Raw genomic sequence first — 54,118 nt, forward strand, 5'->3', positions numbered from 1 at the left:
CGATATGCGTCTGGCCGTGCGCAGCGGTATCGAAAAAGTGAACGTCGGCACGGAAATGAATGTGCAGTGGGTGGCAAACTGCAAGCAGACGTTTGAAAAAGGTAAAGTGAATGACAGCGTACGCAACTTCCTGGTGCCCGCTAATGATGCCGTCACCAATGTGCTGGTAGAAAAGATTTCACTGTTCCGTTAAGTACGACTCACTCATGACGTAATAAACCTGAGGTGCCCTGGCGCCATTCGGGGCAGGAGACGCTATGTTTGGATTCTTGAAAAAGGGCTCGGATAATAAGAGTCAGGATTCACAAGAAATAGATCTTCAGGCAGAAACCATCAGTGGAAAAATTAGCGAGCTGGAACAACAGCTCGCTATTAATCCGCAAGCGGTCGATGCGCAGAAACAATTAATGCTGGAATATAATCGTGCATTAAATATCTTTGCGAAAAGCCGCCGTTTTCGTCAGGAAATTGATCCGCTGTTCGTTAAAATTGATGAACTGCGTAATACCATCCGCAAATCAATTTAAGGAGGCAGTATGAGTATTAAGCGACTGCTGCAAGAAGCGAATGCGATTCAGGTGGGGATCAGCGCCACGGACTGGCGCGAAGTGATCGCGCTCGCCGCACAACCGTTGGTGAGCGGTGGATATGTGAAGGATTCCTATCCGGAGGCGGTGATAGCCAATACCCTGACGCACGGCGCTTATTATGTGTTTGAGGAAGGGATAGCCATTCCGCATGCGCGTCCGGAAACGGGCGTGCTGAAAGATTGCTTCAGCATGATTGTGCTGGATGAGCCGATCTCTTTTGAGGGGAGTGACAAAGCCGATATCGTCATTATGTTCGGCGCGCGCGACAGCAATGCGCACATCGAAGAGGGCATTCGCGCGATTGTCTCACTATTGGAAGATGAAGAGACGCTGGTGCGGTTACGTCAGGCCAGCAGTGTGGCGGAGGTGATAGAAATCCTATGACTTCTCACACTGAAGAAAAGATGGTGGTGCTGGTCAACGGCATTCCCGCGTCGGGGAAAAGCACCCTGACACGGGCTATGGCGGACCGGTTTGGTTTTCCGGTACTGACGCTGGACAGCCTCAAAGAACCTTTTATGGCCAGTTTCGCGCCGGTGGATCGCCTGCGTAACCGTCAGTTGGGTTGTGCGGCTTATCAGGCGATCTGGAAGGTGGTCGGACAGGCTCCCACCTGCTGCGTATACCTGATTGACGCCTGGTTCGGCTTCCAGCCAAAAGAAGTCTTGCAGCAAGGATTAGAGCAGGCGGGTATCACTCGGGTGCTGGAGCTGTGGCTGGCGATCACCCCTGACGAAGCGGTAGCGCGTTATCAGTCACGACTGACCGATCGCATGCCGGGTCATCCAGGTGCCGAGTATCTGCCTGAGCTACGTAAGCTGGCGGAAACGGCGCAGCCGATGGCGCTCGGGCCGGTGTTGCAACTCAATGCCGCCGATCCGGATGAAGCGGCGGCGAGTGCCTGGTTGCAGCGTCAGCTGCGGCTGCCGGTGAGTGCTCAGCCCGCTTTGTCTGCATCAGGTTAAAAGAAGTCCGCCAGTAAGGCGCTGAACTGTTGATCGTGTTGGCGATCGTCAGCCAGCTGGCGGCAGATTTCCCCTAAGGCCCGATAGAGTTGATCGGTGGCCAGTTCGCCCTGATTAAGCGTGGCAATCTCATCCATCTCCGCCGCCCAGCGCCAGGCTTTTGGCAGCATATCCGGGGCGGCTTTTTCCATTCGCTTCAGTAACGCCTGCTGGCTCTCCTGCATCTCTTCACGCAGTGCATCGGCGGCACCCACTCGGCTGGCATTGATCAGCATCGCCGAGGTCAGCAGAGTGATGCCTTTATTAATCCCGGCATAAGCCATCTTCAATGCTGAGGCGGCGCCGTTCTCAGCGCCCATCACCCGCACCCGCAACCCATAATCACTTAACTGCGCCAGTTTTTCGGCATGTGGCCCTGCAAACCAGAATCGCGGTCCGGAAGGATTCTGCTCGCCAGGCGGCAAGCCAATTATCGCCGCATCGGCAAAAGGGGTACCGGTGCTTTCAATCACCTGAGCCACTCGTTTGAGCGTCTCCGGACTGATGGCGTTGCAATCCACATACAACGGTTTGTGCGCGGCGGCTTGTAAAAGCGGAGCCATCTGTTGTGCCCAGCTGAGTGCCGATTCGGGCGGCAGAATCGACAGAATCATATCGGCCTCACAAAGCGCCTGTGCGCTGCAGTTGGCGATATTGGCCTGTTGGGCACACTGTTGTGACTGGGCTGAGCGTTCGCTCAGCGGAGCAATCACCCGCGCCCCATGCCGGGCAAGTACAGCACCGATGGCCGCGCCCATAGCGCCCGGTGCGGCAATAGCAATCGTCTTCATTACGGTCACTCCTTTAGGCATTAACTTCTCAGTATGGAACGCGCTAAAAAGTTCGTGGTCAGGGAAGTGCAAGCAAATACAACCGTCCACCCGCAGCGGTTTTGTCCGGCACGGTTATTGCTGCTGGTGGTGGCGCAGCGGGTGATTTGGCGGGGCAGAAAGCAGGCCAGACACGCTTGTGCTAATTCACAGCCGTGATAATAACCGCATGATTTGACAAGGCATATTTCACACGCTCAACCAGGCTTGTTGAATGTTTTGCATGATATAGCCCATCCATCAAGGAGACTCTATGAACATTGATTTGCACGGTAAAACCGCGTTAGTGACGGCATCAACGGGCGGCATTGGTTTTGCGATCGCTCAGGGATTGGCTGAGAGCGGTGCCGAAGTGGTGCTTAATGGGCGCAGTGAAGACTCGGTGAGCCGGGCACGTGAGAAGCTGAATGGATTGGTGGTTGGCGCCAAAATTCATACTTTTATTGCCGATCTCGGCAGCGCACAGGGCGTAAAGCAATTGCTGAACGGATTGCCGCCCATTGATATTCTGGTCAACAACGCCGGAATTTACGGCCCGCAAGACTTCTATGCCACCGATGACGATACCTGGGAAGCTTACTGGCAGACCAACGTAATGTCGGGTGTGCGACTGTCCCGCGCTTTGCTGCCGGAGATGGTGAAACGCGGTTGGGGGCGCGTGGTGTTTATCTCTTCTGAATCGGCGCGCAACATCCCCGCGGATATGGTGCATTACGGTGTGACCAAAACCGCACAACTCTCGCTGGCGCGTGGGCTGGCGAAAGTCGCAGCAGGGAGCGGCGTGACGGTAAACAGCGTGCTGCCTGGCCCCACCATCTCAGATGGTTTTGCAGCAATGATGGAAGACGAAGTCAAACGAACCGGAAAAACGCTAGAAGTACTGGCGAAAGAGTTTGTGATGGCGCAGCGTCCGAGTTCGGTGATTCAGCGTGCAGCCACGGTGGAAGAGGTGGCAAATATGGTGGTATACGTGTGCTCGCAACAAGCTTCGGCCACCTCTGGCGCGGCACTGCGCGTCGATGGCGGAGTGGTGGATGATATTGTTTAATCCACAGTAAATTGCCAGTCCGTGTCGCAGCGTAACGTATTACGTGCTTCTTAAGCCCCATGAGGGCTGAGTGGTGCGCATAGACTTCGCTGCGACAACGCCACGATTAACCTCAGCCAGACAAAAGTTTACACAGCAACGCTTGGTGTTTCTGCTGCATGTGCTTAAAATGCCCGCACTTTACTCTGGGGCGATGGCATGACCAAATCAGCACAACGCGCAAAATGGATTCTGGCACTGCTTTGTCTGGTGCTGGCATTTTGTCTCGCCCAGCGTAGCTTTAATCTGCCCAATGCTTCTCAGGCGCAGATCAGCGCCTCGTCGTTCAGCGATCACGACCAAATCGGTGGCGAAAAAATCTGTTCCATCAGTGCAAAATCACTCCACGCTGCGGCCCCGATTATCGACAGCGTCATGCCGTTTCTGTTGATGGTCATCGCCTTACTGACCACGCTCTTCTCGTCTAAACCCACATCAGGTTATCGTCGTGAGCCTCTCTTTCCGCCCGTACAGCGGCGGCATCTGACCTTCTGCGTCTTTCGGGAATAACGCTACGCATCCCATCGCGTAAACCTTGTTATTCACCGGAGAAAAATTGATGAATCTCTTTATCAGGAGCTTGTTGCTCCTGCTGGTCAGCTGCACGAGCATGGTGCACGCTGCCGACACAGGCTGGCTGCGTAATGCACAAAACAGCCATGCAGAAGTGCGCTTACGCAGCGCGAGTCATGGTGCTGATGCGCAAATATTACTGGATATCCGACTGGAAAACGGTTGGAAAACGTACTGGCGTTCGCCGGGCGAAGGTGGCGTGGCCCCGGAAATTCGCTGGCAAACGCCCGCCAGCAACGCCACATGGTATTGGCCTGCGCCTGCTCGCTTTGACGTGAGCGGGCTCACCACCCAAGGCTACAAAGGCAATATCACGCTGCCGATTGAGCTTGAAGAGGTGTCAGATAAAAAACTTGCCGGCACACTCACACTCTCGACCTGTAGCGATGTCTGCATTCTGACCGATTTCCCCTTCACTCTGGATCTCGACCAGCAGGCTGCCCCCGATTTTGCCCGCGATTACGCCCAGGCGATGGGGCAGATCCCCGCTGAAAGCGGTTTGACCGATCAACTCGACGTCAGCAACGTCAATGGCGAACTCCAAATCCGCGCTCAGCGTCAGGGTGGATGGACTAAACCTGAGCTGTTCTTCGACTATCCGCAAGGCAGCATGCTGGCTGCACCGCAGATCACGGTGAAAGGCGACATCCTCAGCGCGCGGGTTGCGGTCACCGATGAGTGGGGCGAAGCGGCACCCGACTTGCGCGGTAAAACGTTGTCGCTGGTGGTGGTTGACGCGGGTATCGCCCAGCAAAGTTCGGTAATCATCGGCGCTCAGCCCCTTGTCTCCGATAGCACATCACAAACCCTATGGTCAGTGATATTGCTGGCGCTGTTGGGGGGATTGATCCTCAACCTGATGCCATGTGTGCTGCCGGTGCTGGCAATAAAACTCAGCGGTCTGGTGCAGCAACAAGGCCAATCGCGGCGTCAGACCCGGCAGCAGTTTCTTGCCTCCAGCGCCGGAATCCTGTTCTCGTTCCTGCTGCTCGCGGCGTTGATGACCGGCCTGCGGCTGAGTGGACAGGCGTTGGGCTGGGGCATCCAGTTCCAGAGCAGTGGCTTCCTGCTGGCGATGGTGCTGGTGATGTTCTTCTTCACTGCCAGTCTGTTTGATTTGCTGCATTTCCGTTTACCTTCAGGTCTTAACACCCGACTGGCAACGCAGGGCGGTAGCGGGTTGCTGGGGCATTTTGGTCAGGGGGCTTTTGCCACGTTACTGGCGACGCCGTGCAGCGCACCGTTTCTCGGAACCGCAGTGGCCTATGCGCTTACCGCACCCTTGCCACAGTTGTGGTTGCTGTTTGCCGCATTAGGTATCGGCATGAGCCTGCCATGGCTGTTGGTCGCGGCGTTGCCAGGTTTGGCGCGCTGCCTGCCTCGTCCGGGGCGCTGGATGGTTCATCTGCGTACCCTGCTTGGTCTGTTAATGCTGCTCGCCACTTTCTGGCTGGTCACACTGCTGATCCCACACTGGGGTGGATCTTTTGCCATGATGCTGGGTGGTGTATTGCTGCTGGTGCTGTGTGGCTGGTTAATTCAGCGTCGGGCGCTGCAGCAAGCCGGAGTGGTGTTTATCACCCTGACGTTGGTGGGGGCGGTATTCCTGATGACGCGCATTGAGCCAGAGGAGGAAACGCTCTACTGGCAGCCGCTGACCGAAGCGGCGATCAATCAGGCACTGGAGCAAGATAAGCGCGTGTTTGTCGATGTCACCGCCGACTGGTGCATTACCTGCAAGGTGAATAAATCCCGGGTGCTGAATCAACCTGACGTGCGCGCCGCGTTGAAAGCCGATGATGTGGTGCTGCTGCGCGGTGACTGGACTCAGCCTGACCCCGCTATCGGTGAATTCCTGCGCAAGCGCGACCGCGTTGCCATCCCTTTTAACCAAATTTATGGCCCGGCACTGCCGCATGGCCACATTTTGTCACCGCTGCTGAGTCGTGAAGCGGTGATTTCGACTCTCTCTGAGGCTAAAAAATGATGAAAAAATCCCTGTTACTGTCCCTGATGTTTCTGACCCTGCCTGCACTGGCGGCGGCACCGTTTACACCTGAACAAGAGGCACGCATCAAACAGCTGATTCGTGAAACGCTGGTGCAGAATCCGGCGATTCTGGCCGAAGCAGCTGATGCCTTTGATAAAGAAGCGGCGAAACAGCAGCAGAGCGTTGTCGCGCAGATGGTGAAGAAAAACCACGATGCCCTGTTCAATGATGCCGGTTCGCCGCGCATCGGGGCAGAAAAACCGGCGCTGACGCTGGTGTATTTCACTGACTACAACTGCGTGTTCTGCAAGAAATTCGATGCGGATATTGAGAAGCTGCTGAAAAGCTATCCACAGGTGGCGGTAGTATTAAAACCGCTGCCGTATCGTGCCGAAACCTCTTTGACATCCGCGCGTTTGGCATTGACGGTTTGGGAACAGCAACCTAAAAACTTCCTGAAACTCCACGAGCGCTTAATGGCGAAAAAGGGCAACCACGACGAAGCGAGCATTGCCGCAGCGCTGGATAAAACCGGTATCAAGCTGAAAGAACCCAGTAAAGCCAGCCTCGACACCATCAATGAGAATCTGACGCTGGTGCAGCAGTTAGGTGTACAGGGCACGCCTGCTACGCTGGTGGGCAATGAGCTGATCAGCGGCGCGGTGCCTTATGCGCAACTGGAAGCCGCAGTGAAGGGCGCGTTGCAGGCGAAACCATGATGCGTCTCAAGCGCTGGCTGCGTGAAGCCGCAGTGCTGGTGCTGATCGCCGCGGCGATAATTTGGGGTATGGATTGGCTGCGCGCCCCGCAGCTGCCAGCCGATCTGGCACAACAGCCGCTGACGACGATCAATAGCGAAGTTAACCTGGCCACGTTAAGTCAGGATAAGCCGGTGCTGGTGTATGTGTGGGCCACCTGGTGTGGGGTGTGCAAACTCACCACGCCCACGGTGGCTGCGCTCAGCCAGAACGGTAAGCAGGTGGTGACCGTGGCACTACGGTCGGGTGATGACCAGCGTGTCGCCACCTGGCTGGAGAAAAAAGGTCTGCAGGGCCCGGCGGTGAACGATGAAAACGGTGCAGTGAGTCAACGCTGGGATATCAACGTGACGCCAACCTTTATCGTGTTACAGCGCGGCAAAGTGGTTAGCACCACCACCGGTTGGAGCAGCGCCTGGGGACTGAAATTGCGTCTAGGGTGGGCTGAAAAATTTCACTAACGCGTAAGTGAGTGTCATATCGCGCTAAGCAGCGTATTGACGCACAAATAAGGCTTTTGCTTAGTAAAGCTGTCACTTTTCCAAGTGGCAGCTTTTTTTTGCGCACTGGGGCGGCTGCCATCCTGTCCATCCTGAGCTACCCGCCATATTTGTAGCCTTTTGACATCACGTACAGATGTTAATGAGCGGCCCCAGACGGCGCTAACGCCGATCGTTTAACGGGCAAGCGGCAATCCAGCAGGCACGCATGCACTCCCCAGGGATGCACCTGCATGTGTATCCGCTATCTACCGCGACCCGAGAAAATCCTCGCGCTGTGGCGTGAAGGTATCCAGCAGCGTCCCCGCCTCCAGACAGACGCAACCGTGCACCACATTAGGCGCTTTATATAATGTGTCTCCCGCGCCGACTTCCTGCGTAACCCCATCAATCGTAAAAGCAAAACGGCCGGCCAACACATAGGTCAGTTGCTCATGGGGGTGATGATGCAATGGCCCCACTGCATCCTTTTCAAAGGTCACTTCGACCGCCATCATCCGCCCCCCGTGGGCCATGACGCGCCGCGTCACGCCGTTGCCGAGGTCTTCTTTAGTCGTCGCGCTTTTATAAATAAACATCGGTTTTCCTCACCAGTGACTTCATCAATGTGTGACAGATCTCACATCGAAAGGGACATTTCAGGGCTGCATTTTAGCGCACCTTGATTAAAATGAAACGGTGTTTCAAATTAATCTGAGGATGGATCATGAAAATCGCTTTGATGATGGAAAATAGCCAGGCCGCTAAGAACGCAACCGTATGGAAAGAACTGCAAACTGTCGCGCAACCGCTCGGCCATCAGGTGTTTAACGTCGGCATGAGCGACGAGCAGGATCATCATCTGACTTATATTCACCTCGGCATCATGGCTGGACTGTTGCTGAACAGTAAAGCGGCTGACTTTGTGGTCGCAGGTTGTGGTACCGGGCAAGGAGCGTTGGTGTCGCTCAACCTGCATCCCGGTGTCGTGTGCGGCTACTGTATCGATCCCGCTGATGCTTATCTGTTCGCGCAAATTAACAACGGTAATGCGCTGTCGCTGCCTTTCGCCAAGGGTTTTGGTTGGGGAGCCGAGTTGAATCTACGCTTTATCTTCGAGAAAGCCTTCACCGGCGAAAAAGGCTTAGGCTATCCGCCAGAGCGTAAAGAACCGCAGGTGCGTAATGCGGGCATTCTCAATCAGGTGAAAGCCACGTTGCTGAAAGAAGATTACCTTGATTCACTGCGCGCACTGGATCCTGAACTGGTGAAAGCCGCCGTTGGCGGTGCTCGTTTCCAGGCGTGTCTGTTCGAACACGGACAGAATCAGGACATCGTGCGCTTTGTTCGTGATCTGCTGTAACGATGGGTTGCGTTCAGCCGAGATAATTTTGTCTGGGTATGCAGGTGCGCCTGAATGCGCGCCTTGCAGAATCGAACCAAGCCATCTTATGGATGGTTTGGTTCTTAAGATCGATGAGTTAAGCCTATGATCTGGCCAGACTGACTTTTTCAAAAAGGCCGTTTTCTTTCATCTGCAAGGGGACGGGCCGCAGCGCCTCTGCTGCGGCACCAGACTGCGTTATCACCCCATGCTTAATTGATGCTTTAACAGGTCCCATTATTTAAGCCCGGCTCGATTCCACCAGCATGCGCGTATAGGGCATCTGAGCACCATTCCGCACCAGGGTTTCCACATCTAATGTTTCTAACAGCTTGCCATGCTGCATCACCGCCACTCGATGACACAGATGCGCCACGACGCCCAGATCGTGCGTCACCATCATGTAGGTCAGGTTCTCCTGCTGCTGCAAGTCACTTAACAAGTTCAGAATCTCCGCCTGTACGGAGACATCGAGCGCGGAGGTGGGCTCATCCAGCAACAGCACTCGTGGTTCGAGAATCAACGCACGGGCTATGGCCACACGCTGGCGCTGACCGCCAGAGAGCTGATGCGGATAGCGGGTTTGCCAGGCACGATTGAGTCCAACCTTTTCCAACATAGCAATCACGCGTTGCGAACGTTGTCCGATACCGTGAATGTGCAACGGCTCTTCCAGGATGTCGCCAATGGTGTGGCGCGGATGCAACGAGCCATAAGGATCCTGGAACACCATCTGCACCTGGCGGCAGAGGGCACGGTCAATGCGATGCTCCCGTTTTCGTCCTGCAATCGCGAGCTCGCCGTCCCAATGGGTAAACAGCCCGGCAAGACATTTCAGCACCGTGGTTTTCCCCGATCCAGACTCGCCGACCAGGCCAAAAATTTCTCCTTCACGCACCGACAAATTGACGTCATACAGCACCTGGTTGCGCTGCTCGTCCTCGCCAAAGCTAAGGTTAAGGTGACTCACACGGATCATCTCGTTCATGCTCTCTCCTCAAGGTTGTAACCAGCTGGCCTGGCGCTGTAGCACCGGTAATCGCGAGCGGCGTGCGTCCATATCCGGCAGCGAGGCCAGTAATCCCTGGGTATAAGGATGCCGCGCATGATCGAGCTGATCGGCGGCCAGCGATTCGACCACGCGGCCGGCATACATCACCAACACGCGATCGCAAAAACGTCGCACCAGATTGAGGTCGTGACTGATAAAGATCAGGCCCAGCCCGCGCTGCTGCACCAACTCATCCAGCAGCGTCAACACCTGCAACCGGACCGACACATCCAGCGCTGAGGTCGGCTCATCGGCGATCAGCAACTCGGGGTCGGTGATCAGCATCATGGCGATCATCACGCGCTGGCCTTGACCGCCTGAGATCTCGTGCGGATAACATTGGTACACACGCTGTGGATCGCGAATCTGTACCACCTCCAGCATCTCCAGCGCCCGCTGGCGTGCCACCTCGCGCTGCCCCGGATGGTGACTGCGCCAGGCTTCGGCAATTTGCTCACCCACACGTACCACAGGATTCAGTGAGTATTTAGGGTCTTGCATGATCATCGAAATACGTTTACCGCGCACGGCACGCATTTGTGCAGGCGAAGCGCATAGCAGATCGACATCCGCAAACTGCATGCGCTGTGCGGTCACTTGCGCGCTGCGCGGGTGCAGTTGCAACAGCGCCCGGCCGACCGTGGATTTGCCTGAGCCTGACTCACCGACAATTGCCAGCTTCTCTTTGCCTAACTGGAAGGAGATGCCACGCACCGCTGGCGTCATCTGGCGGCCATTGACGAAATTAACCTGAAGGTCCTGCACATCGAGCAGGGGAACAGCGCTATTCGCTACGGGGATCGAGGATGTCACGTAAGCCATCTCCTAAGAAATTAAACGCCAGACTGTTGATCAAAATCGCTAATCCCGGCACGGTCACTACCCACCAGCACTCCAGCATGTAAGTGCGGCCACTGGCGATCATTGCGCCCCATTCAGGATCGGGAGGCTGCGCACCCAAGCCAAGAAAACCGAGTCCGGCGGCGGTGAGAATAATGCCGGCCATGTTCATGGTGATGCGGATGATCACCGAGGGCAGACACAGCGGCACGATGTGTTTCCACAAAATGCGCAGAGAAGAGGCACCTTGCAGGCGCACGGCAGAGACAAAGTCCGCCTGACGCAGCGACAGCGCCTCCGCGCGCGCCAGGCGAGCAATCGGCGGCCAGGCGGTGAGGGTGATGGCCATCACCACATGTTCCAGGCCGGGACCCAGCGCCGCGACGAACGCCAACGCCAGCACCAGACTCGGGAACGAGATGAAGATATCGGTGACGCGCATTAATACGCTGTCCACTTTGCCGCCGAAGTAGCCGGCAGTCACACCCAACAGCAGGCCTAGTGGCCCGACGGTGATCGACACCAGCATGACGATGTACAAAGTAATGCGCGCCCCCCACACCAGACGACTGAAGATGTCGCGTCCAAACTCATCGGTGCCAAACCAGTGCTGTGCGTTTGGTGGCGTGAGTGCGTTATTCAAATCCTGAATCAGTGGGTGGTAGGGGGCGATCCACGGTGCAAACAGCGCCACGATCAGCAGCAGTAAAATGATGCCCCCACCGATGGCCGTGAGGGGATTGCAGGCCATTTGCCACAGGAAATGGCCGATACGCGAGAGAGTACGGCGACAGCGTGCCACGCGTTCACGCGTGGTGCTGGCATGAAGCAGATCGAGAGAGGCAGTCATACTTTGGTCCTCGGATCGAATACCTGATAAAGCAGGTCAGAGAGCAGGTTAAGCAGCACGAAAATCAGGCCGACCACCAATACGCAGCCCATCACCGCATTCATATCGCCGAGCATCAGGCTGCCCGTGAGATAAGAGCCAAAACCGGGCCAGGAAAACACGGTTTCAATCAATACCGCGCCTTCAAGCAGGGATCCATACGCCAGCGCCACCACCGTCAGCAGCTGCACCAGAATATTGCGGAAGGCGTGTTGCCAAATGACCTGCCACTCCGTCAGGCCTTTCACCCGCGCGGTCAAAATGAATTCCTGCGACAGTTGCGCCAGCATAAAGCTGCGCGTCATACGGCTGATGTAGGCCAGTGAATGGAAGCCCAACAAAGAAGCGGGAAGGATCAGATGATTGAGTGCGTTGTTAAACACCGTGAGATTGCCTGCCAGCAGCGCATCGATCAGCAACAATCCAGTGCGACGCGGCACAATGCCATCGAGACTGAAATCAACCCGACCGGCACCGCCGACCCAACCCAGATGCGCGTAGAACAGCAGTAAACCGACCATACCGACCCAGAAAATTGGCGTGGAGTAGCCGGCCAGACTGATGATGCGCACCAGATAATCCACCACGCTGTTGCGCCGTGCAGCAGCCCACACGCCCAGCGGCACGCCCAGACCGGTGCCGAGCAGAATGGCGAGTGTGGCCAGTTCAACGGTGGCTGGGAACACTCGCAGAATATCGTTGATCACCGGCTGTCCGGTGAGCAGCGCCAGCCCAAGATTGCCGTGCAGCAAGCCTTGCAGATAAATCCAGAACTGCACCCACAGCGGTTTATCAAAACCCAGCTGGTGGTAAACCTGCTGATAGGTGGCGTGATCGGCATCCGGTCCGACAATGGCCAGCACCGGATCCAGCGGCATCACGCGGCCAATAAAGAAAGTGAGTAGCAACAGGCCGAACAGCGTGATTGCGACCTGCAATACACGGCTACGCGCTCGCCGCCAGTGACGTTTGGTTAAGGTCATTGGGCACCTCCAGCCAGGCTATCCGGCGTTTTCCACACATCGCGCAGGAAGGTGGTGGCGGAAGGGTGCGGCACATAATCCTGTACGCGATTGTTCACCACCACTGAATCGGTCATTTGAGAAATCGGCATCAGAGCCGGAATCAACTGGTCATAACGTCGTTGAATGGCAAAATAATCCTGCTGCTGCTTTTGTGTATCTCGTTCCAGCAGCGCCTGATCGATCATCTTGTTGAGCTGGGCATCGTAGAAACCGGTGCGCCAGCCTTGAAAATTCGTCAGCCGGGCACTGTCAGCATTATTCGGGTTGTACAACAGCGAACGCAGACTAGAGTGCGGGTGCGGTTCTACACCGCTGCCACCTCGACCGACCAGTAAATTGAACTGGCGTTCGCGCATTGCGCCATAAATCTGGTTACCGGTGCCGGTGATGATTTTGGCGCGAATCCCTGCCTGCATCAGTGTCGATTGAATGGCGATGGCGATGTTCAGGAAGGGTTGGTCGGCTAACACGCGCAAGGTGGTGTCGAAGCCATTAGGGTAGCCCGCAGCCGCCAGCAACGCTTTGGCGCGTGGCACATCGAGTCGATAGCCGGGATCGGGCAGTGTTTCAGGCATACCAGACTGGATCGGACGCTGATGCAAGGTGCCATAACCGGCCATCAGGGTTTTATTGATGCCCTGATAATCGACTAAGTAGCGCACGGCTTCGCGCACTTGCGGGTTGGCGAAGTGGTCATCCTTCATGCTCATTGCCAGGTAATAGAGCGTGCCTTTCTGCACCGCATCAATGCTGAGATCGGGATCGTGGCGCAGCGCCTGCACATCAGGAATGGCCATGTTACTGGCGATATCGATATCCCCTTTTTGCATCATCAAACGCAGGGTTTGTGACTCCTGCAAATAGCGGAACACCACGCGGGTTAATCTGGCAGCGCCACGCCAGTAATTTTCATCCCTGCTCATGCGCAAGACATCTTTGGCCTGCCACACATCAAGACGAAACGGGCCTGAACCGGCTTCGTGCGTGGTTAACCAGCGGTTGCCCCAGTCATTATTGACCGCATGTGCCTGCACCGTTTTGCTGTCCAGCACCACCATGCTGCCGAGTGCGGCCAGGGAATAGAGCACCAGCTGCGGATCGTTAGGCTTAGGCAACTGGATCACCACCGTGTGGGCATCGGGGGCAGTGATCATCTGATCCACATTGTCCTTGCTAAAGCCGTACGATTTCCACACTGAAGCTTGTGCCAGATTTAGATGCAGCACCCGACGCATCGACCAAATCACGTCTTCGCTCGTCAGCGGGTGACCGGAATGGAAATGCACGCCGTCGCGCAGATGGAAAGTGAGTTGGCGATGATCGGCGCTGATCTCCCAACGTTCCGCCAGAGCAGGGCGCACGTGGGTGAGCTGGCGCGGGTCTAACTCGACGAGCCCATCATAAAGATTGACCACAATGCCCACTACTTCATTGCCGGTCATGGCAGCGGGATCGAGCGTCAATAGGTTGTTCATGTTCATGCCCACGATCAGCTGGTCGTCTGGCGTGGCGGCCAGCAGCGACGGGCTACCCGTGAGCAGCAGCAGCGCGGCACACCACGCTCTGCAATAACGAGAAATGTTCATAAGCAAAGTCCAGCAGGTCAGAGGTTTATAGTTGTTTGCCGTACTGCTTGTGTTCGACGCTTACCAGCGATTCACCGTATGCGTTTCAATCCAGCTGAAATTGATGTCCTCCCCGAGTCCAGGCCGCGTGGGTAGATGCACAAAGCCCTGGTCATCCATTGGATCGACCAGGCTGTTGAGATAGGCAGGCGGTTGTTCGTAATCGAGGAAAGGGTGCAGCAGTCCGCGCTCATACCAGCGGCAGTTACGAATCGCACCCACCACCGCGATGCTGGCTGCACCGTTGCCATGGACTTCACAATCCATACCGAAGGCTTCGGCCAGGCTGGCCACTTTCAGGGTGGCCGAGATGCCACCGACACCGTTGGCCCCGGCCCGTAGGATGTCACAGGCTCCTGCACGCACCCAATCGGCACGGCTGTGGTGTTTGCCGCCGAGACTCTCCGGCCCAAGAACGTCAATGCTGAGGTTTTCCGCCAGCCAGGCATAGGAGGCCATGCTTTCCTCTTCCATCGGCTCTTCAAACCAGGCGAAGTTAAGCTTCTCCAGTGCTTTACCGATGGTGAGGGCCTCGCTGCGACTGTACCAGTGGTAGCCGTCCAGCATTAGGGCGATATCCGGACCTACCGCTTCGCGTACCGCGGCACAGGCTTTGATATCCATCGCGGTGCTGGGGGCAAATGAAACCGGCGGCATCCAGGTATGCAGTTTGATGGCTTGATAACCGCGAGCTACCAACTTCTCGGCAAACTGGGCGTACTCGTCCGGCGTTGAGAGGCCACCTTCAAGCTCATCGCCACACATGGTGCTGCCGTAAGCGGGAATTTTCTCGCGATAGCCGCCCAGCAGCTTATGCACCGGCTGTTTAAGTTTGCGGCCAATCAAATCCCACAGGGCTTGTTCCACGGCGGAGAGCGCTCGTTCGGTGAGCTGATGTGCGCTGCCGCGCTGCCAGTGCACCAGATCCTGCCAAAGACGTTCACGATCAAAGGCGTTTTGCCCAATCAGCACCTTACGGAAGAAGGCGTTGACCACATGCGGCCGTATGACTTCTGCTGGCGCAAAGGCGTAACCACAATCGCCGTCTTCGCTGGTCAGGGTGAGCAGCGCCATTTGTGCATCGGTTTCTGCACCGGGATGGGAGTGCCCGGCGCTGTCGGAAACACGGCGCGTTGGGTAGGTAAAAAGAGTGACATCAATGGCACTGATCTTCACGGTATGGCCTCCAGAACGATTTCCATGCTCAGGCTGAGCGTTATCTAAAAATTAAAACGGTGTTTCATTTCGTAATTTATCCTTCACATTTTGTTTACGCATTAGCCAAAATGCGGGAAGAGCAGCCGATTAATTGGGCAGTTGCATGGCTTGCTGTGAGCATATTCACGGATGCGGGACGTTTTGTGAGCGATGGCACAGTGATGTGATGCGTTAACGGATGTAAAAAAATGTGTCCCAGGGGCTTTTCATTTCGCGTCTGCCAGGTAATAGTGACGCCGCGAAATTTTAATAATAATCATTATCATTTGTATGGGTAGACACAATGAAAAAATGGCTGTTAGCGCTGGGGTTACTGGCTGTGGCGGATTCCGCTTCGGCAAAAATCATCACTGACATTGCAGGACGTCAGGTTGAAGTTAAAGAGGAATCGAAACGCATTATTTTGGGCGAAGGGCGCCAGATGTATCTGTTGGCGGCTTTCGATACTGCTGCACCGTTCCATCGCGTGGTGGGCTGGCGTGATGACTTCCATAAGGCCGACTATGACGGTTATATGGCCTATGAGAAAAAGTATCCGGAAATTAAAAAGCTGCCGACCTTCGGTGGTGCAAAAGACGGCACCTTCAACGTTGAGCAAGCCCTGACGTTAAAACCGGATCTGGTGCTGATGAATCTGGAATCCAAAGCGGCGACGGATGAAGGCAAGTTGATTGAGAAGTTGCAGGCGGTTGGCGTACCGGTGGTGTTTATCGACTTCCGTGAGAAACCAATGGAGCACGCCGAGAAGAGCATCCGCATCATGGGCGAACTGGTCAATAACCCGCAGCGTGCTGAAGAAATCGTGGCTTTCCGCCGTGCGCAGATCGAAAAGGTGACCGACCGCCTGAAAAACTTCGCGGGTCCGCGTCCGAAAGTGATGATTGACCGTGCGGGCGGGTATACCGACGAATGCTGCATGTCGTTTGGAAACGAGAATTTTGGTCAGATGGTGGAACTCTCTGGCGGCAGCAATATCGCTAAAGATCTGATTCCAGGTACGTTCGGTACTCTCAACCCAGAGCAAATCATTGCCAGCCGCCCGGATGTGGTGGTGGTGACGGGCGCAAACTGGAAGAACTACAACACCGTGGGTAAATGGGTGGGCGTGGGGCCTGGTGCTGATACACAAGAAGCCACGGCACGTCTGAAGTTGCTGATGATGCGCGATGCGTTTAAAACTTTGCCAGTAGCGCATAACGGTAATGCGCACGCTATCTGGCATCAGTTCTACGACAGTCCGTATCAGTTTGTCGCGATACAGGCACTGGCCAAGTGGCTGCATCCGGACCTGTTCAAAGATCTCGATCCTGACGCCACCTTCCGCGAGTTCCATGAGAAGTTTCTGCCACTGCCTTATCAGCCAGGTTACTGGGTGACACTGCCGGCTGAGAAGTCATAATTTAGGCTATTTGCGGAAATAACGCGCATTACTCTTCATCTTTACTAATATTTTACAGGCGCCTGGCGGCGATTTCGGGGAAGCGAAATCGCCGCCATCGTCTGAATAATAAACGTAATAGGGAGAGTGAAATGTTGTATACCTCGGGACGTTCAGCGTTTGCTGTAGGGCTTTACGCTCTGCTGGAGCCGCTGCCGCTGGGCTTTTTTGTCGCCGCCTGGCTGTTCGATATCATCTATCTGCAAACCTTCGTCATCATGTGGACCAAATCAGCCAGTTGGTTGATTGCGATGGGTCTGGTGCTGGCCATCCTGCCAAGATTAATCAGTCTTGTTTACTTATTTCGCGGCCCTTATCCCAGTGAAAAAACGCACTTCTGGCTGTCGCTATTGGCAATCGTGCTGGCTATCGCGAATGCCTTTATTCATAGCCGTGATGCCTATGCGGTTGTGCCACTGGGCGTAACATTATCGACGGCGGTCGTCGTTCTGCTGTTACTTGCCAATGTTCAACTCGCACTGCGTGGACGTACCGTACAGGGAGGTCGCGTATGAAACAGATTCTTGGTGCAGTAACGCTCGCGATGCTACTCAGTGCCTGCGATGACGGTGCGTTGATTGATCCGCAAAAGCAAATTGGCCCCAATCCTGAGCTGCCGCAAGCACAAAACTTCTTTATGCCGCCGATGCAGGTGCCAGAAGCCATACCGTGGAAAGCGGGTGAAATGCCGAAGGTCGCGCAGGGGCTGAAAATTGAAAAGATCGCCGACAATTTGCAGCATCCTCGCCAGGTGCTGGTCCTTCCTAATAATGATGTGCTGGTCGCCGAATCCAACGGTACGCCGAAGCCGACCACGGCACCTAAAGATCTCATCACCGGTATGGTGAAAAATGCATCGGGTAAAGGCGGGGCTGGCGGAAACCGAATTACGCTTCTACGTAACGTGAACGGCAAATGGGAGCAACATCGTTTCATCGACAATCTTACCGCCCCCTTTGGCATGCAGCTGGTCGGAAACACGCTGTATGTCGCGAATGCCGATAGTCTGGTGAAGTTCCCGTATCAAACCGGGCAAACCGAAATTCACACACCGCCGGTGGAAGTTACTGAATTGCCTGGCGGGCCGATCAATCACCACTGGACCAAATCGCTGGTCGCCAGCCCCGATGGCAGCAAGCTGTATGTCGGCGTGGGGTCTAACAGTAATGTCAGTGAGAATGGCATTGGCGAAGAGTATCGTCGTGCGGCGGTACTGGAAGTGGATGCAGCCAGCGGAGCCAGTCGCATTTATGCCAGCGGTCTGCGCAATCCAACCGGTCTGCAATGGGAACCGCAAAGCGGCAAGCTATGGGCGATTGTCAACGAGCGAGACGAAATCGGCTCAGACCTGGTGCCAGATTACATGACATCAGTGCAGGAGAAAGGCTTTTACGGCTGGCCTTACAGCTATTATGGCCAACATATCGATGTGCGGGCGCAGCCACAGCGTCCCGATTTAGTCGAGAAGGCCATCAAGCCGGATTACGCGCTCAGCTCGCATGTGGCACCGCTTGGCTTGCTGTTCTATGGCGCAGATAACATGCCGCAGTATCGCGGAGGGGCATTTATCAGTGAGCACGGCAGTTGGAATCGTACGCCGTTGAATGGGTACCAGGTGGTGTGGGTGAAATTCGAAAACGGAAAACCGGTTGGACAGCCGCAGCCAGTCGTCACGGGATTCCTGACCGATGACCAAAAACAGGTACGAGGTTTGCCGGTCGGCCTGGCTTCAGACCAGCAGGGCGGTGTGTTGATCGCGGATGATGCCGGTAATGCCATCTGGCGTGTCAGTTCGGCAAACTGATTATCGCAGGCAATAAAAAAGGATTTGGCTATCACGCCAAATCCTTTTTTTATGTTCGCTAACTGGCTGGTAACCGCGCTGCGAACGGGGTGCTCAGCACTCCTCACAAAGCAAATCATAAAATGTGCGGGGGAATATTTCAAGTTTCGCAAAAATACTGTATGGTTATACAGGTGTTGAGTGGCGAGCGCAGTCTCATTGTTTTCTGATGACTCCCAGGGGCGCGGATTGTCAAATCCCGGCAGGTTTCAGGTGGTGCTGGCCTGTGGCTTCCACAATGAGTGGCGCTCAGCACTCCTCACAGCTGTGCTCAGGCCATCGGCGGGTGGAGTCAAAGCCCCGACGGCTGAAAGGCGCGCTCCTGTCAGAGGAGAAGGAAAGTGATGGAACTTGTTCGGTTACTCCTGGACCTGGTCCGGGTGATCCTGCAAATCATCGTTGCCCTTTTGCAACTGACCGGTCAGGCACATTGACCGGAACTTGAAGCAAGGCGGAGCTCACCCCTCCGCCTTTTTTCGTTCTTTGCCAGCAGTGATAATTTCGCCATATCCGTCGTTTCCTTCCGGTACTAAATTCTCTTTGCCAAACCGTGAAAATGTGATTATCAGCATAGCTAACTTATGTTATGAATTTAGCCTTAGAAAAATATAATCAGGTAAAGGTTTTATGTCGTCGCAAAAGTTATCCCATAACGTTAAACGCATTCATTCATCAGCCATTCGCGATTTATTGAAACACAGCAAAATGGAAGGGGTGATTTCACTCGGTGGTGGTATCCCGAATCCCGATCTGTTTGATACCGAAGGTCTGCGCATTGCCATGGACCGTGCGCTAACCCAGGATGGGCACAATGCGTTTCAGTATGGCTTGAGTGAAGGGGATCCGCTGTTACGTGAAGCGATCTGCCGCATTTCAGCCGATCGTGGTATCGATTGCACACCGGACGACGTTGTGGTCACTTCCGGGTCACAGCAATCACTGGATATCCTTGCGCGCGCGCTGATTAACCCAGGCGACGTGGTGGTGGTGGAGCGTCCGACTTATCTCGCCGCGTTACAGGTCTTCCAGTTGGCTGATGCGCAATTTAAGTCTGTGGGTACCGATGGCGAAGGCATGATCGTCGACGAGTTGGCAGAACTGGTCAAACAGACGCCAATCAAAGCCGTGTATATCGTTCCGACCTTTGGCAACCCAAGCGGTGTGACCTTATCAGAAGCGCGCCGTCAGCAGCTGGTTGCACTGGCGAAGCAGTATGATTTCCTGATTTTTGAAGACGATCCCTACAGCGAGATCAACTTCACCGACCAGACATTCCGCCCATTGAAATCCCATGCGCAAGCCATGGGTGCCAGTGAGAATGTCATTTATACCTCGACCTTTTCCAAAATTCTGGCGCCGGGTGCACGTGTTGGCTGGATTACCATGCCGGGTTGGTTGAAATCATCGGTGGTGAACCTGAAGCAGGCGACGGATCTGCACACCAGTGCCTTGTCACAATCCCTGACGCGTCATTATCTGGAAACCGGTCGCTTGCCGGAGCAGATTCGCTTGATCCGCGCGGCCTATAAGCAGAAGTGCGATGCACTGTGTGCAGCACTGGAGACGGAGTTGGGGGATAAGCTGCACTTCTATCGCCCGCTGGGTGGCATGTTCCTGTGGGCAACCTTCAAAGAAGCCTTCAACACCACCGAATGGCTGAAAACCACGCTGAGCAATGGTGTGGTGTATGTTCCCGGTGAGTTTTTCTACTGTGATAATCCGGATACTTCTACGCTGCGTATTTCGTATGCTTCAGTATCGGAAACCAATTTAGCTCTCGCAGCACAGCGTTTAAAAGCTTCGTTACCGCAGTAATCACCTGAAAGCCCTTGGTGACAAGGGCTCATGCTAGCCGTTGGCGCTGTCCAGCGGCCAGGATTCAAACAGGTAACCATCAAAATAGATGTCATCGACGTCTGAAAATTCCAGCAAGCGCTGTTTTACATTCTCCAGATGCTGCCACATGGCCTGCTTGGCGGCGCGTGCATCTTTCTTAATCAGCGTGGCGAGAATCTTCTTGTGGTCGTCCAGCCACTGTTTGCGGTAATGGGTGTTGACCAGATGACGATGCAGCTGGCTCCACATCACATTGTCTTCACGCCACTGCCAGGACTGCTTAAACAGTTCGACCAACATGCTGTTGTGGGTGGCTTCGGCAATCGCTAAGTGGAAATTACGATCGCCGTTCTCGCTCTCGTTGACCGCGCCAGAAGCGAGTTCTTTCTCTTCCAGTTCCAGCGCCTGTCGCATCTTAATGATGTCTTCACGGGTTGCCTGCAGCGCGGCAAACTCAGCAATATTGCTCTCCAGAAGCTGACGCGCCTGCAGCATTTCAAACGGCCCGGCATCATTGCAGGCCGCCTGCGCTGATGCTCGCGGTGTAGGACTGTCATTCACAACATAAATGCCTGCACCCCGGCGCACCTCAATCAAGCCTTCCAGTTCCAGCATAATCAGAGCCTCACGCACCAGCGTACGCGTGACATCCAGCAGCGCAGCCAGTTCACGCTCAGGCGGCAACCGCTCGCCCACGGCATACTGCTTTTGCGTAATCATGTTACGCAACATTTCCCCCACTTCCTGATAAGGGCGCTGTGCTGATGCTTGTGTTTTCATGAGCTCTTTTCTGCTGATTAAGAAGTTTACGACCACTGACGCTGCCATCAATTGCGCCCTGCACTATAGCACAGGGCGCAATTTTCAACGTGGATTGAGGGCAAAGTAGCGCTGTGCGTTGTTAAAGCAAATATCTTGCAGCATGCTGCCAAGTACGGCTTCATCGTGCGGCACAATGCCATCCTGCACCCATTGACCGAGCAGGTTGCACAGAATACGGCGGAAGTATTCGTGACGTGTGTAAGAGAGGAAGCTGCGTGAATCGGTCAGCATCCCGACAAACTGGCTGAGCAAACCGATTTGAGACAGTTGCTCCAACTGGCGCAGCATGCCATCGCGCTGATCGTTGAACCACCAACCGGAACCAAACTGCACTTTTCCGGCGATGCCCGCAGCCTGGAAGTTACCTGCCATCGTCGCCAGCACTTCGTTGTCACGCGGATTGAGGCAATACAGAATGGTCTTTGGCAATTGATCATTAACATCCATCGCATCCAGCAGGCGCGAGAGCGGCAAAGCAATATTGTTATCGCCAATGGAGTCAAAACCGCTGTCGGCACCGAGCAAACGGAACAGGCGAGTGCTGTTATTGCGAATGGCACCGATGTGTAACTGCATCACCCAATCACGTCGTGCATACTCGGAACCCAACCAGACCAGCACCGCGCTGCTAAACTGCGCGATTTCCAGTTCGCTTAGCGTGTCGCCGTTGCAACGTTTCGCCAGAATGGCGTCCAACACGCTATCGTCGGGAACCGGCGCAAAGCGCAGCACTTCAATCCCGTGATCCGCTGCACGACAGCCATGGGCAGAGAAGTGATCTAAACGGCGTAACAGCGCGGTGCGCAACGCATCAAAGTCGGTGATCGCCACATCCGCTGCTGCCTCCAGCCGTCCCAGGTATTCAACAAAGCCTTCAAGCTCAATCTTGAACACCTTATCCGGGCGCCAGCTTGGGGCGACATCAATATCAAAGCTGCTGTCTTCAGCAATCTGACGATGATATTGCAGCGAATCAACCGGATCATCGGTGGTGCCAACCATACGTACATTCATTTGACGCATAATGCCGCGTGCAGAAAATGCCGGGGTTGCCAGTTTCTCGGCGCATTCGTCCCATACGCGTTGTGCGGTGTCCGGCCCAAATAACGTATTGGTGATGCCGAATGGGCGACGCAGCTCCAGATGCGTCCAATGGTAGAGCGGATTGCCCAGCGTTTTGGGCACGGTGTGGGCCCACGCGAGATATTTATCGTAATCGCTCGTAGATTTACCGGTGATCAGTGATTCATCCACGCCCGCAGCACGCAAGGCACGCCATTTGTAATGGTCACCTTCCAGCCAAATCTGACCGAGGTTTGCGAACTGACGATCCTCGGCGATCTCCTGCGGGTTGAGATGACAGTGATAATCGTAGATCGGCATATCGGCGGCAAAGTCATGGTACAAACGACGCGCAACGTCGCTTTGCAGCAGGAAATCGTCATCCATAAAGTGCTTCATTTCGGCTCCTGATTCAGGGATGCAACGGCGGCACGGGCACCATGCTGGCAAAGTTGCGCGTACACCTGTTGAAGATGGCTGACGAAGCCCGGATTGGCGGGCAAATCGTCTCCAAAAATGGTTCTCACGGCAAGCAGGGCGCTAACACGGGCATCGCCTTCTGGCGTGTGCTGGTTGATGTCTTTTAGCGTAGCAATTAATGGGTCAACCACATCAAATGCTTCACCTCGTTCATTTTGTCCGAGTACGTAACGCATCCAGCCAGCAATGCCCAGCATCAAGTGGCGATAGTCACTGCCCTGCAGCAAGTGATAGCGCACGGAATCGAGCCAGCGCTGTGGCAGCTTCTGACTGCCATCCATCGCTATCTGTTGCGTCCGGTGGCGCAGCGAAGGGTTGCTAAAACGCTCAATCAACTGGCTGGCATAGGCGTGCAGATCGATCCCCTCAGGCATCGACAGCGTAGGTGCCTGCTCTTGCATCATCAGTGCCAATGCCGCCTGGCGATAGGTCGGGAGTTGCATGGTGTCAGCGATGGTTTCACAGCCACCCAAATACCCGAGATAGGCAAGAAATGAGTGACTGCCGTTGAGCATCCGCAGTTTCATCATTTCAAAAGGCGCAACGTCGGCCACAAACTGCGCGCCAGCGCGATCCCATTCTGGGCGACCGTTGACAAACTTATCTTCGATCACCCATTGGCGAAACGGCTCACAGGCCACGCCACAGGGATCGTCTACGCCCAGTAGCGCACGAATTTCCTGTTGAGTTTCGTCGGTCACTGCGGGAACAATGCGGTCAACCATGCTGCTGGGGAAAGTCACGTTCTCATCAATCCAATGCGCCAGTGCGGTATCGCGCAACTGCGCCAGGCCCACCACAGCGGCGCGCGCTACATGGCCGTTATCACGCAGGTTGTCGCAGGAGAGCACCGTAAACGGCCCAACACCGCGTTCACGACGAACACGTAATGCTTCGACGATGAAACCAATGGCAGATTTAGGCGTCGTGGGGTGCGCAATATCATGTTGTATCAACGTATTGTCAGCATCCAACTCACCGTTAGCACCTTGGGTGCAATAGCCTTTTTCCGTCACCGTCAATGAAACGATAGCGGTTTCCGGACGAGCCAGCGCGTCGATAATGCCGTCGTGTCCATCCAGTGCAGGGTGCATGGCTTCTTTGATGGCCGCAACGAGGTGAACATCGTTCTGCTCGGCACCTTTTTCCGTCACGCTGTAGAGCAGATCTTGCTGGCGCAGTTGTTCGACCAACAGTTTGCCGCTCGCCGACATCAGGTTGACCTCACAAATGCCCCAGTCAGTGTCGCTGATTTCAAGCAGATGATGCAGATACAACGCCTGATGCGCGCGATGAAAGGCGCCACAGCCGATATGCACAATACGCGGCACCAGCCGCTGATGATTCCAGGCGGGGCGGGTGACGTTGAACTCGCCATTGGCAAGGTTGTGTTCCATGTAAACTCCATTCGACCCGATGCGCATAAATGCGCACCCTACATCGGACCGATGCATGTTAGGGAGAGGCCCCATATGGCCTACCGGTGGAATTTGGGGGGATGTCCCCTACAGCCTACCGATGGATTATAGGGTCGCCATTTATGGCGACCACAACGGCGCTAAGCTTTCAGAAATAAGCACGATGGATCGCCAGCTCCACACCGCGAATTTCCGCCAACCCTTTCAGACGACCAATGGCGGAATAGCCGGGGTTGGTTTTCTTTCTTAAATCGTCGAGCATCTGGTGACCATGATCAGGGCGCATCGGAATCAAATCCTCCTGACCGGCCGCTTTACGGCGATGTTCTTCTTCAGCAATCGCTTTGATCACGGCGAACATGTCGACATCGCCGCCCAAATGCGCCGCCTCGTGGAAGGTGTTTGGATTCTCTTCGCGTTTGGTTGACCGCAAGTGCGCGAAGTAGATACGCGGACCAAAACGTTTCACCATGCCGGCGAGATCGTTTTCAGCTAAGACGCCATAAGAACCGGTGCACATGGTGAACCCATTCGCCGGACTGGGTACGGTATCGATCATCCACTGCAAGTCTTCTGCATGGGAGACAATACGCGGTAAACCAAGAATCGGACGGGGTGGATCATCCGGGTGAACAGCCATACGAATGCCGGCTTCTTCTGCTACCGGAATAATGGCGCGCAGGAAGGTAGCGAAGTTTTCACGTAACTCAGCTTTGCCGATACCGTCATAACGGGCTAATTGCGCACGGAACTGGTCCAGCGTGTAACCTTCTTCTGCACCCGGTAAACCCGCGATGATATTGCGCGTCAGGCGGGTTTTATGCGCTTCGCTCATGGTGGCGAAACGCTCAGCTGCCTGCGCTATTTCAGTGGCGCTGTAATCCTTCTCCGCACCGGGACGTTGCAAAATGTGCAGCTCAAATACGGCAAATTCAATCTGATCGAAACGCAGCGCTTTCGCGCCATCGGGTAACAGATATTCAAGGTCCGTGCGCGTCCAGTCGAGAATCGGCATGAAGTTGTAGCAAACTGTTTTGATACCGCATTGCGCCAGATTTCGCAGAGACTGCTGATAATGACTGATCCACTTCTGACACTCACCGCTGCCGGTTTTGATCTCTTCGTGAATCGGCACGCTTTCCACCACTGACCACACCAGACCCGCCGCTTCCACGATGGCTTTACGCTGCATAATTTCGTCCACCGACCACACTTCGCCGTTAGGGATGTGGTGCAGGGCGGTGACGATGCCGGTCGCGCCAGCCTGTCGTGCATCGGCAAGAGAAACGGGATCATTTGGGCCATACCAGCGCCAGGTCTGCTTCATGTTGTTACCTCTTCTCGGCCCTGAGATGAAACTCAAGACGATTCTTATATTGGTTGACCTATTTATCAGTTAGCGCACTGTTTATGACATGAATTGCGCTTTCAGGCCCTAAAATTCGACTCTTTGACAGCGGATGTCAACCTGGTTAGCCATTTTGGTTAACCAGATCACAAATGCGGCATCTTACTGGCGACCAGATTCAGCATCTGTGGTTCACTCCTGGCGGATGGTTAGAGATGACTCACTGAAGTCGCTCCTCAACAACAAGCAGCAATTCCTGTGCGGCAGCCAGCGATATTTCCGGTTTATCGATGCCCGCGCAAAGATCACAGGATTTGTAAGCTCATGATGTTAATAAAGATTGGAGAACCAGATGAACCGCAGTTTGAATCCAGGGATCGCTGCCGCTGGCAGCAAACGCACCTTCCGCAATTTGCGCTGGTGGGTATTGGTGTTGTTCTTAGCGGGCGTTACCGTCAACTACATCACGCGTAACTCATTGGGCATTCTGGCACCTGAGCTGAAAACCAGCCTGGGCATCACCACTGAACAATATTCATGGATCGTCGGTGCGTTTCAGCTGGCGTATACCTTCTTTCAACCGATTTGCGGCTGGCTGATTGATGTGATCGGTCTCAAAGTCGGCTTCCTGATTTGTGCTTCGGTCTGGGCGGTTGCCTGTCTGTTCCATGCCGGGGCAGCGAGCTGGGTGCATCTTGCTATTCTGCGCTTTGTCATGGGTGGCGCGGAAGCTGCGGCAACACCTGCCAACGCCAAAGTGTTAGGCGAATGGTTCCCGAAAAAAGAGCGTCCGGTTGCAGCGGGTTGGGCCGGCGTGGGCTTCTCAATTGGTGCGATGCTGGCACCGCCCATCATCTACTTCGCGCACGCCTCTTTCGGCTGGCAGGGCGCTTTCCTGTTCACCGGTTGCCTGGCGCTGGCGTGGGTGGTGCTCTGGTGGTTGCTGTATCGCGATCCGGAAATTCATCCCAATCTGTCTACATCGGAACTCGAATTCATTCGTCAGGATAATGAACCTCCCGCCGTTAAACTCCCTTTCTTCAAGGCACTGAAAAGCGTTTCAAAGAATAAACGTTTTTACGGTATCGCCATTCCCGCTTTTATGGCTGAACCGGCGTGGGGCGTACTGAGTTTTTGGGTGCCGCTCTATCTGGCGAAAGATCTCGGGATGGATCTCAAGCAGATCGCCATGTTTGCCTGGATGCCGTTCCTCGCTGCGGACCTCGGCAGTGTGGCCAGTGGCTATCTGACGCGTCTCTACACCCGTCTGTTTGGTTTTAGACTGGTCAACTCGGTGGTCGCCAGCTCGGTCACCGGCGCTTTCCTGATGCTCTCCCTCGCGCTGGTGGCGATGACCAAAGATCCCTACGTCGCGATTGCGCTGATCTCGATTGGCGGTTTCGGTCACCAGATCATCTCCTGCATGCTCAGCGCGCTGGTGGTGGAGAAATTCGATAAGGGCCAGATGGCCACCGTCAACGGTATGCGCGGTTCCTTCGCGTGGATCTCCAGCTTCCTGTTCTCACTGGTGATCGGCGTCACCGCCGACAAGATTGGCTTTAACCCGCTGTTTGTCGCCATGGGCTTCTTCGACCTGATTGGCGCGGTCTTCCTGATTGCATTTATTGCTGAACGTCGCGCGCAGCGCGCCTGAATAAAGTAGGTAACAATGAAAACCTTAAAGAATTGGTCACTCACACATTCTGATCAACACCATGTTGCATTAACCGTCGATGGAAAATACACGCTGAACCTGTATGTGCTGGAATCTGGCATGTTCCGTGTCTCGATTAAACGCCAAAGCGGCTATGCGCTGGACCGCACCTGGAGCATTGCGCCAGACAGCGATGTGCCGTGGGAAGGGCGTTCGCGTGACAGTCTGGCAGGCTTTACCCTGCCAGGATTTACCCTGGAAGAAGAGGGCGATACGCTGGTGGTCTCCACCGATGTGCTGCGCGTGATTGTCCATCAGCCGCTGGCGCTGGAGTGGCAACATCGTGATAGCGCTGGCGCCTGGCAACTACTGACCTGCGACCGCCCAACCAGTGCTTACCTGATTAACGCGCACGGCGATGGTGTGGCGCACTACCAGCGTCGTATGAATGACGATGCCTATTACGGCCTGGGCGAGAAAGCCGGTGACCTGCAGCGCAATGGCAAGCGTTATGAGATGCGTAACCTTGATGCGATGGGTTATAACGCCTCTTCAACCGATCCGCTGTACAAACATGTACCTTTTACCATTACGCGCCGCAGCGATGTGAGTTTCGGTCTTTACTACGATAACCTCAGCAGCAGCTGGTTTGATCTTGGCAACGAGTTGGATAACTACCATCAGCCTTATCGCCGCTGGCAGGCTGAAAGCGGCGATATCGATTACTACCTGTTTGTTGGCAGCAAAGTGCTGGATGTCACCAAAGCCTTTGTGCGTCTGACCGGTAAAACGCTGTTTGGTCCGAAATGGAGCCTCGGCTACAGCGGTTCCACCATGCACTACACCGATGCACCGGATGCGCAAAATCAGCTGATGAACTTCATTCGCCTGTGTGAAGAGCACGACATCCCGTGTGACTCTTTCCAATTGTCATCGGGTTATACCTCGATCAATAACAAGCGCTATGTATTTAACTGGAACTACGACAAGGTGCCGCAGCCGGAAGTGATGAGCCAGGCGTTTCACGATGCCGGTTTGCGCCTGGCAGCCAACATCAAGCCTTGCTTATTGCAGGACCATCCGCGCTATGAGGAAGTTGCGGCGCAAGGTTTGTTTATCCGCGATTCGGAACAGGATGCGCCAGAGCGCTCGGTGTTCTGGGACGATGAGGGTTCACATCTTGATTTCACCCATCCGCAGGCGGTGGCCTGGTGGCAGGAAAATGTCACCCAACAGCTGCTGGCGAAGGGTATTGATTCGACCTGGAACGACAACAACGAATATGAAGTGTGGGACGGCGAAGCGCGCTGCCACGGCTTTGGTACGCCCATCGCCATCAAGCATATTCGCCCGGTGATGCCACTACTGATGATGCGTGCGTCAATGGAAGCGCAACAGCGTTTTGCCCCAGAGAAGCGTCCTTTCCTGATCTCGCGTTCTGGCTGCGCCGGCATGCAACGCTATGTGCAAACCTGGAGCGGTGATAACCGTACAAACTGGACGTCACTGCGTTACAACATCCGCATGGGCCTGGGGATGAGTTTATCGGGGCTGTACAACGTGGGTCATGATGTGGGGGGATTCTCGGGTGATAAGCCGGATGCAGAATTGTTCGTGCGTTGGGTGCAAAACGGCGTGATGCATCCGCGTTTCACCATTCACTCGTGGAATGACGATCACACGGTGAATGAACCCTGGATGTATCCGACAGTCACGCCAGCGATTCGTGCTGCAATTGAACTGCGTTATCGCCTGCTGCCATACCTCTATACCTTGCTGTGGCAAGCGCATGCTGATGATGAGCCGATGCTGCGTCCAACCTTCCTCGACCATGAGCAGGATAAACAGACCTTCGCTGAGTGCGATGAGTTTATGCTGGGTCGCGATTTGCTGGTGGCCAGCGTAGTGGAAGCAGGACAGCGTGAACGCCGTTTGTGGCTGCCAGATAACCAAACTGGCTGGTATGACTTCGCAACGCAGCAGTGGTATAGCGGCGGTCAGTGGATCACCTTGCCAGCACCACTGGAAACCCAGCCGATGTTGGTGCGAGCTGGCGCTGCATTGCCGCTCAGTCAGCGTTTGCGTCATGTGGATGCGCAAGCGGATGACCGCCGCACGCTGCAACTTTATCCATTACAGAGTAAAGGCGAGAGCAAAGGTCTGGTATTTGAAGATGACGGTGAGTCCTGGGGTTATCAGCAGGGCAACGCCTTGTGGTTAAGCTGGGAAATGCGCAGCGATGCCGAAGCGATTCACCTGAGCTTCCAGCGTAAAGGCGATTACCAGCCAGCCTGGAAAACGCTGCAGATCGCCTTGCCAGCCGGAGAACGACGCCAGCTTTATATTGATGGCGTAGCGGTTGAAAAAGCGGATGCGCAAAAGGTGCTGGCGGACATCGCGAGTCACTAATTGCCAGCCTTAAGGAGGAGTGTGCAGCAATGCGCACTCCTCAAACTCACGGCGTCCGGCCTTAGCAGCGCGTCCTGGGAGTAACACGCAATAGCTTCATCAGTTCGCTATTCATAAACGGCGCCTCAAACTTAACTTTTAATTAATCTATCAACCCTTTCGCCCGCGCCAGCAAAAACGCGGTCACGGAGGTGGCATCGGTGACTTTCCCTGCCAACACCAGTTGCAGAAACTCGCTGATCTTCATTTTTCGCGCGGTCAGCCCAACTTCTTCCGCATCCAGGCTTTGTCCCTGATAGCGCAACTCGCTGGCAAGGTAGATGTGGTATCCCTGCGCTGAATATCCCTGTGCCAGTTTTTGATAGCCAACATACTGCCAGCGATCGGCAATTAACCCGGTCTCTTCTTGCAACTCGCCAGCGGCCAGTGCTTCTGGTGTGGCGCCAGGATCAAGTTCCCAACTGCCCTGAGGAAGTTCAATGGTGCGTTCACTGATGGGATAACGGTACTGCTCCACCACGAAAATACTGTCCTGCTCTACCGGAAGAATCACCACAAAATCGTTCTTTTCAATCACTGAGTAGATGCCTTCACTGCCATCCGCCCGTTGAATTTTATCTTCTTTAAGCGTCATCCAGCGATTGCGATAGATTTCTGTCGATGCGAGGGTGTGAATTTCAGGTTTCAAGATGGGCCTCCATGAAGTGAATCATTGAATCAATGATTTAAGCTTATAACGGCGGCGCGAGAACAGAGTATTTATCTGTTTTTGTCCATTACTTGTTTCAGCGCATTAAGAAATACCGTCACGCGTGCGGGTAATTGTCGCGTGGTAGGGAACAGCGCCCAAACGCCGAGCATCTGTGGTTGGGCATCGATTAAATCGATGGCGACCAGTGTGCCTGTCGCCAGTTCTTCCCTTATATCCCACTCGGATAACTGCGCAATGCCGCTGCCGGCCACACAAAGTGTGCGCACACCCTCCACGTTACTGCCACTAAAACGCCCCTCCACGCTTAAGCTTGAAATATGTCCATCAATGATAAAGCTCCACTGCACCACACCGGAAAGTCGCAGGCAGTTATGCCTGTGAAGATCATTCAATGTCTGAGGCGTACCAAAGCGTTGCAGATAATCGGGGGAGGCGCACAGCATACGCGGGTTGTCAGCAAGACGATGAGCAACCAGACGGGAGTCACGCAGCGGTGCAATGCGAATGGCGACATCGTAGCCCAATCCCACCAGATCGGTCACATCATCACTGAGCTGAAATTCAATGCGCAGTTCGGGGTTCGCCTCCATTAAAGCAGGTAACAAAGGGATGATGGTGCGACGGCCAAATCCTGAAGGTGCCGTAATACGCAGTTGCCCGGTCGCACCTTGCTGGTGTGGGGAAAACAGATTGCGTGCGCTCCGCTCGGTTTCCGCCAGTGATTTAGCGTAGGGCAGAAACTCTTCCCCCTCTACCGTTAGCGCGATAGCGCGGGTGGTGCGGTGCAGCAGCCGCACGCCGAGATCTTCCTCCAGCGAGGCCAGCCGCCGCGACACTGTCATCGGCGTGGTATTTAGCCGACGTGCTGCCTGCGTCAGGCTACGTGTTTGCGACACCATCAGGAAAACCTCAATATCTTTGGAGTTCATCTTAACGATTTCCGTTATACAGACGTATCATCTTTGGCCATTTTTGCGCTTAATGCGACACACTATACTGCGCACTGACGATAATCAGGAAGCACAAGGCAAAATGGCCGATAAACACTTATTTCAGAGCGGCACGTTAAATCGCCTCGCCTTGAAGAATCGCATCATGGTTGCGCCCATGACACGCATCTCTGCCACGGTGGATGGCGTGCCAGGCGAGCGTATGAAGCACTATTACACCCGTTTCGCTCGCGGCGGTTTTGGCACCATCATTACGGAAGGATTGTATATCGATGAAGCCTGGTCGCAGACTTACGCGTTCCAGGCCGGTTTAGTGAATAGCCGACAGGTCGCGGGCTGGCGTGCCATTACGGATGCAGTGCATCAGCATGGCGGCAAAATCATCGCGCAACTGATGCATGCAGGCGCGATTTCCCAGGGCAATATCTACCGCCGCGATACCCTTGCCCCCTCAGCCGTGCAACCGCGCGGAGAACAGCTGGGCTTTTACCATGGTCATGGCGACTATGCGTTGCCGACAGAAATGAGTGAGGAGCAGATTCAGCAGGCAATTGACAGTTTTGCCGAGACTGCCGCGCGCGCGATTGGTGTAGCCGGATTTGATGGCATTGAAATTCATGGTGCGAATGGCTATCTGCTTGATCAATTCTTCACAGATTACACCAATCAGCGCCACGATCGCTGGGGCGGCGATATCACAGCACGCTTGTCGCTGACCCTGGCGGTGATCCGAGCGGTACGCCAGCGCATTGGTCAGGATGTCACCTTAGGTGTGCGTATTTCACAGGGTAAAGTGAATGATTTCCACCATAAGTGGTGGGAAGGGGAAGCGGGCGCAAAGCAGGTGTTCCGTCTGTTAGCGGAGTCGGGCATTGATTACCTGCACCTCACCGAATATGACGCGCTGCAACCCGCGTTTACTGACAATGCACGCTCGCTGGTGCAGCTTGCTCGCGAGGTGGCACCCAGTCTGACCATTGTGGCAAATGGCTCGCTGTCAGACTGCCATCGTGCCTCACAGGCACTGGAACAGGGGGCTGATTTTGTGGCGCTGGGTAAAAGCGCGCTGGCCAATCCTGACTGGCCGATGCGTATCCGTGATACAGCGCCATTGCGTGAGTTCGATAAAAATCTATTAGCTCCTTCAGCAGATGTGAAGGATTGCGAGTTGGTGTAATTATTTAACCGCGCTAAAAGAGGGTGATAAGCACGGGTGTAATGCACACCCCGTGCTTGCCATTACTGTTTGAACGCCCAACCCAATTTGCCATCTTCAGAAATCAGCTTGTCCAATTTCTTCTCGTTCACCTTTTTCATTGCGCCGAGCTTTTCAGCGGTCAGCGCACCGCTATCGCTTTGCGCAATTACCGTGTCTTTGGGAATATCCGTGATTTTTTCGGCAATAGCACTCACTGCTTTGCCATAACCTTTGCGATCGTGCAGATCGAATGATTTCAGCGGCAGCTCAGTCTCCAGCCATTTACCCCAATAGAATTCAAGGAACGGCGGGGGATTGTCCTCTTTCTCGAAGCCGATATCGCGCACGAAATAGACCAGCGAACGATATTCGTCATCCTGCATATATTTACGGCCGAGTTCTTTCGGCAGGTCATGCGGGGTGATTTTGCCTTTGGGCGTATCCAGCCAGACCAGATGCGCGGCCTCCATTTGCTGCCAGAAAGCACTCATGGTTTTCAGATTGCGGAAATCATTGGTGATGCGCACCTGCACGCGTGTTTTCAAGCCACCAATGTCAGCAAAGTTACTGAAAGTGTGGTGACCATCCGTGAGGTAGAGTGCATTATCCGGGGCGATGACGGCGGTTTTCATCGGCCCTGGCTGCGCACCCACCGGGGCTTTACAGGTGAAGCTGTCTGGATCTGAGATGCGTGATTTGCTGTTGAACTTGTCTACGCCTTTCTGTCCCATGCTTTCACAAAAATCATCGAACAGCTTTTTGGGATCGGCCTGGTAACGGTGCAGTTTGTAATCCAACTGGCGGTACCCAATCGCGGCTTGCGTGGGATGCAATTGTGATAACTGCACCTGCACGATATCACCCGCTTTGATATCAGCAGGCAGTGCCGCTGACGCCTGACCAGAAGACCACAATAGTGCTAACAGTGACCACGGTGTTCTCATTCCCTTTCCTTAAATGGCCGATAACGAAGCCGCTACGATAGCATTTCTGTCATCTTGCCGCTTTAGTGTTGTGCTTCGCCGTTGACCTGATACATCCCGTTATCCAGACCTCTGACCACATTGGAGCTTGCTATGGCCCTTGCCGCTGTCCAACCGGCTAAACTGCAACACACTGTCATCGATCCTAGCGTGCGTATGCGCGAAACCCACATTGGTCAGCAATGTGAGATTCTCGCCGAGAGTTATCTTGAATATAGCGAATTGGGTGATTTTTCTTACCTGGGCGAGCACTGTTGTGTCGCTGATGCGCAGATTGGACGTTTCACCGCGATTGCCAATCAGGTGCGTATTGGGGCACCGAATCATCCGATGGATCGCGCCTCCCAGCATCGTTTTACCTACTGCCCGGAATATTATGACCCTCAGGCACAGCGTGATGCGGGTTTTTTTGCCAACCGTCGAGAGGACCGCGTCATCATCGGCAACGATGTGTGGATCGGTCATGGCGTGATTGTGTTACCGGGCGTGACCGTCGGCGATGGTGCGGTACTGGCTGCTGGCGCGGTGGTTACTAAAGATGTGGCACCTTACACCATTGTTGGCGGCGTGCCTGCGAAACCCATTCGTGGCCGTTTCACCCCGGACATCGCGGCTCAGTTGCAGGCGATTGCGTGGTGGAATTGGCCGCTAGAGAAGCTGATGGCACATCTGGCGGACTTCCAGTCGCCAGACATTGCTGCGTTCTGCCAGCGGCACGCGGTGTAAAATTACAGCGCCTGCTGTGCTGCTACTGCCGGTGCATCGGACTGCAGGCGTTTCTCGGGTTGCAACAGCGTCATCGCCAGCATACTGCCAAAAGCTATGCAGGCGGTGACGGTGAACATCGCGTTGTAACCGTAATATTCCGCTAACCAACCGCACAACATTGGAGAGATGATCGAGGCGAGATTGGCAATCGCCAGCGTCATGCCGCTATAAGCACCTACTGAGGCCTTCGGCGTCACATCAATCACTACAGACCAATACACGTTATTCACCAGCGCATTGAGCGCGTTACCCAGCGTCATCAGTGCGATGATACCTGTCGCTGAACTCATCCATGGAATCGCCATAAAACAACAGGCGGTCGCGCAGAGCGTGATGGCCGCAAAGACATTCCTTGCGAGGCGAAGATTGTTAAAGCGTGCCAGCAGTCGATCGGCAATACGCCCGCCGAGCAGGACAGTGAAGCAGGCACCGCTCCATGGAATCATTGCCACGTACCATAACGAATGCAGATCGTAGTGGAAGTTATCCTGCAGATATTTAGGCAACCAGGTCACCAGGGTGAAGGTGATATAGAGGAAGCTGAAATAACCGAGCGCGTTGCACACCAGGGTACGGCTGGTGAAGAAGCGCCACCATGGCAGCGCGCCGTCATGTTGGTTTTCACGCTTTTGTCCATTGATAATTAGCTGCCGTTCAGCCACGTTGGCGCGCGGGTGCAACAGCGGCGTGTCAGTAAAGTTACGCGCAAACAACAGCATGGCCAGCAGAGAGAAAGCACCCAGCAGAATAAACATCATCCGCCAGTCGTTGGTTAACAGCAGCAGTCCTACGGCAATCGGGGCCGTTAACAGCGAACCGACCTGGGTGCTCAGCAAACCGATGCTCAAGGCAAAACCGCGTTCATTATCTGGCGCCCAGTGAGCAATGGTTTTGTTCATCAGCGCATAGGCTGGACCTTCGGAAAAACCAAACAGGATTCGTAACGCGGCAAACCCCATAATGGCTGAACCACCAAATATGGCCATGCCGACTTCTCCGGCCCATGCAGTAGCCATTTCCAGCAACGACCACAGGATGCCCGCCATCAGCCACACCTTTTTAGTACCAAGTCGGTCGGCAAGAAAACCACCACACAGCGAGCCAAACAGATAACCGAAACCGAAATAACTCAGCACCGCGCCCAGTTGGACTTTGCTGAAATGAAACTCTTGGGAGATGGCGTTAGCAGCAAAAGAGAGCGCGCCGCGATCAACGTAGTTAATCAGCGCGATCAAAAACAGCAGTGAAAAAATTGTGTAGCGAGTAGAGGATGCTTGCATAGCGCGACTCCTGAAAAAGAACACAGAAATCATTAAGCAAAGCTGATGCCAAAATGGTAAGGCTGCTAACAACTAGTGAGAGTCTGCAAGGAAAGCCCCAAATGTAATAAGGGTGATCAACAGGTTGCTCATGGTTAGACTCTTTGCACCAGCATGATCACATAAGCGTTCTTTTATAGTGCGGGGAGTCATCAATTTTTCATTTTTACATGAATGCAATATTGGTAACCGCGCACCCTCTCAAGTAAACTCAAAAGTGACTATTTTTGAGATTGCTTGAGATGAGATTACGCCGCCCACCCAAACAACTGCTTGATACCCAGACCCACGCTGAGACAGTGGAGCTGCTAAGTCGCTATGCTGAGTGGGATATGCGTTATCTGCATTTCGACGAGCTTAGCCGTCGTATCCGGGATGCTGATGAACGGTTGGCCGTGTGGAGCGCGTTAAAATTTAAACGGCAGAGTAGTGCTCAGCACTTCGTGATTGCGTCACAGGAAGTGAGTTGCAACTTTACCGCCAAAATTAACGCGGCCATTTCTCTGGTGGATCGCATGACCTTTGCGCGCAACGGTGAGCCGACTGATGAAGACGCGGCTTCCTACCTGATGTCCCAATTGATCATGGAAGAGGCGATTTCTTCCAGCCAGCTTGAAGGGGCCGCAACCACCTCGCGGGTGGCCATGGAATTACTGGCGGTAGGAAGGGAGCCCCGCAACGAAGATGAGAGCATGATCATGGGGAATTGGCGGCTGATGCAGAATATTGCCGCAATGGGCGAGGGGCCGCTGACCCGCGCCGATATCCTGCATATGCATCACATCGCCTGTTCCGGCATCAATGACGAAAAATATCGGCCCGGGGAAGTGCGCAGCAACAATGACGTATTTGTCGCCGGGCGAGATGGCGAAATCATTCATCAGCCGCCCGATTATGCCGCATTGAATGGCATGCTGGATGCGTTATGCGCTGAAGTTGAGTTTCTTGAACAGCAGGATACACACCCGTTGCTGGTCGCGTGTATTCTGCATTTTGCCATTGGTTACATTCATCCCTTCAATGATGGTAATGGACGTACGGCTCGTGGCTTGTTCTATCATCATTTGATCCGTCGTGGCTATCACGCCTTTCGCTATATTTCGATCAGTAAACTCCTCAAGGCTGCCGCCGTTAAATACGGAATGTCTTACCTCTACAGCGAAACGGACGAGCTTGATCTTACCTATTTTGTCCAATTCCAATGTGAAGTCGTCATGCGCGCCGTGCACGCTTTCACAGAGCAAATTACCACGCTGCATCAGGAACGGGCGCGCCTGGTGCATTGGGTCGAAGAGAATATGTCGTTGGCGAAAGGTGAGCTGGATATCATGGCGATTGCGCTGCATGCGCCGGGTTCGCTGTTGAGCGCCGCAGGGGTGAAGGCAAGACTCGGTATCGCAGATAATACCGCGCGCAGTCGGTTAAAAAATCTGGCCGATCAAGGCTTATTGAGACCGATTAAAGAGGGTAAGGGCACGGTGTATCAAGCGCCGGTCTCCTTATGGAAACTCAAAGAGTGGCTGAAAAAACGTTGAGATATCGCAAGCAATCGCAAAAAGCATAACTTTTGCGATTGCTTGCGATCTCATTTAAGCCCTTCATTAGCGATATTTAGCTCTGACAGGCACAGCATCCTCTACGGCAAGATGACACTACTACCCTCCAAACTCACTTAAAACGATAATTCATACGGTTCCCGTTATCAAAAAATGCGATTTATCCTCACTAATGATTAATTCTCACGACGAAAAATAAAACGTGATTTCAGTCACACATTGAACTCGACGGGATTCATCAGTCATTAGCCCGGCTACATTCATAAGCGGAGCTAACGACACACTCAGCAACGGGTTTTTACTGTTCGATAACGTACGTTAAAATTCTGTTGAGTTTATGTAGGTTTATTTTGGGTGGTATTTGATGAAAAACGTTGAGGGATTGGCATGGTTAACAAATTAACCAGTATCGTGCTGGCGATTCTGGCATTAGCGCTGCTCTACATGGGCGGAAAATTGCTGATGCTGGGCGGCAGCGCGTTCTATGCACTGATGGCGGTGGGCTTGCTGATTACCGCTATTTTACTGTTCAGAAACCAGCGTAGTGCGTTGATGCTGTATGCGGTTCTGATGTGGATTACCCTGGCCTGGATTATCTGGGAAGTGGGCTTTGATAAATGGCAATGGATCCCTCGTGGCGATCTGTTTGGCGTGATCGGCCTGTGGCTGGCGATGCCGTGGGTGGTCAAACCGCTGTATCAGGGCGAACGCCGCTTCCACTCCTTCCTGGGTGGCACCGTCATCGTGATGATTGTGGTGGTGATCGGTCTGTGCTTTTACGATCCGTTGCCGCAAGCGGGTACGATCAGCAATGCGCGTGAACAAGCCAGCGAGCAGGGTGCCGCTAACGACTGGACCGCATACGGCGGGACCACTGACGGTCAACGCTTCTCTTCACTGAATCAAATCACCAAAGAGAACGTGCAAAACCTCGAAGTGGCCTGGACTTATCACACTGGCGATTTGCGTCAGGATGCGGATGCCAGCGAATACACCTTCGAAGCTACGCCGGTGACAGCCAACGGTATGCTGTATTTCTGTACGCCTCATAACGAAGTGCACGCACTCGATCCGGAAACCGGTGCGGTGAAGTGGAAGTACACACCAAATAAAGATCGTTCTTACCTGCAGCAGCACCAGACCTGTCGTGGTGTGAGCTATTACGAGCAAAGCCCGGTTGCTGCGCAAGATTCAGCTGCGGCTCCAGCCATCTGCCGTAAGCGCATCTTCAACGCCACTACTGATGCACAGCTGATTGCACTGGATGCCGATACCGGCAAACCTTGTGCTGATTTCGGTACCAACGGCGTGGTGGATCTGCATGCGAATATGGGCGAAGTGCGCCCGCATGCGTTGATGCAAACCGCAGCGCCTTTGGTGGCGGGCAAACTGGTGATTGTCGGTGGTTCAGTCATGGACAACGGCTTCAACAGCGGTAACCCGTCTGGCGTGATTCGTGCTTATGACGCCGAAACCGGTCGTCTGGTATGGAACTTCGATCCGGCTAACCCTGACAATACATCGCCAGTGGCAGCAGGACAAAACTATCCGCAGGATACGCCAGTCGCCTGGGGCACGCTGAGCGCTGATCTGAAAAATGGTCTGGTTTACGTGCCGTTTGGTAACGCGTCACCGGATGAAGTGGGTATCGAACGAGATGCCAACAGCAACACCGAGAAGTTCCGCGACGCATTAGTGGCGCTGGATCTGCAAACCGGTAAATTTAAATGGCGTTATCAGAGTTCGAACCACGATCTGTGGGACCGCGATAACCCATCACAGCCGTCGCTGTTGGATATCGATTATCAGGGCCAGAAACAGCCTGTGGTGATCCTGCCAACTAAAACCGGCAACCTGTTTGTGCTGAATCGTCTGACCGGTCAGCCAGTGTATCCGGTTAATCAGGTGAAGGTGTCCACTGAAGGCGGTGTGCCGGGTGAGAAGTTTGCCGCGACGCAGCCGGTTTCGAGCCTGAACTTCATTCCAGACCCGCTGACTGAGAAATCAATGTGGGGCATCACGCCGTTTGACCAGATGTCATGCCGCATGGACTTCCGTTCGCTGCGTTATGATGGCAACCCATGGACGCCAGCCACTGAAGCCGGTTCGCTGATCTTCCCGGGTAACATTGGCGTGTTCAACTGGGGTTCTGTGGCGGTTGATCCGCAGCGTCAGATGCTGATTGCCGCACCGGTGCGCCTCGCCTACAAATACAATCTGATCAAGCGTACACCGCAGACCGAAACGCAGCGTCTGTTCACCAAAGATGGTCAGCCATACTGGAATGAAAACTTCCAGGGTGACTACGCGATTCACATTCAGCAGCTGGCGTCTGGCCTGGGCATTCCATGTATCGCGCCGCCGTGGGGTCGTATGGTGGGCGTAGACCTGAAAACCGGGAAAACCGAGTGGTTGCGCCGCGTGGGTGTGACTAAAAACCTGAAGACCAGCTTCCTGCCGGGTCGTTTCCCAATCGGCTTCCCGATGGGCATGGTGGCACACGGTGGTCCATTGCTGACAGCGGGTGATCTGGTGTTCCATGGCGCAACCGCGGATAACTTCTTCCGTGCTTACGACAGCACCACCGGTGAGCTGCTGTGGCAGACCGAGCTGAGCGCGGGTGCGCAGGCCACACCGTCAACCTTTATGGGTAAAGACGGTAAGCAGTACGTGGTCATCGCGGCGGGTGGTCACGGTTCGCTGGGTACCCAGGCGGGTGACAGCGTGGTCGCGTTCCGTTTGAAGTAATGAAGTCGTTTAAAGGAGCGCACCTGTAAAGGTGCGCTTTTTTGTTTAGAGAAGGCTGCTTCTCCGTTGTCTTAAGGACTCCATCAAGCAGGGACGGAAAGCGCTTTTTGACTACGCGACCATACGCGATGAGCCTTCATTGCATCGACAAAGGCATTCAGTACCTTGTCGTCGGAAGTATCACCCTCCACGATCCCTTCTTCTTCTTCATCATCTTTGAGCGCGAATTGCGCCTTAAAACGACGAGCCTCTCCACTGAGGCCAATCACCTTGAGATGTTTATACGCTTCCAACAGGAAGTAGCGACTGTCTCCACTCAACAGCAGTGCATCAATGTTGCCATCTGGGACAAATACCGCATCAAATGTCAGTGAAGGTAGTCCAGCAAAAGTCGCGTCAACCGGTAACACTGACCCATCATCAGCACGAATCTGACCCATATGAGGTGCCAGTAATTTTGTGTGTACGCCAGCGGTTTTCAGTGTCTGCAATGTGGCCAGTACATCTGCCGATTTCACGCCATCGCTCAACAGCAGAGCAACCTGACGGCCTTTGATATCACCGTCGGGCACAGCATACAAACTCAGGCTACTGTCTTTCTTCAGGCCATTAACGTCTGGTGCGGGCGGCGTCTTCAATTGATCAGCCGTGAGGGCAATCCCGAGGTTATCGGCAACCCCTTGTGCTAAAGCGATATCAATATTCAACAGATGATCGACCACACGCTCTCGAATGTAAGGGCGGGCAACTTTGCTCAACTCGAACGAATAGGCATCGATGATGTGCTGCTGCTCGACAGGCGTTTGGCTTAACCAGAACAATCTCGGTTGAGAGTAATATTCGCCAAAGGAGGGGCTGCGCTCCCGCACTTTATGTCCTTCCATTCGCTCCTGATAGCTGTCAAAGCCGCCACCTTCTGCTGCCGGCGGTGTTTCACGTGGCCAATTATCATTAATCGAGTTGGGCTCATAATTTGCTGGATTGGTATCAATGTCCTGACGGTGCATGCCTTGCCGTTGGAAATTATGGTAAGGGCAAACCGGACGATTGATAGGAATTTCATGGAAATTAGGCCCGCCCAGGCGGCTAATCTGCGTGTCGGTGTACGAGAATAACCTGCCTTGCAGCAGCGGATCGTTGGAAAAATCCAACCCCGGAACAATGTGTCCAGGATGGAAGGCGACCTGTTCCGTTTCTGCAAAGAAATTATCGGGATTACGGTTCAGCACCATCTTGCCAACAATCTCTACCGGCACCAGCTCTTCCGGAATCAGTTTAGTGGCATCAAGGATATCGAAATCGAACTTAAACTCGTCCTCTTCGGGGATAAGCTGCAGGCCTAATTCATATTCGGGGAAATCACCCGCTTCGATCGCCTCCCAAAGGTCACGGCGGTGGAAATCTGGGTCACGCCCGGTTAATTTCTGCGACTCGTCCCAAAGTAAAGAGGCCTTACCTGCGACAGGCTTCCAGTGGAAGCGGACAAAAGTGGCTTTGCCTTCCGCGTTGATCAATCGGAAAGTGTGAATACCGAAACCTTCCATGGTGCGATAGCTGCGTGGAATCCCGCGATCGGACATCGCCCAGATGACATTATGCAAGGTCTCGGGCTGCAGGGAAACGTAATCCCAGAAGGTGTCATGTGCACTTTGACCCTGAGGAATTTCGTTGTGCGGCTCAGGCTTAACGGCGTGCACAAAATCCGGGAATTTATGGGCATCCTGAATGAAAAATACGGGGGTATTGTTACCTACTAAATCAAAAACCCCTTCATCGGTATAAAACTTAGTGGCGAACCCGCGAATATCGCGCACGGTGTCAGCCGATCCGGCGCCGCCCTGGACGGTGGAGAAACGGACAAACACCGGGGTGATTTGTTCCGGATCAGAAAGGAAGTGCGCTTTTGTCAGTGCTGTTAACGCGTGATAAGGCTGAAAGTAGCCATGAGCAGCAGATCCTCGGGCGTGAACGATGCGCTCAGGGATGCGTTCATGGTCAAAGTGCGTGATTTTTTCACGCATGATGAAATCTTCAAGCAAAGTGGGGCCACGTGTGCCCGCGCGCAATGAGTTCTGATCGTTGGCAATGCGCGTGCCCTGGTTCGTCGTGAGCGCCTGATGAGAACCGTTTTTACGGTTTGTCTCCAATTGATGGAGTTTGGCGCTTTGGGTTTCAGGCGTTTTGAGGCTGCCGGGTGCGGTAGGCTGTTTTCCAGGCGGTGTTGGTTCTGCGGGGGGTTGGTGCGAACCGTCTTCAGGCGCTAAAGATCCTAAACCGGGTAGGGATGATTCTGGCCCTTTAGTGGGGGCTCGATGGCTGAGTTCTTTTTTATTTGTTTCATTCGACATTGTTCAACTCCAGTATATTTTTAAAGACCTCGTTAAATATAGGACAACTAGAGAAATGGGCTGGGTTTTATTTAACCGATCGTTTTTATGAGGATTTTTCTTAAGAAGTGTATTTTTTTTGGTTAATTACCGTTTCGCTTGCGATGAGATTTAAAAATAAGCCAGGCGGCGCAGGTGTTGCTTGTTTTTAGTATCAAAGTGAATAATTAGACTGCCATGGCCCATCACAAGACCATGGCAGTGGATAAAAGCTTTTACCCATTTCCCTTAATGGTGAACATTTTGGGTTAAAACCTGACGTGGTTGTGTACGTCGAGCTATACGGCCAATAACAGCTGCCAGAACCGCTTCGATAAGTAATACAAAGAATGTGAACCAGCTTGCCTTGGCAGTGGCTGCGGCGGCTTTCTCTGCGGCCTCACGAGCCTTCTGTTCGGCCTGCTGTTTTAACTGCTGAAACTGTGCAACGGCTTTTTGATAGCTTTCGACCGTTTGGTTCACAATCTGGTCGGCTTCCTGATCGCTTTTTCCGGTGCGCGCTTTGATGATGTTCTTCAGTGCGTCCCGATCTGCGGCTTGCAGGGTATCAGAGTGACGACTCATCACGCCACGTACCCAGTTGATAATATCGGTATCGGCATTTTGCGGATTTTGCGCGGTATTGGCAGCCTGTTGCCTGGCCCCGTTAGCCTCACTATTGACATCCTGTTGTAGATTTTCTGGCTGTAATTCTTGTTTTCCCGTTTGGCGCAAGGTGGTTTGTAATTCGTTTTGTAGCGAATCAAGATTGATGTTGTTTTCTTGCAACTTCTCTTTAGCCATATTCGCAACAGAAGGTGCAACAGCTGAGAGGCCATTTCCAACAACATTCGCTCCTGCACCAAGAATATTGAAGGCACCTCCTACCACTCCGCTGGCAAGCGAGAAAGCCAGCCAAAGCGTGATAAGCGTGCTCACACCAAACATAAGCAGTCCATGCAATGCACCTTCACGCTGCGCAAGACGGCCTGCCACATAACTCCCCGCAGCAATGGCAATCAGCATACTTAAACCGGTCCAAATTAATACGCCTGTACCTACGTGTGCCAGAGGGTTTTGATCTTGTTGAGGATCGATAACCGTAGCGCCAATTGCGGTTCCGAGTAACCCAAGGAATATATGGACAATAAGCGCAGCGATAACGCCTGCAAGAACGGCGCTCCAGGAAATTCGTTTTAATGGCAATCCAGTAACCGTTTCGGTTACGATCGCAGGATCGTTATTCCATGTTTCAGGCATCATCATTCTCCTCAAAGAAATAATGTTTTATGACGTCGAATCAGTCTTGATATAAATGAGGGTAGACTAAAAAAAGATTACACATCATTTTTGCGAGGAAATTATTTTTAATCTGTAAGCTTGAAAAGTAAATGATATTTTATTCAAGTAGAGTGACACCCCTTGAAAGGGTGACTATTGGTTGTTTTGTGAGTCAGCTCTTAATTGTGGGGTTGATTTTGAGGGGTTAATGACTACGCGTTTATCTTTTATTTATACCTCGGAAATTGTTCTTTGTAATCATCACGGAAATCCTTTTAATGTCATAAAAAGCTGAACCAAATTGCTGATAGCAAAGAACACCAAAATCAATCCCCCCCCGATATTGATGGCAATAGACAGCTTTCGAATATTGATTACTCGCGCCGAGGTCAGCAACGTAAAACAGATGATGACCAGCCACAGCGCCATGATGGCAACGTGTATGGAGGCAAGCAACAGATAATGCAGCAAGGCATGGTCGCGCCCGGCGAATTGCGATACCACAGTGAGATAGAGCATCACCGCTTTGGGGTTGAGCACATTGGCTAGCCAGGCATCTTTAATCCCCATGCGGGCGCTGCGGTAAGAGGCGACAGGTTGGGAAATATGACGACCACGACGCAACAGCTGTATGCCAAGCCACAGCAGATAAGCGGCACCCGCCACGCTTAACAGATTAAAGATAATAGGAGATCGCACTAACAGGGCGCTGATCCCCAAGCCAATCAGCAGCGCATGGGTATAAATACCCAGTGCAGTGCCGAGAATGATCGCCGCCAGCCCGCGCGAGCCTGCCACCAGCGTGTTGTTGATTGCGAGGGTGAAACTCGCTCCTGGCGACAAGGCCACCGGTAAGATCGCAATGATAAAGGCGAGCACGTGCAGGTTCATGAGGGTAACGGCTAAATATGTTAAATAATTTTGAATATTATTAGACGGTGAAGCAATAATCTACCACTGCAATCACGCCGCCGGGACTAAGCGGACATTTCAATCGCACAACAATAAGGAAGCCCATGACCATCGCTTGCCTGCACACTGCCGCCAGCAATATCGCGCTGTTTGACCACGCGGCCCGATCACTTGAATTACCTGCTCATTCATTGAGTCATATCGTGATGCCGCACCTGCTGGCTGAAGCAGAGGAGAGTGGCGGTATGACGCAGGAGCAGCAGCATCGTTTGGCACAGTTGCTGCACAGTTTCACTCCATGGTTTGATGCGATAGTGATCACCTGTTCAACGCTGGGGCCCGTGGCCGACACCTTTAATCCTCAGAACACGGGGTGCCCGGTATATCGCGCAGATCGGATGCTGGCAGATCATCTGCATCAAATGGCAGGACCTGCACTGGTGCTCTGCGCGGCTGAATCAACTTTAGCGGCTACCCGTCTGTTGTTCTGTCCACCGACGCTGCCAGCGGATAAACAGCTGCAGGTCGCACTGATTCCTGACGCCTGGGCCGCATTTAAAGCGGGCGATCATCAACGCTATCACGCGCTCATCGCCGACGCGGTAAAACAGGGGCGCGAGCAGGGCGCACAACACGTAGCACTGGCGCAGGTCTCAATGGCAGCCGCCGCAAACAGCATGCCGGAGAGCGAGCGTCCATTGACGATACCGCAGCTGGCATTAGCCGCGGTGATCGCAAAGCGTTAATGTCGCGGAAGGGACGCCTGCACGTGGCGCCCTCCCTTTTTTACCCGCTAAATGGATAATCTCTTACGCTGTCGATACCAGGGAATGAAATAAATCAGCATGCTCCCCCAGAATATCCCCGCACTGATGCCGCTGATTGCACCGTGAATCAGATTAAATGACAGGGAAGCGATTAATTCTGAGTGCAAAGCCACAGAAACGGAAAGCGTATATTTGGCGGCAAAGCCTAATAACATAAATATTGTCAGTCTGTTACCACACGCCACGTCTATTATGCGCGTTGTAAAGCCATTAGTATCGCTATCGGCCTGTGTATTGGCATGTCGGGTTCCGCCGCCGCAAGAGCAACTTCTTTACTGATTCCCATATCAATTGCCTAATCGCCAGTTGCTTATAAGCACTCACGGAACTTTTTAAGCTCCCTGTTTGGCTCCGCACGTTTAGCTTAGCGCCGTTCTCTTTCTTTTCATTTTCCTGACAGTTGATCTATGGATGTTTTGGTAGACTGCGAGGTGAGAATGAACGTTCACTACAGGGTTATTCATGAAGAATTTTCAGCGCAGTGTGATCGCCGGACTGGTGATGTTAGTCGCCGCTTGCGATCAAAGCAGCAATCAGCAAACCCACGCCACCACAACGGAAGTGGGTGTGAAAACGTTGCAAAACGAATCGGTTACGCTGGACAGCCAACTTGCCGGACGTGTGACCGGCAGTATGACATCCGAAGTTCGCCCGCAGGTTGAAGGCATTATCCTGAAACGCCTGTTTACCGAAGGCGATGAAGTGAAAGCCGGGCAGGTGTTATATCAGATCGACCCGGCCAGCTATCAGGCCAGTTACGATCAAGCGCTCGCGCAATTAAAGAACGCGCAGGCGTTGGTAAAAAGCAGCAAATTAAAAGCGGAGCGTTATGCTGCTTTGGTAAAAGAGAACGGCGTGTCGCGTCAGGATGCTGATGATGCTTTGGCAACCTATCAGCAAAACGTGGCATCGGTGGACCAATATCGTGCCGCTGTAGAAAGTGCGCGCATCAATCTGAATTACACCCAAATCAAAGCGCCGATCAGCGGTCGTATTGGCATTTCATCGGTGACACCAGGTGCGCTGGTGACCGCCAGTCAAACCACTGCGCTGGCGACGATTCGTGCTCTCGACCCAATTTATGTCGATCTGACGCAATCCAGCGTCCAACTGCTCAAACTGAAGCGTCAGCAGGCTTCCTTACAGCAGAGCACTGATGCCGTGCCTGTGACGGTGAAACTCGAAGATGGCAGTGCTTATGACCATCCGGGCAAACTGGAACTGACGGAGGTGTCGGTAGATGAAGCCACCGGCACCGTGACGCTGCGCGCTATCTTCCCTAACCCGCAACATGAGCTACTGCCAGGCATGTATGTCCGCGCCAATGTGACGAACGGCGTCAAATCCGACGCGATCCTGGCACCGCAGCAGGGGATCACCCGTGATGCCAAAGGCAACGCCACGGCGTTAGTGGTCGATAAAGAGAATAAAGTCGAAAGCCGTGAAGTGGTTGCCGATCGCGTGATCGGGAATAAGTGGCTGATCACCTCTGGCCTTAACAGTGGTGACAAGTTGATTGTTGAAGGCACGGGAAAAGTGCAGGCGGGCATGAGTGTTAAAGCCGTGGAAGTGACGCCAAACGATAAAGCCGCGACCAGCGAGGGTAACTGATATGTTGGCTCAGTTCTTTATTCGTCGGCCGGTATTTGCCTGGGTTATCGCCATCTGCATTATGATGTTCGGTCTACTCAGCATTAACAGCCTGCCCGTAGCGCAATATCCTGACGTCGCGCCACCGCAGATCAGTATTCAGGCAACGTACACCGGTGCGTCGGCGGAAACGCTGGAGAGCAGCGTCACGCAGGTGATTGAGCAGCAGCTCACCGGGCTGGATGGGTTGCTCTATTTTGACTCCACCAGCACGGCATCGACCGGGCAGGTGAAGATCAATGTGACCTTCCAGCAGGGCACCGATCCCGATATCGCTCAGGTTCAGGTGCAGAACAAGGTTCAGCAGGCAGAGAGCCGTTTGCCTACCGCGGTCACCACGCAAGGTGTCACCGTGGAGAAAGCGCAGAGCGACTTCCTGCTGATCCTGGCGGTGTACGACAAAACCAATAAAAGCAGCTCTTCCGATGTCGCTGACTATATGGTCAGTAATATGGAAGATACGCTGGCGCGTGTTTCCGGCGTGGGTAGCGTGCAAGTGTTTGGTGCCGAGTACGCGATGCGCATCTGGCTGGACCCGAGTAAGCTGGCGTCCTATTCACTGATGCCGTCGGATGTCACCACCGCGCTGGAGAGCCAAAATACCCAGGTTTCTTCTGGGCAATTGGGCGCACAACCAGCCAGCAAAGAGCAGCAGCTGGTGGCGACAGTTCGTTCGCGTTCGCGTCTGCAAACACCAGAGCAGTTCCGCAACATCGTGCTTAAGAGTCAGTCTGACGGTTCGGTAGTGCGACTGAGTGATGTCGCGCGCGTCGAAATGGGCGATGAAGACTACAGTGCCAACGTGTTGGCGAATGGCCATCCCGCATCCGGTATCGCTGTGCAGCTGGCATCAGGTGCGAATGCGCTTTCCACCGCTGAGCAGGTGAAAGCCACCATCAATGAGTTCCGTAGCAGCATGCCGGCGGGCTACGAGATTGCTTATCCACTCGACAGCACCGACTTCGTCAAAATCTCGATTGAAGAGGTGGTGAAAACGCTGATCGAAGCGGTGATCCTGGTGGTTATCGTGATGTTCGTGTTCCTGCAGAACATTCGTACGACGTTGATCCCGGCGATTGCCGTGCCGGTGGTTTTACTGGGTACGTTCGGTGTGCTGTCGCTGTTTGGTTACTCGATAAACACCTTAACCATGTTTGGCATGGTGCTAGCCATCGGCTTGCTGGTCGATGATGCGATTGTGGTGGTGGAGAACGTTGAGCGCGTGATGCGCGAGGAGGGGTTACCGCCGCGACAGGCCACGGAAAAATCAATGAAGGAGATTACCGGTGCTTTGATTGGTATCGCGCTGGTGCTGTCGGCGGTGTTCCTGCCGATGACCTTCTTCAGTGGTTCAACCGGTGTGATCTATCGCCAGTTTTCGATCACCATTGTGTCGTCGATGGTGCTGTCGGTGATTGTGGCGCTGACGCTGACGCCAGCCCTTTGTGCAACCTTACTGAAACCTCATAACCACGAAAGCGGCACCAAAGGTTTCTTTGGCTGGTTTAACCGCAGTTATGAAAAAGTGCAGGGGCGCTATCAAAACGGTGTGGGCCATGTGGTGAACAGTTCAGTGCGCTACCTGCTGCTGTACGGCGTGTTGCTGATCGGTTGTGCGGTGCTGTATATGCGTTTGCCAACCGGCTTCCTGCCGACGGAAGACCAGGGCTATATCATGGTGCAGTATCAGCTGGCACCGGGTGCCACGGAAAACCGTACCAGTGAAGTCCGTCAGCAGGTACAGCAGTACTTTGCCACCAAAGAAAAAGATAACGTTAACGTTAGCATGCTGGTTAACGGTTTCAGTTTTGCCGGTAGCGGACAAAACGCCGGTATTGGTTTTATCTCGCTGAAAAACTGGAGCGAGCGTAAAGGCACGGAGAACAGCGCCGATGCCATTGCAGGCCGCGCGATGGCTGCGCTCTCCAGCATCCGTGACGCGCAGATCTTTGTACTTTCACCGCCCTCAGTATCGGGGTTAGGTCAATCGAACGGCTTTACCTTTGAATTACAGGCGCGCGGGGCCACCGATCGCGACCAACTGCTGAAAATGCGTAACCAGCTGATTGCCGAAGCCAACCAGGACCCGGTGTTGAGTGCGGTACGCGCGAACTCACTGCCAGATCTGCCGCAGTTGGATGTCAGTATTGATGATGCCAAAGCGCAATCGCTGGGGCTGACCATTAGCGACATTAACGACACGCTGAGTGCAGCGATTGGCGGGAGTTACATCAACGACTTCACCGATCGTGGTCGCGTGAAGAAAGTGTATATGCAGGGCGATCAACAGTTCCGCAGTAAGCCTGAAGATATCGATCAATGGTATGTGCGCGGAACGGATAGCAGCAGTAACACTACCATGGTGCCGTTCTCGTCGTTCGCCTCCTCAAAATGGGCTTACGGTCCAGATGTGTTGTCACGCTATAACGGCCTGGCTTCTTATGAAATTGAAGGATCGTCAGCATCGGGCAAGAGTTCGGGCGATGCCATCACCGCAATGGAAAAGCTGGCGGCCAAACTACCGGCTGGCACAACCTTTGCGTGGAGTGGACTCTCTTATCAGGAAAAACTTTCTGGCAACCAGGCGATGTCGTTGTATGGCATTTCCCTGATTGTGGTGTTCCTGTGCCTTGCCGCGCTGTATGAAAGCTGGTCGGTGCCGTTCTCGGTGATGATGGTGGTGCCGTTAGGGGTGATTGGATCACTTCTGGCGATTACGTTGCGCGGTCTGGAAAACGATGTGTACTTCCAGGTGGCGTTGCTCACCATCATCGGCCTGTCCGCGAAGAACGCGATTCTGATTGTGGAGTTTGCGGAGGAAAATTACCGCAAAGGCGAGAATCTGGTGAAAGCTGCGATTCATGCCGCCACAATGCGTTTGCGTCCGATCATCATGACGTCACTGGCGTTCACTGCTGGGGTGCTGCCGCTGGCGATTTCTACCGGCGCGGGTGCCAACAGCCGTATCGCAATCGGGACAGGTATTATCGGCGGCACCCTGACAGCAACGTTACTGGCCATCTTCTTTGTACCGCTGTTCTTTGTTCTGGTCCGTCGCGTGTTTCCGGCGATTCCGCATGACGATGCACAGTCAACCGAATCAGCTGTGAAGGCGGAGGAGTAATATGTCTGCAAAATTATTAATGGTGTTGTTACCGTGCTTTCTCGCGGGCTGTGTGTCACTCGATCCGCACTACGATCGTCCCAATGATGCGGTCAGCACCAGCACGCCAACCGGCGATGCCTATCGTGGCTTGCAGGGCACGCCAGCGAATTATCGTGATATCAGCTGGCAGGATTATGTGCTGGATAGCAAGCTGCGTCAGGTGGTGGCGATGGCGCTGGACAGCAGCCGCGATCTGCGTGAAGCGGTCGCCAGTGTGAAATCGGCACACGCACAGTACGGCGAGCAGCGCGCCGATCTCTTTCCGACGATTAGCGCAGGCGTGAGCGGCACCCGTTCGCGTGCGTTGACGGGCGAGGGGAATCAAACCGCGCTCAGTAATACCTATTCGGCGGAAGGCAGCGTGAGCTCCTTCGAGCTGGACCTGTTTGGCAAGAATCAGAGTCTTTCGCGTCAGCAATATGAAACCTATCTTGGTACGCTGGAGGGCGCTCGCAGCACGCGTCTGACGGTGCTGTATAACACGGTGGATTACTGGTTACAACTGGCGGCGGATCGCAGTAATCTGGCGATCGCGAAAGAGACGGCAGAGAGTGCGCGTCAGTCGCTGGAGGTGACGCGCAAACGTCTGCAAAACGGCGTGGATTCGATGGTGGATGTGGCTTCAGCAGAAACGACTTATCAATCTGCACAGGCAGATGTGGCCAGCTATACCACCAGCGTGGCGCAGGATAAGAATGCGCTGGATTTGGTGGTCGGGAAGCGTGTGCCGGATAGCCTGTTACCCCAGGATATTGAGTCGATTGGCAATGCTTTGAAAACCGTACCTGCTGGCGTGTCATCGGAGGCACTGAACAATCGCCCAGACGTGTTGCAGGCCGAGCACAACCTAAAAGCGGCCAATGCCAATATCGGCGCTGCGCGAGCCAACTTCTTCCCGAGCATTACGCTGACGGCAAGCGGAGGTGTTGGCAGTGCCGATTTGTCTTCACTGTTTAAGAACGGCGCGGGCATTTGGTCGTTTGCACCGAGCATTTCGCTGCCGATTTTCAAAGGTGGCTATAACGTTTCCTACCTGAACTACACCAAAGCGCAGAAAGAGTATTACGTTGCCGTGTATGAGAAGACTGTGCAAACCGCTTTCTCTGAAGTCGCGGATGCGCTGGCACGGCGTGGCACCATCAACGATCAGTTGACCAGCCAACGTAATAATGTTGCTGCATCGCAGACTTACTATCATTTGGCCGACCTGCGTTATCAGAACGGTGTTGATACCTATCTGAATGCGTTAACTGCCCAGCGTACGCTCTACACGGCGCGGACCAGTTTGGTCAGTGTTGAGCAGGCCTACTACCAAAACCTGAATACTTTCTACAAAGTATTGGGTGGCGGTACGGCATTGAAAGAATCTGAACTGAAACTGTAACGCTTTCCCGGGCCGGTAATGTATCGGCCCGGTGAAAAATGTAACCGGGTTTTTTATCACTATTTCAGTGAGAAACGCCTTCGCGTATCCTATGAAAAACAATAATTACGCTGTGGACATTTTAGGAGTCATGATTGAGCAAATCAGAGAATGAAGAATTCTTTCAGCAACGACAGCAGCTGATTATTTCAGCGGCTAAAGTCTGCTTTAGTCAGTCGGGTTTTCATGGTGCCAGCATGGCGGATATTAGCCGTGAATCTGGCTTGGGAGCAGGGCAGATATATCGTTATTTTGAGAGCAAAGATTTAATCGTCAGTGAAACCATTAAGAGTATTGCTGTTAATTGGCGTCTGTTTCTGCAAAATAATCTTCCGCGTCAAAGTAGTACCGCTGATATTATCAATACGGAATCTGGCTTTTGGCAGGATTGGCCTTATCAGGATCGCTGTTTATTGCTGGAGATGTATTCGGAAGCATCGCGTAATCAAGCTGTGCGCGCAGTTCTGGCGCAGGAAGAACAATTATTAATTGCGGAGTTGGATACATCATTATGCCAACAGAGCCCTGGCGTGAGTGATCAGCAGTGCAATGATCGTATTCAATTCTTATTGATGCTGGTGGATGGCGTTGCCTGTCGCGCCTTTGGCGATAATACCCTCGATCATCGGGAAAAAGGCAGGATCAATGGCATTCTTTCGCATCATCTGTTTGGCTGATATCAAACCTTGTCATGTTGATTGATGTCACGTGTGATGGCATCGAAGAAAGGCATAAACCCGACAGGTACCTCACGTTGTTTCATGCAACGGCGGATGATCATGCCATCAATCACCAGTGAAATGATGTGCAATCGGGTATTGATAACGCAGGCATCCAGTGACGGATTAAGCGTCTGTTCCTGAGTAATAAAATTATTTTTCAATACCTGCCACGCATCATTCATTATCTGACGAATACGCTCATTACGTGTGGCTTCAGATGAGACTTCCATTAGCAAGACAATACTGTGCTCGACTTCAGGCGGCACAATGTCCTGCACCGAATGCGTCACGCCTCCTGCATGGGCAATTCGCTCAAAATCAGCATTTAATAATGCAATCATGCGTTGAACTACATTTGTCACCAACGCTTCAATAATGGCTTCTTTATTTTTGTAATATTTGTAGATTAAACCAATGCTAACGTCTGCCTGGCTGGCAATATTCTGAATGGAGGTTTGATGAAAACCTTTTAGGCGCATACACTGTTCGGCTGCATCAAGAATCTGTTCGCTGCGATTCATGTTATTTACTCATCACGGAAAAGTGTATTTTACGCAAAAATGTGCAGGCTGACTAACCCTGAATGCTGAAAGCTGGCGGTCTGAGTGATGTTTCTGTCTCTTATTATTGCTACGGGTTATTAATATTCAAAAATTTTGACATAAGCGAGCAAATCGAACACCTGTTCTGGAATTTTCTCGCCGCTATCATGATGTTCATAGCCACATTTTGAGGAGCAAACCATGAACGTGATGCGAGCCCAGCGCGACCAGTTATTTGAATACGGTCCCTTTACCATCCGCCGGCAAAGACCCGGTGAGGCTTTTGGCGCGTTGGCGATTATTGATCAGATGTCGTTGAAAATGGATGCGCGTATTCCGATGCATACACGGCAAGATGAAGAGATTTTTAGCTACGTCTGGCGCGGTTCCGCACAACACCTTGCTGAAAATGGCGACAAAATTGCGCTGAACGCCAAACGCGCCATGGTGGTGAGTGCGGGGAGTGGAGTGCGTTATGAAGAGTCTGCACCTTTTATTGAAACCGAGATGCTGCAGGCCTATATCCGTCCGGCTAAAAGCGGCGGTGCGCCACGCACCGTGGATTTCACTCGCGCGGATGGGTTGCCGCTAAACGCCTGGACTTTGCTGGCGGGGCCAGAAAGTAGCGATGCACCGTTGCCGTTGGGTCAGGACGTTTTTATTTATGATCTCAAAGTGGAGCGGGGCGCACAGGTTGAGGTGCCACATCTTGCCGGTTACTCAACCTGGCTTACATTACTGGATGGCATTGTGCGTGTTGGCGATGAGCGGTTGATGCCTGGGGATTCGATCAGTGAGCAGGGCGCTTTACCTGATGTGCGTGGCGAGCGTGACGCGATAGTGATCGCTTTTTTGGTGAGTGACGGTGTCACGTTTGGGTGAGCCTGGCTAGAAAAGGGTTCATGAGAAAGCGTGTAACTGCGAGTGCTCTTAGATTTTTTGGTAGGGCTTCTCGTAGCAAAGGGTCTGTTAAGGCGCATCCCAAAATTTTTGCCTGGTGTAAGGGCTGCCATTGATCAAAAAATGGCAGCCTTTTTTGTATGTGCCGGTGTGGGCCGTAGCACCGCTGCTGCTGCCGGGCCGTCCTCGCGCCGCTAACGCGGTACCCTCGGCTTCCACGTCGTGCCGACGGATCGTTCGGGTAAGGCCGTCCTGGCCAACCCGAACTGCCCGGCGCATCCCTGCGCCTGGCTCCTGGCACAACGTAAAAGCCTCAGCGCTGCGGATAGCCCTTGCAGCATCAGCGGTGCTACGGCCATTTAGATTGTGCCCGCTTTGATAAAACCCATTGAGGGTATGGAACACTGGTCTGGATCATCACTAAACTCGCCAAACTCGCCAA

Annotated in this window: 46 protein-coding genes (1 of these 46 only partly in view); 26 read left to right on the forward strand and 20 right to left on the reverse strand. The window is 53.7% G+C overall.

What is annotated here, in order from left to right; all coding sequences use genetic code 11:
- From VH86_RS04360 to VH86_RS04375, 4 genes are all read left to right on the forward strand, one after another.
- Positions 1-193: the 3' end of a class II fructose-bisphosphate aldolase gene (locus tag VH86_RS04360; protein ID WP_038647132.1), read on the forward strand. 650 nt of this gene lie to the left of the window's left edge; only the last 193 of its 843 coding nucleotides appear in the window; the start codon falls outside the window, past its left edge; its stop codon occupies positions 191-193.
- Positions 194-257: 64 nt separating this feature from the next.
- Positions 258-527: a hypothetical protein gene (locus tag VH86_RS04365; protein ID WP_038647130.1), complete on the forward strand. Its 270-nt coding sequence runs from the start codon at positions 258-260 to the stop codon at positions 525-527.
- 9 nt (positions 528-536) lie between these two features.
- On the forward strand, positions 537-974 hold the full coding sequence (locus VH86_RS04370) for a PTS sugar transporter subunit IIA (protein ID WP_038647128.1): 438 nt from the start codon (positions 537-539) through the stop codon (positions 972-974).
- A complete protein-coding gene (locus tag VH86_RS04375) occupies positions 971-1,555 on the forward strand; it encodes a glucokinase (RefSeq protein ID WP_045832027.1) in 585 nt (194 codons plus the stop codon). The genes VH86_RS04370 and VH86_RS04375 overlap by 4 nt, the downstream gene beginning before the upstream one ends.
- Here the strand turns inward: VH86_RS04375 and VH86_RS04380 are convergent.
- A complete protein-coding gene (locus tag VH86_RS04380; RefSeq protein ID WP_045832028.1) occupies positions 1,552-2,385 on the reverse strand; it encodes an NAD(P)-dependent oxidoreductase in 834 nt (277 codons plus the stop codon). The two genes, VH86_RS04375 and VH86_RS04380, sit on opposite strands and share 4 nt — an antisense overlap.
- A gap of 292 nt (positions 2,386-2,677) precedes the next feature.
- Between VH86_RS04380 and VH86_RS04385 the strand changes: the two genes are divergently transcribed.
- The 5 genes from VH86_RS04385 to VH86_RS04405 all read left to right on the forward strand — a co-directional run bounded on the left by VH86_RS04385 (position 2,678) and on the right by VH86_RS04405 (position 7,293).
- Entirely contained in the window at positions 2,678-3,472 is a 795-nt protein-coding gene (locus VH86_RS04385) for an SDR family NAD(P)-dependent oxidoreductase (protein ID WP_038647122.1), read from the forward strand.
- A 198-nt stretch (positions 3,473-3,670) separates the two neighbouring features.
- Positions 3,671-4,021, forward strand: coding sequence for a hypothetical protein (locus tag VH86_RS04390; protein ID WP_045832029.1), 351 nt, complete (start codon positions 3,671-3,673; stop codon positions 4,019-4,021).
- Between the two features lie 49 nt (positions 4,022-4,070).
- Entirely contained in the window at positions 4,071-6,071 is a 2,001-nt protein-coding gene (locus VH86_RS04395) for a protein-disulfide reductase DsbD (protein WP_082082824.1), read from the forward strand.
- Positions 6,071-6,793 (forward strand): DsbA family protein, encoded by a 723-nt coding sequence (locus VH86_RS04400; protein WP_045832071.1) that lies wholly within the window; start codon positions 6,071-6,073, stop codon positions 6,791-6,793. Before VH86_RS04395 ends, VH86_RS04400 begins: the two co-directional genes overlap by 1 nt.
- On the forward strand, positions 6,790-7,293 hold the full coding sequence (locus tag VH86_RS04405) for a protein disulfide oxidoreductase (RefSeq protein ID WP_045832031.1): 504 nt from the start codon (positions 6,790-6,792) through the stop codon (positions 7,291-7,293). Before VH86_RS04400 ends, VH86_RS04405 begins: the two co-directional genes overlap by 4 nt.
- Before the next feature lie 287 nt (positions 7,294-7,580).
- On the opposite strand, the gene VH86_RS04410 is transcribed toward VH86_RS04405, so the two are convergent.
- Positions 7,581-7,910, reverse strand: coding sequence for a cupin domain-containing protein (locus VH86_RS04410; RefSeq protein ID WP_038647114.1), 330 nt, complete (start codon positions 7,908-7,910; stop codon positions 7,581-7,583).
- A 128-nt stretch (positions 7,911-8,038) separates the two neighbouring features.
- Here VH86_RS04410 and VH86_RS04415 point away from each other — a divergent pair, with 128 nt between their 5' ends.
- Positions 8,039-8,674, forward strand: coding sequence for an RpiB/LacA/LacB family sugar-phosphate isomerase (locus tag VH86_RS04415; protein ID WP_045832032.1), 636 nt, complete (start codon positions 8,039-8,041; stop codon positions 8,672-8,674).
- Positions 8,675-8,936: 262 nt separating this feature from the next.
- Here VH86_RS04415 and VH86_RS04420 read toward each other — a convergent pair whose 3' ends face one another.
- The 6 genes from VH86_RS04420 to VH86_RS04445 all read right to left on the reverse strand — a co-directional run bounded on the left by VH86_RS04420 (position 8,937) and on the right by VH86_RS04445 (position 15,301).
- Positions 8,937-9,674 (reverse strand): ABC transporter ATP-binding protein, encoded by a 738-nt coding sequence (locus VH86_RS04420; RefSeq protein ID WP_045832072.1) that lies wholly within the window; start codon positions 9,672-9,674, stop codon positions 8,937-8,939.
- A gap of 18 nt (positions 9,675-9,692) precedes the next feature.
- Entirely contained in the window at positions 9,693-10,559 is an 867-nt protein-coding gene (locus tag VH86_RS04425) for an ABC transporter ATP-binding protein (protein WP_045832073.1), read from the reverse strand.
- Positions 10,531-11,436: an ABC transporter permease gene (locus VH86_RS04430; RefSeq protein WP_038647110.1), complete on the reverse strand. Its 906-nt coding sequence runs from the start codon at positions 11,434-11,436 to the stop codon at positions 10,531-10,533. Before VH86_RS04430 ends, VH86_RS04425 begins: the two co-directional genes overlap by 29 nt.
- Positions 11,433-12,458 carry an ABC transporter permease gene (locus VH86_RS04435; protein ID WP_045832033.1) on the reverse strand — a complete coding sequence of 342 codons (1,026 nt, stop codon included), beginning with the start codon at positions 12,456-12,458 and terminating at the stop codon, positions 11,433-11,435. Before VH86_RS04435 ends, VH86_RS04430 begins: the two co-directional genes overlap by 4 nt.
- Positions 12,455-13,981, reverse strand: a complete 1,527-nt coding sequence (locus VH86_RS04440; protein WP_369800303.1) for an ABC transporter substrate-binding protein — start codon at positions 13,979-13,981, stop codon at positions 12,455-12,457. Before VH86_RS04440 ends, VH86_RS04435 begins: the two co-directional genes overlap by 4 nt.
- A gap of 165 nt (positions 13,982-14,146) precedes the next feature.
- Positions 14,147-15,301 (reverse strand): mandelate racemase family protein, encoded by a 1,155-nt coding sequence (locus VH86_RS04445; protein WP_045832035.1) that lies wholly within the window; start codon positions 15,299-15,301, stop codon positions 14,147-14,149.
- A 325-nt stretch (positions 15,302-15,626) separates the two neighbouring features.
- Here VH86_RS04445 and VH86_RS04450 point away from each other — a divergent pair, with 325 nt between their 5' ends.
- The 4 genes from VH86_RS04450 to VH86_RS04465 all read left to right on the forward strand — a co-directional run bounded on the left by VH86_RS04450 (position 15,627) and on the right by VH86_RS04465 (position 20,439).
- Positions 15,627-16,742, forward strand: a complete 1,116-nt coding sequence (locus tag VH86_RS04450; protein WP_045832036.1) for an ABC transporter substrate-binding protein — start codon at positions 15,627-15,629, stop codon at positions 16,740-16,742.
- Between the two features lie 131 nt (positions 16,743-16,873).
- The gene (locus VH86_RS04455; protein WP_045832037.1) at positions 16,874-17,296 is read left to right on the forward strand and encodes a DUF2231 domain-containing protein; all 423 of its coding nucleotides are present in this window, start codon (positions 16,874-16,876) and stop codon (positions 17,294-17,296) included.
- The gene (locus VH86_RS04460; protein WP_045832038.1) at positions 17,293-18,585 is read left to right on the forward strand and encodes a sorbosone dehydrogenase family protein; all 1,293 of its coding nucleotides are present in this window, start codon (positions 17,293-17,295) and stop codon (positions 18,583-18,585) included. Before VH86_RS04455 ends, VH86_RS04460 begins: the two co-directional genes overlap by 4 nt.
- A 666-nt stretch (positions 18,586-19,251) precedes the next feature.
- On the forward strand, positions 19,252-20,439 hold the full coding sequence (locus VH86_RS04465) for a PLP-dependent aminotransferase family protein (RefSeq protein WP_045814325.1): 1,188 nt from the start codon (positions 19,252-19,254) through the stop codon (positions 20,437-20,439).
- 33 nt (positions 20,440-20,472) lie between these two features.
- Here VH86_RS04465 and uxuR read toward each other — a convergent pair whose 3' ends face one another.
- The 4 genes from uxuR to uxuA form a co-directional block, all read right to left on the reverse strand.
- Positions 20,473-21,240, reverse strand: a complete 768-nt coding sequence (gene uxuR, locus VH86_RS04470; protein WP_045814384.1) for a Uxu operon transcriptional regulator — start codon at positions 21,238-21,240, stop codon at positions 20,473-20,475.
- Positions 21,241-21,324: 84 nt separating this feature from the next.
- Entirely contained in the window at positions 21,325-22,743 is a 1,419-nt protein-coding gene (gene uxaC / locus VH86_RS04475; RefSeq protein ID WP_045832039.1) for a glucuronate isomerase, read from the reverse strand.
- A complete protein-coding gene (locus VH86_RS04480) occupies positions 22,740-24,221 on the reverse strand; it encodes a fructuronate reductase (protein WP_045832040.1) in 1,482 nt (493 codons plus the stop codon). The genes uxaC and VH86_RS04480 overlap by 4 nt, the downstream gene beginning before the upstream one ends.
- 169 nt (positions 24,222-24,390) lie before the next feature.
- The gene (gene uxuA / locus VH86_RS04485; protein WP_045832041.1) at positions 24,391-25,569 is read right to left on the reverse strand and encodes a mannonate dehydratase; all 1,179 of its coding nucleotides are present in this window, start codon (positions 25,567-25,569) and stop codon (positions 24,391-24,393) included.
- A gap of 373 nt (positions 25,570-25,942) precedes the next feature.
- Between uxuA and VH86_RS04490 the strand changes: the two genes are divergently transcribed.
- Both VH86_RS04490 and VH86_RS04495 read left to right on the forward strand, forming a co-directional pair.
- Complete coding sequence (locus tag VH86_RS04490) at positions 25,943-27,244, forward strand: MFS transporter (RefSeq protein WP_045832042.1); 1,302 nt, start codon at positions 25,943-25,945, stop codon at positions 27,242-27,244.
- A gap of 15 nt (positions 27,245-27,259) precedes the next feature.
- Positions 27,260-29,653 carry a TIM-barrel domain-containing protein gene (locus VH86_RS04495; protein WP_045832043.1) on the forward strand — a complete coding sequence of 798 codons (2,394 nt, stop codon included), beginning with the start codon at positions 27,260-27,262 and terminating at the stop codon, positions 29,651-29,653.
- 142 nt (positions 29,654-29,795) lie between these two features.
- Here VH86_RS04495 and VH86_RS04500 read toward each other — a convergent pair whose 3' ends face one another.
- Both VH86_RS04500 and VH86_RS04505 read right to left on the reverse strand, forming a co-directional pair.
- Positions 29,796-30,341: an NUDIX hydrolase gene (locus VH86_RS04500; protein ID WP_082082033.1), complete on the reverse strand. Its 546-nt coding sequence runs from the start codon at positions 30,339-30,341 to the stop codon at positions 29,796-29,798.
- Positions 30,342-30,412: 71 nt separating this feature from the next.
- Positions 30,413-31,294: a LysR family transcriptional regulator gene (locus VH86_RS04505; protein ID WP_045832044.1), complete on the reverse strand. Its 882-nt coding sequence runs from the start codon at positions 31,292-31,294 to the stop codon at positions 30,413-30,415.
- A 103-nt stretch (positions 31,295-31,397) separates the two neighbouring features.
- On the opposite strand from VH86_RS04505, the gene VH86_RS04510 reads away from it, so the two are divergent.
- Positions 31,398-32,492: an NADH:flavin oxidoreductase gene (locus tag VH86_RS04510; protein ID WP_045832045.1), complete on the forward strand. Its 1,095-nt coding sequence runs from the start codon at positions 31,398-31,400 to the stop codon at positions 32,490-32,492.
- Positions 32,493-32,554: 62 nt separating this feature from the next.
- Here VH86_RS04510 and VH86_RS04515 read toward each other — a convergent pair whose 3' ends face one another.
- A complete protein-coding gene (locus VH86_RS04515; protein WP_038647077.1) occupies positions 32,555-33,457 on the reverse strand; it encodes a ParB/Srx family N-terminal domain-containing protein in 903 nt (300 codons plus the stop codon).
- 132 nt (positions 33,458-33,589) lie between these two features.
- On the opposite strand from VH86_RS04515, the gene VH86_RS04520 reads away from it, so the two are divergent.
- Positions 33,590-34,222 carry a DapH/DapD/GlmU-related protein gene (locus VH86_RS04520; protein ID WP_045814316.1) on the forward strand — a complete coding sequence of 211 codons (633 nt, stop codon included), beginning with the start codon at positions 33,590-33,592 and terminating at the stop codon, positions 34,220-34,222.
- A gap of 2 nt (positions 34,223-34,224) precedes the next feature.
- Here VH86_RS04520 and VH86_RS04525 read toward each other — a convergent pair whose 3' ends face one another.
- Positions 34,225-35,544 carry an MFS transporter gene (locus VH86_RS04525; protein WP_045832046.1) on the reverse strand — a complete coding sequence of 440 codons (1,320 nt, stop codon included), beginning with the start codon at positions 35,542-35,544 and terminating at the stop codon, positions 34,225-34,227.
- A gap of 281 nt (positions 35,545-35,825) precedes the next feature.
- Here VH86_RS04525 and VH86_RS04530 point away from each other — a divergent pair, with 281 nt between their 5' ends.
- Both VH86_RS04530 and VH86_RS04535 read left to right on the forward strand, forming a co-directional pair.
- Positions 35,826-37,118, forward strand: a complete 1,293-nt coding sequence (locus VH86_RS04530) for a Fic family protein (protein WP_045832047.1) — start codon at positions 35,826-35,828, stop codon at positions 37,116-37,118.
- Positions 37,119-37,526: 408 nt separating this feature from the next.
- Complete coding sequence (locus VH86_RS04535) at positions 37,527-39,887, forward strand: membrane-bound PQQ-dependent dehydrogenase, glucose/quinate/shikimate family (protein ID WP_045832048.1); 2,361 nt, start codon at positions 37,527-37,529, stop codon at positions 39,885-39,887.
- Positions 39,888-39,970: 83 nt separating this feature from the next.
- Here the strand turns inward: VH86_RS04535 and katE are convergent, their stop codons facing one another.
- The 3 genes from katE to VH86_RS04550 form a co-directional block, all read right to left on the reverse strand.
- The gene (gene katE, locus VH86_RS04540; RefSeq protein WP_045832049.1) at positions 39,971-42,235 is read right to left on the reverse strand and encodes a catalase HPII; all 2,265 of its coding nucleotides are present in this window, start codon (positions 42,233-42,235) and stop codon (positions 39,971-39,973) included.
- A gap of 267 nt (positions 42,236-42,502) precedes the next feature.
- Positions 42,503-43,513: a TIGR04086 family membrane protein gene (locus tag VH86_RS04545; protein WP_045832050.1), complete on the reverse strand. Its 1,011-nt coding sequence runs from the start codon at positions 43,511-43,513 to the stop codon at positions 42,503-42,505.
- Positions 43,514-43,795: 282 nt separating this feature from the next.
- The gene (locus tag VH86_RS04550; RefSeq protein WP_369800302.1) at positions 43,796-44,413 is read right to left on the reverse strand and encodes a LysE family translocator; all 618 of its coding nucleotides are present in this window, start codon (positions 44,411-44,413) and stop codon (positions 43,796-43,798) included.
- A 137-nt stretch (positions 44,414-44,550) separates the two neighbouring features.
- Here VH86_RS04550 and VH86_RS04555 point away from each other — a divergent pair, with 137 nt between their 5' ends.
- From VH86_RS04555 to VH86_RS04580, 5 genes are all read left to right on the forward strand, one after another.
- Complete coding sequence (locus tag VH86_RS04555) at positions 44,551-45,192, forward strand: hypothetical protein (RefSeq protein ID WP_038647060.1); 642 nt, start codon at positions 44,551-44,553, stop codon at positions 45,190-45,192.
- Positions 45,193-45,735: 543 nt separating this feature from the next.
- Positions 45,736-46,884 carry an efflux RND transporter periplasmic adaptor subunit gene (locus VH86_RS04565; RefSeq protein ID WP_045832052.1) on the forward strand — a complete coding sequence of 383 codons (1,149 nt, stop codon included), beginning with the start codon at positions 45,736-45,738 and terminating at the stop codon, positions 46,882-46,884.
- 1 nt (position 46,885) lies between these two features.
- Positions 46,886-50,047, forward strand: a complete 3,162-nt coding sequence (locus VH86_RS04570) for an efflux RND transporter permease subunit (RefSeq protein WP_045832053.1) — start codon at positions 46,886-46,888, stop codon at positions 50,045-50,047.
- A gap of 1 nt (position 50,048) precedes the next feature.
- Positions 50,049-51,473, forward strand: coding sequence for an efflux transporter outer membrane subunit (locus VH86_RS04575; RefSeq protein WP_045832054.1), 1,425 nt, complete (start codon positions 50,049-50,051; stop codon positions 51,471-51,473).
- A gap of 134 nt (positions 51,474-51,607) precedes the next feature.
- Positions 51,608-52,189 carry a TetR/AcrR family transcriptional regulator gene (locus VH86_RS04580; RefSeq protein WP_045832055.1) on the forward strand — a complete coding sequence of 194 codons (582 nt, stop codon included), beginning with the start codon at positions 51,608-51,610 and terminating at the stop codon, positions 52,187-52,189.
- 2 nt (positions 52,190-52,191) lie between these two features.
- On the opposite strand, the gene VH86_RS04585 is transcribed toward VH86_RS04580, so the two are convergent.
- Positions 52,192-52,755 carry a TetR/AcrR family transcriptional regulator gene (locus VH86_RS04585; protein ID WP_045832056.1) on the reverse strand — a complete coding sequence of 188 codons (564 nt, stop codon included), beginning with the start codon at positions 52,753-52,755 and terminating at the stop codon, positions 52,192-52,194.
- 222 nt (positions 52,756-52,977) lie between these two features.
- Here VH86_RS04585 and VH86_RS04590 point away from each other — a divergent pair, with 222 nt between their 5' ends.
- A complete protein-coding gene (locus tag VH86_RS04590; protein WP_045832057.1) occupies positions 52,978-53,658 on the forward strand; it encodes a pirin family protein in 681 nt (226 codons plus the stop codon).
- The last annotated feature ends 460 nt before the right edge of the window (positions 53,659-54,118 follow it).

This window comes from Pantoea sp. BL1 (assembly GCF_000963985.1).
GTDB lineage: Bacteria > Pseudomonadota > Gammaproteobacteria > Enterobacterales > Enterobacteriaceae > Pantoea > Pantoea rwandensis_B.

What these genes read in the sequence shown, in the direction of transcription:
- VH86_RS04450 (WP_045832036.1), top strand. Translation starts at nt 15,627, where the DNA reads ATGAAAAAATGGCTGTTAGCGCTGGGGTTACTGGCTGTGGCGGATTCC.
- VH86_RS04375 (WP_045832027.1), top strand. Translation starts at nt 971, where the DNA reads ATGACTTCTCACACTGAAGAAAAGATGGTGGTGCTGGTCAACGGCATT.
- VH86_RS04430 (WP_038647110.1), bottom strand. Translation starts at nt 11,436, where the DNA reads ATGACTGCCTCTCTCGATCTGCTTCATGCCAGCACCACGCGTGAACGC.
- VH86_RS04510 (WP_045832045.1), top strand. Translation starts at nt 31,398, where the DNA reads ATGGCCGATAAACACTTATTTCAGAGCGGCACGTTAAATCGCCTCGCC.
- VH86_RS04460 (WP_045832038.1), top strand. Translation starts at nt 17,293, where the DNA reads ATGAAACAGATTCTTGGTGCAGTAACGCTCGCGATGCTACTCAGTGCC.
- VH86_RS04515 (WP_038647077.1), bottom strand. Translation starts at nt 33,457, where the DNA reads ATGAGAACACCGTGGTCACTGTTAGCACTATTGTGGTCTTCTGGTCAG.
- VH86_RS04525 (WP_045832046.1), bottom strand. Translation starts at nt 35,544, where the DNA reads ATGCAAGCATCCTCTACTCGCTACACAATTTTTTCACTGCTGTTTTTG.
- VH86_RS04405 (WP_045832031.1), top strand. Translation starts at nt 6,790, where the DNA reads ATGATGCGTCTCAAGCGCTGGCTGCGTGAAGCCGCAGTGCTGGTGCTG.
- VH86_RS04530 (WP_045832047.1), top strand. Translation starts at nt 35,826, where the DNA reads ATGAGATTACGCCGCCCACCCAAACAACTGCTTGATACCCAGACCCAC.
- VH86_RS04465 (WP_045814325.1), top strand. Translation starts at nt 19,252, where the DNA reads ATGTCGTCGCAAAAGTTATCCCATAACGTTAAACGCATTCATTCATCA.
- VH86_RS04395 (WP_082082824.1), top strand. Translation starts at nt 4,071, where the DNA reads ATGAATCTCTTTATCAGGAGCTTGTTGCTCCTGCTGGTCAGCTGCACG.
- VH86_RS04585 (WP_045832056.1), bottom strand. Translation starts at nt 52,755, where the DNA reads ATGAATCGCAGCGAACAGATTCTTGATGCAGCCGAACAGTGTATGCGC.
- VH86_RS04495 (WP_045832043.1), top strand. Translation starts at nt 27,260, where the DNA reads ATGAAAACCTTAAAGAATTGGTCACTCACACATTCTGATCAACACCAT.
- VH86_RS04520 (WP_045814316.1), top strand. Translation starts at nt 33,590, where the DNA reads ATGGCCCTTGCCGCTGTCCAACCGGCTAAACTGCAACACACTGTCATC.
- VH86_RS04455 (WP_045832037.1), top strand. Translation starts at nt 16,874, where the DNA reads ATGTTGTATACCTCGGGACGTTCAGCGTTTGCTGTAGGGCTTTACGCT.
- VH86_RS04490 (WP_045832042.1), top strand. Translation starts at nt 25,943, where the DNA reads ATGAACCGCAGTTTGAATCCAGGGATCGCTGCCGCTGGCAGCAAACGC.
- VH86_RS04415 (WP_045832032.1), top strand. Translation starts at nt 8,039, where the DNA reads ATGAAAATCGCTTTGATGATGGAAAATAGCCAGGCCGCTAAGAACGCA.
- VH86_RS04435 (WP_045832033.1), bottom strand. Translation starts at nt 12,458, where the DNA reads ATGACCTTAACCAAACGTCACTGGCGGCGAGCGCGTAGCCGTGTATTG.
- VH86_RS04420 (WP_045832072.1), bottom strand. Translation starts at nt 9,674, where the DNA reads ATGATCCGTGTGAGTCACCTTAACCTTAGCTTTGGCGAGGACGAGCAG.
- VH86_RS04370 (WP_038647128.1), top strand. Translation starts at nt 537, where the DNA reads ATGAGTATTAAGCGACTGCTGCAAGAAGCGAATGCGATTCAGGTGGGG.
- VH86_RS04535 (WP_045832048.1), top strand. Translation starts at nt 37,527, where the DNA reads ATGGTTAACAAATTAACCAGTATCGTGCTGGCGATTCTGGCATTAGCG.
- VH86_RS04390 (WP_045832029.1), top strand. Translation starts at nt 3,671, where the DNA reads ATGACCAAATCAGCACAACGCGCAAAATGGATTCTGGCACTGCTTTGT.
- VH86_RS04575 (WP_045832054.1), top strand. Translation starts at nt 50,049, where the DNA reads ATGTCTGCAAAATTATTAATGGTGTTGTTACCGTGCTTTCTCGCGGGC.
- VH86_RS04570 (WP_045832053.1), top strand. Translation starts at nt 46,886, where the DNA reads ATGTTGGCTCAGTTCTTTATTCGTCGGCCGGTATTTGCCTGGGTTATC.
- uxuR (WP_045814384.1), bottom strand. Translation starts at nt 21,240, where the DNA reads ATGAAAACACAAGCATCAGCACAGCGCCCTTATCAGGAAGTGGGGGAA.
- VH86_RS04440 (WP_369800303.1), bottom strand. Translation starts at nt 13,981, where the DNA reads ATGAACATGAACAACCTATTGACGCTCGATCCCGCTGCCATGACCGGC.
- VH86_RS04480 (WP_045832040.1), bottom strand. Translation starts at nt 24,221, where the DNA reads ATGGAACACAACCTTGCCAATGGCGAGTTCAACGTCACCCGCCCCGCC.
- VH86_RS04590 (WP_045832057.1), top strand. Translation starts at nt 52,978, where the DNA reads ATGAACGTGATGCGAGCCCAGCGCGACCAGTTATTTGAATACGGTCCC.
- VH86_RS04365 (WP_038647130.1), top strand. Translation starts at nt 258, where the DNA reads ATGTTTGGATTCTTGAAAAAGGGCTCGGATAATAAGAGTCAGGATTCA.
- VH86_RS04410 (WP_038647114.1), bottom strand. Translation starts at nt 7,910, where the DNA reads ATGTTTATTTATAAAAGCGCGACGACTAAAGAAGACCTCGGCAACGGC.
- VH86_RS04385 (WP_038647122.1), top strand. Translation starts at nt 2,678, where the DNA reads ATGAACATTGATTTGCACGGTAAAACCGCGTTAGTGACGGCATCAACG.
- VH86_RS04545 (WP_045832050.1), bottom strand. Translation starts at nt 43,513, where the DNA reads ATGCCTGAAACATGGAATAACGATCCTGCGATCGTAACCGAAACGGTT.
- katE (WP_045832049.1), bottom strand. Translation starts at nt 42,235, where the DNA reads ATGTCGAATGAAACAAATAAAAAAGAACTCAGCCATCGAGCCCCCACT.
- VH86_RS04565 (WP_045832052.1), top strand. Translation starts at nt 45,736, where the DNA reads ATGAAGAATTTTCAGCGCAGTGTGATCGCCGGACTGGTGATGTTAGTC.
- uxaC (WP_045832039.1), bottom strand. Translation starts at nt 22,743, where the DNA reads ATGAAGCACTTTATGGATGACGATTTCCTGCTGCAAAGCGACGTTGCG.
- VH86_RS04505 (WP_045832044.1), bottom strand. Translation starts at nt 31,294, where the DNA reads ATGAACTCCAAAGATATTGAGGTTTTCCTGATGGTGTCGCAAACACGT.
- VH86_RS04400 (WP_045832071.1), top strand. Translation starts at nt 6,071, where the DNA reads ATGAAAAAATCCCTGTTACTGTCCCTGATGTTTCTGACCCTGCCTGCA.
- VH86_RS04380 (WP_045832028.1), bottom strand. Translation starts at nt 2,385, where the DNA reads ATGAAGACGATTGCTATTGCCGCACCGGGCGCTATGGGCGCGGCCATC.
- uxuA (WP_045832041.1), bottom strand. Translation starts at nt 25,569, where the DNA reads ATGAAGCAGACCTGGCGCTGGTATGGCCCAAATGATCCCGTTTCTCTT.
- VH86_RS04555 (WP_038647060.1), top strand. Translation starts at nt 44,551, where the DNA reads ATGACCATCGCTTGCCTGCACACTGCCGCCAGCAATATCGCGCTGTTT.